Source organism: Luteimicrobium album, from assembly GCF_030161555.1.
Classification (GTDB): domain Bacteria; phylum Actinomycetota; class Actinomycetes; order Actinomycetales; family Cellulomonadaceae; genus Luteimicrobium; species Luteimicrobium album.
In genome coordinates this window covers 2,152,139-2,207,301 of sequence record NZ_BSUK01000001.1, presented here as the reverse complement: position 1 = coordinate 2,207,301, position 55,163 = coordinate 2,152,139, and the positions used below count along the sequence as shown (strand labels likewise).

Annotated in this window: 54 protein-coding genes, 1 tRNA gene and 8 pseudogenes (2 of these 63 running past the window's edge); 29 read left to right on the top strand and 34 right to left on the bottom strand. The window is 74.0% G+C overall.

The annotated features are described in order from the left end of the window. Window positions 1-961, bottom strand: the 5' portion of a protein-coding gene (locus QQK45_RS11465) for a sugar ABC transporter substrate-binding protein (protein ID WP_284293358.1). It extends 323 nt beyond the left edge of the window; the window shows 961 of its 1,284 coding nt (coding positions 1-961); it begins with the start codon at window positions 959-961; the stop codon falls past the left edge of the window. A 256-nt stretch (window positions 962-1,217) separates the two neighbouring features. Continuing rightward, a pseudogene (locus QQK45_RS11460) lies at window positions 1,218-3,783 on the bottom strand (ATP-dependent Clp protease ATP-binding subunit). Between the two features lie 199 nt (window positions 3,784-3,982). On the opposite strand from QQK45_RS11460, the gene QQK45_RS11455 reads away from it, so the two are divergent. The 4 genes from QQK45_RS11455 (at window position 3,983) to QQK45_RS11440 (ending at window position 7,997) form a co-directional block, all read left to right on the top strand. Beyond that, complete coding sequence (locus QQK45_RS11455; RefSeq protein ID WP_431310262.1) at window positions 3,983-4,756, top strand: universal stress protein; 774 nt, start codon at window positions 3,983-3,985, stop codon at window positions 4,754-4,756. Next, a complete protein-coding gene (locus QQK45_RS11450) occupies window positions 4,687-5,004 on the top strand; it encodes a universal stress protein (protein WP_348525356.1) in 318 nt (105 codons plus the stop codon). The genes QQK45_RS11455 and QQK45_RS11450 overlap by 70 nt, the downstream gene beginning before the upstream one ends. 49 nt (window positions 5,005-5,053) lie before the next feature. After that, window positions 5,054-6,922: a DUF4012 domain-containing protein gene (locus QQK45_RS11445; protein WP_284293356.1), complete on the top strand. Its 1,869-nt coding sequence runs from the start codon at window positions 5,054-5,056 to the stop codon at window positions 6,920-6,922. 238 nt (window positions 6,923-7,160) lie between these two features. After that, window positions 7,161-7,997, top strand: a complete 837-nt coding sequence (locus QQK45_RS11440; RefSeq protein WP_284293355.1) for an LAVTG motif-containing sortase-dependent surface protein — start codon at window positions 7,161-7,163, stop codon at window positions 7,995-7,997. A gap of 185 nt (window positions 7,998-8,182) precedes the next feature. Here QQK45_RS11440 and QQK45_RS11435 read toward each other — a convergent pair whose 3' ends face one another. The 13 genes and pseudogenes from QQK45_RS11435 to QQK45_RS11375 all read right to left on the bottom strand — a co-directional run bounded on the left by QQK45_RS11435 (window position 8,183) and on the right by QQK45_RS11375 (window position 20,508). Next, window positions 8,183-8,374 (bottom strand): hypothetical protein, encoded by a 192-nt coding sequence (locus QQK45_RS11435; RefSeq protein WP_284293354.1) that lies wholly within the window; start codon window positions 8,372-8,374, stop codon window positions 8,183-8,185. A gap of 419 nt (window positions 8,375-8,793) precedes the next feature. Further along, window positions 8,794-9,096 carry a carbohydrate-binding protein gene (locus QQK45_RS23220; RefSeq protein ID WP_431310335.1) on the bottom strand — a complete coding sequence of 101 codons (303 nt, stop codon included), beginning with the start codon at window positions 9,094-9,096 and terminating at the stop codon, window positions 8,794-8,796. Next, window positions 9,012-11,189: pseudogene (locus QQK45_RS11430) on the bottom strand (glycosyl hydrolase family 18 protein); the annotation flags it as partial. The pseudogene QQK45_RS11430 and the gene QQK45_RS23220, both read right to left, overlap by 85 nt. Window positions 11,190-11,539: 350 nt before the next feature. After that, window positions 11,540-12,853 (bottom strand): helix-turn-helix domain-containing protein, encoded by a 1,314-nt coding sequence (locus QQK45_RS11420; protein ID WP_284293351.1) that lies wholly within the window; start codon window positions 12,851-12,853, stop codon window positions 11,540-11,542. Further along, window positions 12,781-14,343, bottom strand: coding sequence for a MalT transcriptional regulator family protein (locus QQK45_RS11415; protein WP_284293350.1), 1,563 nt, complete (start codon window positions 14,341-14,343; stop codon window positions 12,781-12,783). The genes QQK45_RS11420 and QQK45_RS11415 overlap by 73 nt, the downstream gene beginning before the upstream one ends. Before the next feature lie 432 nt (window positions 14,344-14,775). Next, window positions 14,776-15,201 (bottom strand): D-aminoacyl-tRNA deacylase, encoded by a 426-nt coding sequence (dtd, locus tag QQK45_RS11410; protein WP_284293349.1) that lies wholly within the window; start codon window positions 15,199-15,201, stop codon window positions 14,776-14,778. Further along, window positions 15,198-16,123 (bottom strand): annotated as a pseudogene (locus QQK45_RS11405) (asparaginase). Before QQK45_RS11405 ends, dtd begins: the two are co-directional and overlap by 4 nt. Window positions 16,124-16,232: 109 nt before the next feature. Continuing rightward, complete coding sequence (locus tag QQK45_RS11400) at window positions 16,233-16,559, bottom strand: DUF2516 family protein (protein ID WP_284293348.1); 327 nt, start codon at window positions 16,557-16,559, stop codon at window positions 16,233-16,235. Window positions 16,560-16,608: 49 nt separating this feature from the next. After that, window positions 16,609-17,091, bottom strand: coding sequence for a type II toxin-antitoxin system VapC family toxin (locus tag QQK45_RS11395; RefSeq protein ID WP_284293347.1), 483 nt, complete (start codon window positions 17,089-17,091; stop codon window positions 16,609-16,611). An 18-nt stretch (window positions 17,092-17,109) separates the two neighbouring features. Continuing rightward, window positions 17,110-17,367 carry a type II toxin-antitoxin system Phd/YefM family antitoxin gene (locus tag QQK45_RS11390; RefSeq protein WP_284293346.1) on the bottom strand — a complete coding sequence of 86 codons (258 nt, stop codon included), beginning with the start codon at window positions 17,365-17,367 and terminating at the stop codon, window positions 17,110-17,112. 114 nt (window positions 17,368-17,481) lie between these two features. Further along, entirely contained in the window at window positions 17,482-18,663 is a 1,182-nt protein-coding gene (locus QQK45_RS11385) for an FUSC family protein (RefSeq protein ID WP_284293345.1), read from the bottom strand. Window positions 18,664-18,673: 10 nt separating this feature from the next. Next, window positions 18,674-19,888 carry a CAF17-like 4Fe-4S cluster assembly/insertion protein YgfZ gene (ygfZ, locus tag QQK45_RS11380; protein ID WP_284293344.1) on the bottom strand — a complete coding sequence of 405 codons (1,215 nt, stop codon included), beginning with the start codon at window positions 19,886-19,888 and terminating at the stop codon, window positions 18,674-18,676. Next, the gene (locus QQK45_RS11375) at window positions 19,885-20,508 is read right to left on the bottom strand and encodes a heme-binding beta-barrel domain-containing protein (RefSeq protein WP_284293343.1); all 624 of its coding nucleotides are present in this window, start codon (window positions 20,506-20,508) and stop codon (window positions 19,885-19,887) included. The genes ygfZ and QQK45_RS11375 overlap by 4 nt, the downstream gene beginning before the upstream one ends. A gap of 247 nt (window positions 20,509-20,755) precedes the next feature. Here QQK45_RS11375 and QQK45_RS11370 point away from each other — a divergent pair, with 247 nt between their 5' ends. Continuing rightward, window positions 20,756-21,100 (top strand): DsrE family protein, encoded by a 345-nt coding sequence (locus QQK45_RS11370; RefSeq protein WP_284293342.1) that lies wholly within the window; start codon window positions 20,756-20,758, stop codon window positions 21,098-21,100. A 10-nt stretch (window positions 21,101-21,110) separates the two neighbouring features. Here QQK45_RS11370 and QQK45_RS11365 read toward each other — a convergent pair whose 3' ends face one another. Continuing rightward, window positions 21,111-22,661, bottom strand: coding sequence for a zf-HC2 domain-containing protein (locus QQK45_RS11365; protein WP_284293341.1), 1,551 nt, complete (start codon window positions 22,659-22,661; stop codon window positions 21,111-21,113). A 140-nt stretch (window positions 22,662-22,801) separates the two neighbouring features. Between QQK45_RS11365 and QQK45_RS11360 the strand changes: the two genes are divergently transcribed. The 5 genes and pseudogenes from QQK45_RS11360 to gap all read left to right on the top strand — a co-directional run bounded on the left by QQK45_RS11360 (window position 22,802) and on the right by gap (window position 25,891). Further along, a complete protein-coding gene (locus QQK45_RS11360) occupies window positions 22,802-23,026 on the top strand; it encodes a hypothetical protein (RefSeq protein ID WP_284293340.1) in 225 nt (74 codons plus the stop codon). Next, window positions 23,023-23,154 (top strand): hypothetical protein, encoded by a 132-nt coding sequence (locus QQK45_RS11355; RefSeq protein WP_284293339.1) that lies wholly within the window; start codon window positions 23,023-23,025, stop codon window positions 23,152-23,154. Before QQK45_RS11360 ends, QQK45_RS11355 begins: the two co-directional genes overlap by 4 nt. A gap of 7 nt (window positions 23,155-23,161) precedes the next feature. Next, window positions 23,162-23,725 (top strand): hypothetical protein, encoded by a 564-nt coding sequence (locus QQK45_RS11350; protein ID WP_284293338.1) that lies wholly within the window; start codon window positions 23,162-23,164, stop codon window positions 23,723-23,725. A gap of 108 nt (window positions 23,726-23,833) precedes the next feature. Continuing rightward, a pseudogene (locus QQK45_RS11345) lies at window positions 23,834-24,759 on the top strand (GlxA family transcriptional regulator). 118 nt (window positions 24,760-24,877) lie between these two features. Beyond that, window positions 24,878-25,891, top strand: coding sequence for a type I glyceraldehyde-3-phosphate dehydrogenase (gene gap, locus QQK45_RS11340; RefSeq protein ID WP_284293337.1), 1,014 nt, complete (start codon window positions 24,878-24,880; stop codon window positions 25,889-25,891). 40 nt (window positions 25,892-25,931) lie between these two features. Here the strand turns inward: gap and QQK45_RS11335 are convergent, their stop codons facing one another. Next, entirely contained in the window at window positions 25,932-26,180 is a 249-nt protein-coding gene (locus tag QQK45_RS11335; protein ID WP_284293336.1) for a hypothetical protein, read from the bottom strand. 76 nt (window positions 26,181-26,256) lie between these two features. Between QQK45_RS11335 and QQK45_RS11330 the strand changes: the two genes are divergently transcribed. Next, window positions 26,257-26,784 carry a MarR family winged helix-turn-helix transcriptional regulator gene (locus tag QQK45_RS11330; RefSeq protein WP_284293334.1) on the top strand — a complete coding sequence of 176 codons (528 nt, stop codon included), beginning with the start codon at window positions 26,257-26,259 and terminating at the stop codon, window positions 26,782-26,784. 57 nt (window positions 26,785-26,841) lie between these two features. Here the strand turns inward: QQK45_RS11330 and QQK45_RS11325 are convergent, their stop codons facing one another. The 3 genes from QQK45_RS11325 to QQK45_RS11315 all read right to left on the bottom strand — a co-directional run bounded on the left by QQK45_RS11325 (window position 26,842) and on the right by QQK45_RS11315 (window position 28,601). Next, window positions 26,842-27,321 carry a DUF4395 domain-containing protein gene (locus QQK45_RS11325; protein ID WP_284293333.1) on the bottom strand — a complete coding sequence of 160 codons (480 nt, stop codon included), beginning with the start codon at window positions 27,319-27,321 and terminating at the stop codon, window positions 26,842-26,844. A 52-nt stretch (window positions 27,322-27,373) separates the two neighbouring features. Beyond that, window positions 27,374-27,670, bottom strand: coding sequence for a thioredoxin family protein (locus tag QQK45_RS11320; protein WP_284293332.1), 297 nt, complete (start codon window positions 27,668-27,670; stop codon window positions 27,374-27,376). A 199-nt stretch (window positions 27,671-27,869) separates the two neighbouring features. Beyond that, window positions 27,870-28,601 carry a hypothetical protein gene (locus QQK45_RS11315; RefSeq protein ID WP_284293331.1) on the bottom strand — a complete coding sequence of 244 codons (732 nt, stop codon included), beginning with the start codon at window positions 28,599-28,601 and terminating at the stop codon, window positions 27,870-27,872. A gap of 199 nt (window positions 28,602-28,800) precedes the next feature. Between QQK45_RS11315 and QQK45_RS11310 the strand changes: the two are divergent. From QQK45_RS11310 to QQK45_RS22255, 6 genes and pseudogenes are all read left to right on the top strand, one after another. Further along, window positions 28,801-29,582 (top strand): annotated as a pseudogene (locus QQK45_RS11310) (winged helix-turn-helix domain-containing protein). Continuing rightward, a complete protein-coding gene (locus QQK45_RS11305; protein WP_284293330.1) occupies window positions 29,579-30,511 on the top strand; it encodes an alpha/beta fold hydrolase in 933 nt (310 codons plus the stop codon). Before QQK45_RS11310 ends, QQK45_RS11305 begins: the two are co-directional and overlap by 4 nt. 54 nt (window positions 30,512-30,565) lie before the next feature. Further along, entirely contained in the window at window positions 30,566-31,501 is a 936-nt protein-coding gene (locus tag QQK45_RS11300; RefSeq protein ID WP_284293329.1) for a DUF2510 domain-containing protein, read from the top strand. Between the two features lie 561 nt (window positions 31,502-32,062). Beyond that, window positions 32,063-32,194: pseudogene (locus QQK45_RS22265) on the top strand (deoxyribonuclease); the annotation flags it as partial. A 3-nt stretch (window positions 32,195-32,197) separates the two neighbouring features. Beyond that, window positions 32,198-32,578 carry a sunset domain-containing protein gene (locus QQK45_RS22260; protein ID WP_348525215.1) on the top strand — a complete coding sequence of 127 codons (381 nt, stop codon included), beginning with the start codon at window positions 32,198-32,200 and terminating at the stop codon, window positions 32,576-32,578. 112 nt (window positions 32,579-32,690) lie between these two features. Continuing rightward, the gene (locus QQK45_RS22255) at window positions 32,691-34,163 is read left to right on the top strand and encodes an aldo/keto reductase (protein WP_348525214.1); all 1,473 of its coding nucleotides are present in this window, start codon (window positions 32,691-32,693) and stop codon (window positions 34,161-34,163) included. A 40-nt stretch (window positions 34,164-34,203) separates the two neighbouring features. Here the strand turns inward: QQK45_RS22255 and QQK45_RS23215 are convergent, their stop codons facing one another. The 4 genes and pseudogenes from QQK45_RS23215 to ald form a co-directional block, all read right to left on the bottom strand. Further along, the gene (locus QQK45_RS23215; protein WP_431310334.1) at window positions 34,204-34,338 is read right to left on the bottom strand and encodes a HepT-like ribonuclease domain-containing protein; all 135 of its coding nucleotides are present in this window, start codon (window positions 34,336-34,338) and stop codon (window positions 34,204-34,206) included. 6 nt (window positions 34,339-34,344) lie between these two features. Then, on the bottom strand, window positions 34,345-34,542 hold the full coding sequence (locus QQK45_RS11280; protein WP_284293328.1) for a hypothetical protein: 198 nt from the start codon (window positions 34,540-34,542) through the stop codon (window positions 34,345-34,347). After that, complete coding sequence (locus tag QQK45_RS11275; RefSeq protein ID WP_284293326.1) at window positions 34,539-35,075, bottom strand: nucleotidyltransferase family protein; 537 nt, start codon at window positions 35,073-35,075, stop codon at window positions 34,539-34,541. The genes QQK45_RS11280 and QQK45_RS11275 overlap by 4 nt, the downstream gene beginning before the upstream one ends. 49 nt (window positions 35,076-35,124) lie before the next feature. Then, window positions 35,125-36,224, bottom strand: a pseudogene (gene ald, locus QQK45_RS11270) (alanine dehydrogenase). 130 nt (window positions 36,225-36,354) lie between these two features. Here ald and QQK45_RS11265 point away from each other — a divergent pair. Further along, a complete protein-coding gene (locus QQK45_RS11265) occupies window positions 36,355-36,903 on the top strand; it encodes an Lrp/AsnC family transcriptional regulator (RefSeq protein WP_284293325.1) in 549 nt (182 codons plus the stop codon). A 14-nt stretch (window positions 36,904-36,917) separates the two neighbouring features. Here the strand turns inward: QQK45_RS11265 and QQK45_RS11260 are convergent, their stop codons facing one another. Then, a complete protein-coding gene (locus tag QQK45_RS11260) occupies window positions 36,918-37,319 on the bottom strand; it encodes a hypothetical protein (RefSeq protein ID WP_284293324.1) in 402 nt (133 codons plus the stop codon). Between the two features lie 126 nt (window positions 37,320-37,445). On the opposite strand from QQK45_RS11260, the gene QQK45_RS11255 reads away from it, so the two are divergent. Together QQK45_RS11255 and QQK45_RS11250 are read left to right on the top strand one after the other, a co-directional pair. Then, window positions 37,446-39,785 carry an RNA degradosome polyphosphate kinase gene (locus QQK45_RS11255; protein WP_284293323.1) on the top strand — a complete coding sequence of 780 codons (2,340 nt, stop codon included), beginning with the start codon at window positions 37,446-37,448 and terminating at the stop codon, window positions 39,783-39,785. Between the two features lie 29 nt (window positions 39,786-39,814). Beyond that, a complete protein-coding gene (locus tag QQK45_RS11250; protein WP_348525213.1) occupies window positions 39,815-40,978 on the top strand; it encodes an NUDIX hydrolase in 1,164 nt (387 codons plus the stop codon). Here QQK45_RS11250 and QQK45_RS11245 read toward each other — a convergent pair. Next, window positions 40,899-41,531 (bottom strand): FMN-dependent NADH-azoreductase, encoded by a 633-nt coding sequence (locus tag QQK45_RS11245; protein WP_284293321.1) that lies wholly within the window; start codon window positions 41,529-41,531, stop codon window positions 40,899-40,901. The genes QQK45_RS11250 and QQK45_RS11245 overlap by 80 nt on opposite strands. A gap of 106 nt (window positions 41,532-41,637) precedes the next feature. Here QQK45_RS11245 and QQK45_RS11240 point away from each other — a divergent pair, with 106 nt between their 5' ends. Beyond that, window positions 41,638-42,165, top strand: a complete 528-nt coding sequence (locus QQK45_RS11240) for a MarR family winged helix-turn-helix transcriptional regulator (RefSeq protein ID WP_284293320.1) — start codon at window positions 41,638-41,640, stop codon at window positions 42,163-42,165. A gap of 2 nt (window positions 42,166-42,167) precedes the next feature. Next, window positions 42,168-42,671, top strand: coding sequence for a GNAT family N-acetyltransferase (locus QQK45_RS11235; RefSeq protein ID WP_284293319.1), 504 nt, complete (start codon window positions 42,168-42,170; stop codon window positions 42,669-42,671). A gap of 6 nt (window positions 42,672-42,677) precedes the next feature. Here QQK45_RS11235 and QQK45_RS11230 read toward each other — a convergent pair. The 3 genes and pseudogenes from QQK45_RS11230 to QQK45_RS11220 form a co-directional block, all read right to left on the bottom strand. Continuing rightward, a pseudogene (locus QQK45_RS11230) lies at window positions 42,678-43,681 on the bottom strand (inorganic phosphate transporter). A 6-nt stretch (window positions 43,682-43,687) separates the two neighbouring features. Further along, window positions 43,688-44,311 (bottom strand): DUF47 domain-containing protein, encoded by a 624-nt coding sequence (locus tag QQK45_RS11225; protein ID WP_284293318.1) that lies wholly within the window; start codon window positions 44,309-44,311, stop codon window positions 43,688-43,690. Window positions 44,312-44,563: 252 nt separating this feature from the next. Next, on the bottom strand, window positions 44,564-45,163 hold the full coding sequence (locus QQK45_RS11220) for a hypothetical protein (RefSeq protein ID WP_284295026.1): 600 nt from the start codon (window positions 45,161-45,163) through the stop codon (window positions 44,564-44,566). Between the two features lie 110 nt (window positions 45,164-45,273). On the opposite strand from QQK45_RS11220, the gene QQK45_RS11215 reads away from it, so the two are divergent. From QQK45_RS11215 to QQK45_RS11205, 3 genes are all read left to right on the top strand, one after another. Beyond that, a complete protein-coding gene (locus tag QQK45_RS11215; RefSeq protein WP_284293317.1) occupies window positions 45,274-45,900 on the top strand; it encodes a MarR family winged helix-turn-helix transcriptional regulator in 627 nt (208 codons plus the stop codon). Continuing rightward, a complete protein-coding gene (locus tag QQK45_RS11210) occupies window positions 45,897-47,633 on the top strand; it encodes an MDR family MFS transporter (protein ID WP_284293316.1) in 1,737 nt (578 codons plus the stop codon). The genes QQK45_RS11215 and QQK45_RS11210 overlap by 4 nt, the downstream gene beginning before the upstream one ends. Before the next feature lie 79 nt (window positions 47,634-47,712). Next, window positions 47,713-48,219, top strand: a complete 507-nt coding sequence (locus QQK45_RS11205) for a MarR family winged helix-turn-helix transcriptional regulator (RefSeq protein WP_284293315.1) — start codon at window positions 47,713-47,715, stop codon at window positions 48,217-48,219. 4 nt (window positions 48,220-48,223) lie between these two features. Here QQK45_RS11205 and msrB read toward each other — a convergent pair whose 3' ends face one another. The 3 genes from msrB to QQK45_RS11190 all read right to left on the bottom strand — a co-directional run bounded on the left by msrB (window position 48,224) and on the right by QQK45_RS11190 (window position 51,519). After that, entirely contained in the window at window positions 48,224-48,664 is a 441-nt protein-coding gene (gene msrB / locus QQK45_RS11200; RefSeq protein WP_284293314.1) for a peptide-methionine (R)-S-oxide reductase MsrB, read from the bottom strand. An 81-nt stretch (window positions 48,665-48,745) separates the two neighbouring features. Next, complete coding sequence (locus QQK45_RS11195) at window positions 48,746-50,275, bottom strand: DEAD/DEAH box helicase (RefSeq protein WP_284293313.1); 1,530 nt, start codon at window positions 50,273-50,275, stop codon at window positions 48,746-48,748. 293 nt (window positions 50,276-50,568) lie between these two features. Next, window positions 50,569-51,519: an MsnO8 family LLM class oxidoreductase gene (locus QQK45_RS11190; RefSeq protein WP_348525212.1), complete on the bottom strand. Its 951-nt coding sequence runs from the start codon at window positions 51,517-51,519 to the stop codon at window positions 50,569-50,571. Between the two features lie 44 nt (window positions 51,520-51,563). Between QQK45_RS11190 and QQK45_RS11185 the strand changes: the two genes are divergently transcribed. Continuing rightward, a complete protein-coding gene (locus QQK45_RS11185; protein ID WP_284293312.1) occupies window positions 51,564-52,280 on the top strand; it encodes a M50 family metallopeptidase in 717 nt (238 codons plus the stop codon). An 85-nt stretch (window positions 52,281-52,365) separates the two neighbouring features. On the opposite strand, the gene QQK45_RS11180 is transcribed toward QQK45_RS11185, so the two are convergent. Continuing rightward, entirely contained in the window at window positions 52,366-52,647 is a 282-nt protein-coding gene (locus QQK45_RS11180; RefSeq protein WP_284293311.1) for a Fe-S cluster assembly protein HesB, read from the bottom strand. Window positions 52,648-52,896: 249 nt separating this feature from the next. Between QQK45_RS11180 and QQK45_RS11175 the strand changes: the two genes are divergently transcribed. Together QQK45_RS11175 and QQK45_RS11170 are read left to right on the top strand one after the other, a co-directional pair. Beyond that, a tRNA-Lys gene (locus QQK45_RS11175) sits at window positions 52,897-52,972 on the top strand. A gap of 114 nt (window positions 52,973-53,086) precedes the next feature. Continuing rightward, window positions 53,087-54,409 (top strand): ISL3 family transposase, encoded by a 1,323-nt coding sequence (locus tag QQK45_RS11170; protein ID WP_284292202.1) that lies wholly within the window; start codon window positions 53,087-53,089, stop codon window positions 54,407-54,409. A gap of 102 nt (window positions 54,410-54,511) precedes the next feature. Here QQK45_RS11170 and QQK45_RS11165 read toward each other — a convergent pair whose 3' ends face one another. Beyond that, the gene (locus QQK45_RS11165) at window positions 54,512-54,763 is read right to left on the bottom strand and encodes a hypothetical protein (protein ID WP_284293310.1); all 252 of its coding nucleotides are present in this window, start codon (window positions 54,761-54,763) and stop codon (window positions 54,512-54,514) included. A gap of 181 nt (window positions 54,764-54,944) precedes the next feature. On the opposite strand from QQK45_RS11165, the gene QQK45_RS11160 reads away from it, so the two are divergent. Further along, on the top strand, window positions 54,945-55,163 hold the 5' portion of the coding sequence (locus QQK45_RS11160) for a LapA family protein (protein WP_284293309.1). It continues 174 nt past the right edge of the window; 219 of the gene's 393 nt are visible here — the first part of the coding sequence; the start codon lies at window positions 54,945-54,947; its stop codon lies off the right edge, out of view.

Here is a 55,163-nt window from a genome sequence, read left to right as displayed (position 1 = left end):
CCTTGGCCGTGTTGAACATGCTCAGGTGCGAGCCGCCGAGCACGGACGGCGCGATGCCGCCGGTCTCGCCCGGGATCGGCACGGCCGCGAACTTCCCCTTCATCTCGGGGTTCTTCTCGGTGATGGCCGCCGGGGTCCACGAGCCCATGACCGCCATGCCGACGTCGCCGTTCGCGAACGCGTCGAGGACGTCGGTCTCCTTCCAGGTCGTCGCGCCCGCGGACGAGAGCTTGTCCTGCGTCGCGAGCCCCGTCCAGAACGAGATGCCCTTGCGCGCCTCGGCGCTGTCGAGGCCCGAGGTCCACTGGCCGCCGGACTGCGTGGCGACCTGGCCGCCCGCGCCCCAGACCCACGGGTAGACGGTGAACTCGGCGTCGCCGGGGACCGCGACGCCCAGCATCTTCGGGTCGGCCTTCTTGATGGCCTGCGCGTCGGCCTGGAGCTCCGCCCACGTGGTCGGCGCCTTGAGGCCCAGCTTGTCGAAAAGGTCGCTGCGGTAGACGAGCGATCGGACGCCGGCATACCAGGGCATGCCGTAGAGCTTGTCGTCGTACGTGCCCGCCTCGACGAGCCCCTTGACGAGGTCGTCGCCGAGGTTGTCCTTCTTGACGTAGTCGTCGATGGGGGCCAGCGCGCCGGCGTCGGCGAACTCCGGCGTCCAGGTGGTGCCGGTCTCGGCGACGTCGGGCGTCGTGCCGCCCGCGATCGCGGTGACGAACCGGTCGTGCGCGTCGGCCCACTCGACGTACTCGACCTTGAGGGTCGCGCCCGTCTCCTCCTTGAACGCCTTGGCGACGTCAGCGAAGAAGGGCTCCGAGTCGGGGTTGGTCCCCTTCATGATCCAGACGTCGAGCGTCTTGCCCTTGCCCGAGTCGTCGTCGCCGCTGCCCGAGCAGGCGGCCAGGGTGAGCGTCAGAACCGTCGCCGCGGCGGCGATCGGGTAGAACTTCGTTCTCCTCATGAGAGCTCCTCGTCCGTGTGGTGTTCAGCCTCGTTGCTGGGACGCCCCTCCGCGTCTGATAGCAACTCTCACGCATGAGCGTACATGTGAAAAGAGCTTTCACCTAGTGGTGACCTGATCGTGACATGCGGGACATCTGAGCCGCCGCCCGGCTCGGCGCGCGGCATGCCGAGGGGCCCCGGTCCCGCCTCCGAAGAGGCAGGGCCAGGGCCCCTCGTGTGCGGCGTCCGTCAGGCGCGTGCCCGACGACGGCGCGTCAGTCCGCGGTCGCGCTCAGCGTGCCCGTGGGCGGCAGGTCGCGCGGGTGGATGCCGGTCGGCGCGTCGAGCGCGGCGCTCGCGCCCACCGACACCGGACCCCGCTCGTGCTCCGCCTTCGGGACCCCGCGGAACGTGAACTCCCCGAGGATGCCCTCGCCGACTGCGTCGACCAGGACGACCTGGCCCGACGTGAGCTCGCCGAACAGGATCTTCTCGGACAGCGCGTCCTCGATGTCCCGCTGGATCGCACGACGCAGCGGACGCGCACCGAGCACCGGGTCGTAGCCCTTCTCGGCGAGCAGCGTCTTGGCCGCGGGCGAGAGCTCGATGGCCATGTCCTTGTCGTGCAGACGGCGGTCGAGCTTCGCGACCTCGAGGTCGACGATCGCGACGATCTCCGCCTGCGTGAGCTGCGGGAACACGATCGTGTCGTCGACACGGTTCAGGAACTCGGGACGGAAGTGCGTCTTGAGCTCCTCGTTGACCTTCGCCTTCATGCGCTCGTAGCTCGTCGTGGTGTCGTTGCCGGTGTTGAAGCCGGTCTGGACGCCCTTGGCGATGTCCCGCGTGCCGAGGTTCGTGGTCATGATGATCACGGTGTTCTTGAAGTCGACCACGCGGCCCTGCGAGTCGGTCAGGCGACCGTCCTCGAGGATCTGCAGGAGCGAGTTGAAGATGTCCGGGTGCGCCTTCTCGACCTCGTCGAACAGCACGACCGAGAACGGCTTGCGCCGCACCTTCTCGGTGAGCTGCCCGCCCTCGTCGTAGCCGACGTAGCCGGGGGCGAGCCGAACAGCCGCGAGACCGTGTGCTTCTCCGAGAACTCGGACATGTCGAGCTGGATGAGCGCGTCCTCGTCCCCGAACAGGAACTCGGCGAGCGCCTTGGCGAGCTCGGTCTTCCCGACGCCGGTGGGGCCGGCGAAGATGAACGACCCGCCCGGGCGCTTGGGGTCCTTGAGCCCGGCGCGCGTGCGGCGGATGGCCTGCGACAGCGCCTTGATGGCGATGTCCTGGCCGACGATCCGCTTGTGCAGCTCGTCCTCCATGTGGAGCAGGCGGCTGGACTCCTCCTCGGTGAGCCGGACGACGGGGATGCCCGTCGACATGGCCAGCACCTCGGCGATGAGCTCCTCGTCGACCTCGGCGATCACGTCGAGGTCACCCGACTTCCAGGCCTTCTCCTTGTCCTGGCGCTGCTGCGTGAGCTGCTTCTCAGTGTCGCGCAGGCGCGCGGCCTTCTCGAAGTCCTGCTCGTCGATCGCCGACTCCTTGTCGCGGCGCGCACCGGCGATCTCCTCGTCCAGCTCGCGCAGCTCCGGCGGGGCCGTCATGCGGCGGATGCGCAGGCGCGCGCCCGCCTCGTCAACGAGGTCGATGGCCTTGTCCGGGAGGTAGCGGTCGTTGATGTACCGGTCGGCGAGCGTGGCCGCGGCGACGAGCGCGCCGTCCGTGATGGACACGCGGTGGTGCGCCTCGTACTGGTCGCGCAGCCCGCGCAGGATCTCGATGGCGTGCGGCAGCGACGGCTCGTTGACCTGGATCGGCTGGAAGCGGCGCTCCAGGGCCGGGTCCTTCTCGACGTACTTGCGGTACTCGTCGAGCGTCGTCGCGCCGATGGTCTGCAGCTCGCCGCGCGCGAGCATCGGCTTGAGGATGCTCGCCGCGTCGATCGCGCCCTCCGCGGCGCCTGCACCGACGAGCGTGTGGATCTCGTCGATGAACAGGATGATGTCGCCGCGCGTGCGGATCTCCTTGAGGACCTTCTTCAGGCGCTCCTCGAAGTCACCGCGGTAGCGACTGCCCGCGACCAGGGCACCGAGGTCCAGCGTGTAGAGCTGCTTGTCCTTGAGGGTCTCCGGGACGTCGCCGCGCACGATGTCCTGGGCGAGGCCCTCGACGATCGCCGTCTTGCCGACGCCGGGCTCGCCGATGAGGACGGGGTTGTTCTTGGTGCGGCGGGACAGCACCTGCATGACCCGCTCGATCTCCTTCTCGCGCCCGATGACCGGGTCGAGCTTGGAGTCGCGCGCGGCCTGCGTGAGGTTGCGGCCGAACTGGTCGAGCACGGCCGAGCCGGACGGCTGGCCCTCGACGGGGCCGCCCGCGGTCGCGGGCTCCTTGCCCTGGTAGCCGGACAGGAGCTGGATGACCTGCTGGCGCACGCGGTTGAGGTCGGCGCCCATCTTGGTGAGCACCTGGGCGGCGACGCCCTCACCCTCGCGGATGAGGCCGAGCAGGATGTGCTCGGTGCCGATGTAGTTGTGGCCGAGCTGCAGCGCCTCGCGCAGCGACAGCTCGAGGACCTTCTTGGCACGCGGCGTGAACGGGATGTGACCCGTCGGGGCCTGCTGGCCCTCCCCGATGATCTCGATGACCTGGGCGCGCACGCCGTCGAGGGAGATGTCGAGCGACTCCAGCGCCTTGGCGGCGACGCCCTCTCCTCGTGGATGAGCCCGAGCAGGATGTGCTCGGTCCCGATGTAGTTGTGGTTCAGCATCCGCGCCTCTTCTTGGGCGAGGACGACCACCCGACGGGCTCGGTCGGTGAAACGTTCGAACATGTGCTGCTCCTCACGAGCGGCGTGCGCCTGCGCGCTACAGGCCTGACCGCTTCGACTCTAGTGGGGCCCAACGAGCTACACGCCGCGGATCTGCCCGTGTTCGCCACTGGCGGACTGGCCACGCGACCGGGGACCCGCGCGGCCGACGTGAGCGACCCCACCCTGCGCCGTCGTGCACGACGGCGGCCCCTGCGACAGCATGGAAGGGCCGAGCACAGGACGGGGTGAGCCGGATGGGCGGGCTGATCGTCGGGTCGACGGGTCGGCGCAGGCGGACGTCGCGGTGCAGTGGGCGCTGCGCGAGGCGGCCCGGCGCGACACCACGCTGGTGGCGGTCTACGCGTGGGTGCAGAGCTGGGACGACGGCACGCGCGGGGTCCATCCCGACGGCGCGGAGGAGGTCTTCGCCGCCAAGCAGACCTACGTCGAGTCGCTCCTCGACGCCGCGGTCCAGCGCAGCCGGGAGGCCGGTCACGTCGTGGGCGACCCGGACCGCGTGACCGCGCGCCAGGTGCCCGGCTGGCCGGCGGAGGTCCTCCTCGAGCTCGGCACGGAGCTCGACGCCCGGATGATCGTGGTCGGGCGCAGCGGGCTCGGCCGGTTCGGCCGGTTCCTGCTCGGCTCGGTGTCGAGCTCGGTGGTGCAGCACGCGCACGTGCCCGTGACGGTCGTCGCGCACGAGGGGGCGCACGTGCCCGTGACGGTCGTCGCGCACGAGGGGGCGCACGTGCCCCCGCCGGAGACCCACGGCGCCGGGCCCGAGGCCGCGGACCCCGGGACGGGTCCCGAGGACACGGCCCCGCGCGTCGTCGTCGGGGTCGACGGCTCGGACCTGTCGATCGGCGCGCTGCGTGAGGGTGCCGCCGCGGCCGAGCGGCTCGGCGGCGTGCTCGAGCCCGTGTACTGCTGGCAGCTCACGACGATCTCGCCGCTCCCCGAGGCGTGGGGCTGGATCCCGCCGGTCGAGGACTAGGACGCGTGGGCACGCACCAAGCTCCTCGACACCGTGCACGACGCGCACCTCGACCTGCCCGCGGACCGCGTGCGACCGGTCGTCGTGCACGCACCCCCAGCCCCGGGCTGCTCGGTGTCGCCGAGGGGGCGGAGCGGCTCGTCGTCGGGGCCCGCGGGCTCGGCGGGTTCGAGCGGCTCGTGCTCGGGTCGGTCAGCCGGCAGGTGCTCGAGGCCGCGCCCTGCCCGGTGACCGTCGTGCGCGGCTGACGCACGTCCCACCCGCGGCGTCCCAGCGGGACGCCCTACAGTGGCGGCCATGCCGAGCGACCCGCCCGACGTCCCCGACACCCCGGCCGCCGACCTGCACCCGGTGCCCGCGCACGGCCGCACGCGGCCGCGGCGCCGGCACGTGGGCCGCTGGGTGGCGCTCGGGATCGTGGTCGTCGTCGTGGCGGTCGGGGTCGCGGTGGTGCTGGCCGTCAAGGGCGGCCTCGAGGCCCGGGACGCCCTGACCTCCGCGCTCGACGACGTCCCCACGGTCGAGGAGGCCCTCACCGGCGGCGACACGGCAGCCGCGCAGCAGGCGCTCGACCGCGTGCAGGAGAAGACGACGAAGGCGCGACGCGGCACGAGCGGCCCGGTCTGGGCCGTCGCGGGCTCGCTGCCCGGGATCGGCGCGGACGCGAAGGCGTTCCGGACGGCGACCCGCTCGGTCGACGACCTCGCCCAGGACGTGCTCCCTCCGCTCGTCCAGGCGTCCGGGATCGTCGACCTTTCCGGCCTGCGCGCGAAGGACGGCGGCGTCGACCTCGGGCCGCTCGAGAAGGCGGCGCCGCTGGTCGCGAGCTCGGCAGACGCCCTGACCCCGGTCGAGCGCGACCTCGGCGCGATCGACACGTCGACCCTGCGACCCCAGCTCGGGGACCCGATCGCGAGCCTGCAGGACAAGGTCCGCACGCTCGGCTCGACGGTCACGACCGCGCACCGCGCGACCGCCCTGTTGCCCCCGATGCTGGGCGCGGACGGCACCCGCACCTACCTGCTGCTCTCGCTCAACAACGCCGAGCTGCGCTCGTCGGGCGGGATCCCCGGCTCGATCACGGTGCTGCGCGCGAAGGGCGGCAAGGTCACGGTCGTGGGGAACGCGTCGTCGTCGGACCTCGGCCCGTGGAAGCAGCCGGTCGTCGATCTTGGCAAGGACAACACCGCGGTCTTCGGGACGCAGCCGGCGCGCTTCCCGCAGGACACGACGATGCTCGCGGACTTCCCCGACACCGGCCGCACCATGGCCGCGATGTGGAAGAAGGCAGGGCACGGCGACGTCGACGGCGTGCTCGCGACCGACCCCGTGGCGCTCTCGCACCTCCTCGGTGTGACCGGGCCGGTCACCGTGCAGGCCCCCACCGCTACCGGGACCACAGGCGTCGAGCTGACGTCCGACAACGCGGTCGACATCCTGCTCTCGCAGGTCTACGCCGAGATCGACGACCCGGCCGAGCAGGACGCGTTCTTCTCCGCGGCCGCCGGCGCGGTCTTCGACAAGCTCCTGCACGGCGACGTCCCCGCCGCCGACCTGCAGCACGCCCTGACGCAGTCCGCGGACGAGCACCGCCTCCTCGTGTGGTCCGCCCACGACGACGAGCAGTCGCTGCTCGACCCGACCGAGCTGAGCGGCGCGCTCACGTCGACCGACCGTGGCAAGCACGCGGTCGCGGTGCTCCTCAACGACGGCACGTCCGGGAAGATGAGCTACTACCTGCGCACGAGCACCGAGCTCACGTCGTCGCAGTGCACGGGGACGACGCGCAGCGACGTCTACACGGTCACGCTGCGGTCCGAGGCGCCGAAGGACGCGCAGCAGAACCTCCCGAGCTACGTGACGGGCGAGGCTGCCGGCGTCGTGAAGCCCGGCGTGATCCGCACGAACGTCGTCGTCTACACGCCGCAGGGCGTGGGGGTGCCGGTCATCGAGCGGGGCAAGCAGACCGTCGGCGGCGACACGGACGAGGTCGCCGGGCGGACCGCGACCCAGCTCACCGTCGACCTCTCCCCCGGCCAGAAGGTCACGCTGCGGGTCACCCTCCTGACGCCGCAGGCGGGCGACGGGAAGCTCGAGCTGTGGACGACGCCGACGACGACGACGGGCGGCCTCGCGGCGGTCGCGCCCACGTCGTGCACGCGTTGAACGACCCCGTTCGGGAGCCCCGGGCGACGGACATGCCGCCGCCCTGATAACGAATCGGCAACGACTCGTGAGATCACCCCCGGTTCACCCTGCTGACCTGCAGTTGCGCCCGCGCGGCATGGGTAGTATCAGGGCCAAAAGCCGCGGGCTGCTCAGGGGCGTAGCCGACGGCCGTCATTTCCGTCCAGCTTCACGTCGCCGTGAACCATCCGCCGTGAACCAACGAGAAGAGTTCGTCATGGTGTCAGCCCGCACGTGGCGCCGCGGGGCAGTGACCGCCGCGCTGGCCCTCCCGCTCGCCCTCGCCGGTGCCTCGGCCGCGTCCGCCGACCCCGGCTCCTCACCCACGACGGGCGACGACGGCTACGGCGCGACCCCCGAGTCGAGCGTCGGCCTCTCCGTGAAGTCGCCCGAGTGCGACGGGAACGTGCCGTACCTGCGGTACGCCGTCGACGTCTCGAAGGACCCGTCGGCGAAGTCGGTCGACCTGACGTGGACGTCGCTCGACGGCACCCACTCCGAGACCCAGAAGAACCTGCCGGTCTCCGGCAAGGTGCTGTGGCTCGGCGCCAAGGAGGCGGGCGGCAAGCCCACCGCGTGGCCCGGCTGGGTCTTCAAGCACGGAACCTGGGAAGAGGGTGGCCCCTACACCTGGGTCCGGCCCGACGTGAAGGTCACCTTCACCGTGCACGACGACGACTACACGAACACCGCGACGACCGCGAAGGCGACCATCAGCGACGGCGTGTACCGCCCGCACGTCGCGGCGGCCGTCCCGGCGTCGCTCGTGCTCCCGGCCGTCAACGTGGTCTCGGGCGTCGTCAGCTACCCGCAGGCCACGAAGGCGTGCGCGAACCCCGCGCAGACGAAGGTCCTCCCGACCGGGGGTACGAGCTCGCCAGCCGGCGGCTCCGGCAGCACGCCCGCGGAAACCACTGTCGTCAAGTCGTCCGGCGGCCTCGCGCAGACGGGTGCGAACGTGCTCCCCTTCGCCGGCGCCGCGGCCGCTCTCCTGCTCATCGGTGGCGGGCTCGTCCTGACCGGCCGCCGTCGTCGCAACAAGGCAGCGCTCTGACGCGCTGAGCGCCGAACCGCGAGCGCACCGCCGGCCCACCCCCTGGGGCCGCCCGGGGCGCCGCGTTCCGCGGGTCCGCTCCGCCCCCTGGAAGCGCCCGCGAAGGCGCGACGTCCCACCACGTCGCGCAGAGGGCCCCGGTCAGTGTGACCGGGGCCCTTGCCGTGCCGGCAGGGACGGTGTTCTCACTCGCCCCAGGTAGCCTCCGCGAGGCGCGTGTCCAGCCCCTCGAACGCCCACCTGTCGACGACGAGCACCGGACCTCCAGGGGCGTCGGGCACCGTCCACTGGACCTGGGTCGCCCGGTACTGCTCCTTGCCCGCGTCATCCTGGCAGGACAGCGTGTAGGCGGTGCGCGTGGCGTCGGACCCCGCCACCTTCGCGGGCGCCGACGTGGGCTTCGCGCCCTCGACCAGGACCGCCGCGAGCTCCCCGTCGCCTGGGCACGTCGCGCCCTTCGGCAGGTAGGCGCCGTCGGGCGCCGCGGCCTTCCCGGCGACGACGTCGAAGCCGGGGCACCCGGAACCCGTCGGGCAGCCGCCCGCCGAGACGTGGGTGACCCCGCCCTGCGTCGCCCCCACGACCCAGTAGTCGGCCGCGGTGACCAGGAGCGGCCCCACGGGCCGCGCCGTGCCCGTGGGCGCAGCCGAGGCGACGGAGCCCGTGCTCGCGGCGCCGTCTTCGCCCGTGCTGCCCTGGGCGTCGCCGCCCGTGACGAACGAGCACCCGGAGAGAGAGCCCGCGGTCACCACGGCGACCGTGGCGAGCACCGCCGCGAACGCCGCCCGGCGCCGCATCAGCACGCGCCCTGGTCGGTCCACGGGCTCGCGTCCGCGGAGCTCGGTCGGTCGCCCTGCGTCCACCACTTCGCCGACCAGGTGTGCCCGCCGTCGCTGACGGTCTGGCCCCCGGTGTAGACGGTCGCGGCCTCCCACGCGGGTGCCGTGCACGTGCCGGTGCCCCCGTGCCGTCGGTCGAGCCGGACCCGGAGGCCGCGTCGACGACGGTCACGCCGCGCGGGTGGTCGTACGTGGTGGCGTAGGTCGTGCCGTTCACGGTGACGCGCAGGTTCGACAGCTGAGCGATCGGGAGCTGCCAGGACAGCTTGGTGGACACGGACCCGCCGGCAGGGATGCCCCCGGACGGGACCTTGATCGTGGCCGTGTAGAAGTCGAACGGCAGGCCGCCCACGTTGTTCGCCGGCTTCGTGTTCCCGGTCTGGGTGAGCCCCCACCCGTTCTGCTCGCTCATCGCGCCCGTGTCGCTCGAGGCGTAGTCGAACGTGATGGTCGAGCCGGCGGGGATCGCCGTCGACCCGTTGTTGGTGAACGTGACCTTCGGGTTGATCGGGTAGTTGTTGTCGCCGAGCGCGAAGTCCGAGTACGTGACGTCGAGGTCGAGCGCCTGCGTCGGCATCGTCACGTCGGCCTTCGAGGCGCCGTACGGCGTGGCCTGCGTGAACGCGTCGTGGATCTTGCTCACGAGCGTGTGGCCCATCTCGTACTGGCCCTTCGCGGAGTCGTACGCGTAGTCGCCCGCGAGCTCCCAGATCATGATGCCGCCGAGGCCGTTGTCGGCGACGTACTTCGCCTTGGCGTCGACCGCCTCGTCGGCGTCGCCCGACAGGAAGACCTTCGTCGTCGGGTTCCACCACCACTCGGTCTTGGACACGTCGTCGAAGTGGTGCTCGTAGGTGCCGGTGAGCGTCGTCGGGCTGCCGTAGGACGCCGTGTAGTCGCCGACGACGCCCTTCGCGAGGTTGAGGACGTGCCAGATCGGGTTGGAGCCGGCAGCCTCCTGGTTGCCCGCGGAGTTGGTGTCGTGCCACAGGTTGTCGATGCCGTCCGCGCCGTTGCCGCAGGGCGTAGTGCCGCCCGCGGACGGCCCGGTGCCGGCGGGGCACTTCGTCTGGTCGGGCAGCGCGGCCTTGCCGTGCAGGCCGTCGGTGCCGCCGCTCACGTCCTTCCAGCCGCGCGTGTAGAACGGCACGCCGAGGTTGATCCGGCCCGCCTGCATCGCGCCGCGGAAGTAGTGGTACGCCCAGTCGCCGTTGAGGTAGCCGATGCCCTTGTACGCCGTGTACACGCCGGCGTCCGCGAGCTCGGCGTCCTGGCCGTCGTCGAACAGGGGCGCGTTGCCGCCCACCTTGTCGTTCCACGCGCCGTGCAGGTCGTAGCTCATCATGTTGAGGAAGTCGAGGTACGGGACCATCTGCGAGACCTCCTCGCCGCGCAGCAGCCAGCCCGACGCCGGCACGGCCGCCGTGAGCTCGTAGTACGTCCCGTCGGCGGCGCTCGCCACATCGAGCTTCTGGCGCAGCGTCTTCATGAGCGCGAGATAGTTCTTCCACAGGACACCGCGCTGGGCGTTCGAGGTGGAGAAGTCGAGCGGGTTGCCCGCGTTGTTGTTGCTCGTCGGGTACTCGTCGTCGATGTCGACGCCGTCGAAGCCGTACTGGCGGATGAACGCCACGGCCGAGTCGGCGAACGCGTCGATCTTCGCCTGCGACTGCGTCATCGCGTAGAAGCCGCCCGACGCGACCCGGTCCCCGTCGGCGTCGAAGTAGCCGCCCGTCTCGGCCCAGCCGCCCACGGACACGAGCGTCCGGACGCCCGGGTGTGCCACCTTCGCGGTGTTGAGGAGATTGAGCTCGCCCGTGTACGGCAGCGAGGCGTTCATGGTCGTGCCCGCGAACGTGGCGTCGGTGGCCGGGTTGCCCGCGGCGTCCTGGTTGACGGACACCTTGCCGTTGCCCTCGATGTGCGCGAACGCGTAGTTGATGTGGCTGACGTCGTCCCACGGGATGTCGCCCGGCAGGTACGACGGCGTCCCGTCGGCGCCCGTGCGCCACGACGTGTAGTAGCCGATGACGCGGCGCGCGAGGTCGTTCGGGAGCTTCTCGCGGCCGGCGGTGTCGTAGGCGTCGCAGTAGGGCACGTCGACGCCGGGCGTCTCGTAGAGGCCGTCGGGCCGGCACTGCTCGTCGGGGTTGCCGGCCGGCGTGGTGGCCCCGTCGGTCGGGGTGGCGGTGGGCGTCGGCGTCGCAGTCTGGGTGGGCGTCGCGGTCTGGGTGGGCGTCGCCGTCGCGGTCGGGGTCGGCGTGCTCGTGCCGCACGCGCCGGCCGGGCTCCAGGCGCCGTACGACGACGCACCCGGCGTCTCGCCCTGGGTCCACCACTGCGCGGTGTAGTTGACGCCCTGGTAGGACGCGCTGCTACCACCGGTGTAGACCGTGGCGGCGCTCCACGCGGGTGCGCACGCGTCGGCGGTGGCCGTCGCGACCCGGGGGCTGCGGCTGCGGCCGCGGCCCCCAGCCGCCGAGGCCCGCGAGGGTCATCACGGCGGTCACGGCCGCGAGCGCGCGGCGGGAGGGCCGGAAGGAGGAAGTCTCATGATCTGCTGCTCCACGCTGAGTGAGGTCGGACCTCACGAACGTAATTTGGCAGGAAACCTTCCGATATCCGGAGTTCCCACATTCCCGACGTCGTCCGGGCCGCCGACCTACGTGTTTCCCCCAACGCCAGCGCCGCCTCCGCCGTGGCTCAGCCGCGGTGCGCGACCACCGTCAGCTCGACGCGCGAGCGGACGCCCAGCTTCCGGAACACCCGGCCCAGGTGCACCTCGACCGTCCGCACCGAGACGAACAGCCACTCCGCGACCTCCTTGTTGGAGGCCCCGTCGACGACCAGCAGTGCCACGTCGAGCTCGCGCTCCGTGAGGACGTCCCCCCAGCGCTCGTGCAGGCGGGCCCGCAGGGCGTGCACCGTGGCGGCGTCGTCGGCCCCATGCCCCGCCCCCGGTGTGCGGACCGTCCCGCCCGACGGCGTCCCCGCACCCCCGGCGCCCGGAACCATCCCGCCCGGTCCGGTCGGGACCGGCGCGCCGGCCGGCGCGGGCACCGCGGGCACCGGTCCCGTCGCGGGCGACACGGACTCGTGCGGGCCGGCGTCGTCGAGGGCCAGGAGATCGTCGGCCGCGACCCGCTCCCACGCGGTCGCCCCCGCCGTGCGGAACAGCTCGACGGCGGAGAACAGGTGGCTCGTCGCGTCGTAGACGTCGCCCGTGCGGGCGAGCGCCCGCCCGATCGCGAGCTCGGTGCGCGCCCGCTCGTACGGCGACGCGAGGCGCCGCGACACCCCGACGGCAGCCTCGACCGCAGCGGACAGCCCCTCCGGGGACGCGACGAGCACGTCGGCGCGCGCGATCGCGGCGTCGCGCAGGTCGGCCGGCAGACCTGCCGTCCGCTCGCGGAGCCGGTCGCGTGCGGCGAGCGCCTCCGTGCGGCGGCCGGCCCGCTCCCACGCGCACACCTCGTCGACGACCGGCAGCGGCAGCGGGCGCGCGTCGACCGCGCGCTCGCGCTGCTCGGCGAGCTCGACGAGCGTCGCCGCCTCGTCGTACCGGCGCTCGAGCACGGCTGCGAGGGCCCGGCCCGCGAGCGCCCCGTGCCGCACGGGCCGGCTCTGCGGGCCCGGCACGGTCGCCGTCAGGGCGACGCCCACGGGGCTCGTCGTGCCGGTCGCCGCGAGGTCGAGACGGCACGCGAGCACCGCCCCCAGCCCGGCGAACGGCAGCCCCACCGGCAGCCGGAACGCCGCGTGCTCGAGCTCGGCGCGGGCCGCGCGCAGGTCGCCCGCCCAGGTGTCGACGAGCGCCTTCGCGACCCACAGGTGCGCCTCCGCGAACGGCACGGACGCACCCGCCTCACCGTCGTCCCAGGGTTCCTCGCCGTCGAGCGGCGCGAGCTCGAGGAGCGCGTTGGCGAGCCCCGACGACGCGGCGGTCAGGTCGCCCCGCAGCCCGGCGTGGAGACCGCCGACGGCCCGGGCGACCGCGTCCGCGGCGCCGTCGGGCACGGAGGACGTTGCCGGGCCGCCCGGCGCGGAGGCTCGATCGTCGTGGACCCCGAAGACCTGCGCGGCCACGACGCCGACGGCGAGGGCTCCGCGCGCCCGCACGCTCGCGGCGGCCGCGACCTGGTCGAGCCGTGCGTGCTCGTCGAGGGCGGCGGCGACCGCGCGAGCGCGCTCGAGCACGCGGCGCGCGCAGGGTCCTTCACCGCGCTCCGCGAGCAGCCGCGCGGCCGTAACGGCGACGCGGACGGTTCGCAGCGCCGTCTTGGCCCACGTGACCACCGGGGTCCGCCCGCCGCGCGGGGGTCGGCGTCGAGCACGTGCGCGACGGCGCGGTCGACCACGTCAAGCGGCACCTGCCCCTCGGACAGGGTCACCGCGACGACGAAGGTCCCGAGGACGCGCGCCGTCTCGTCCGGGTCGGCGCCGCGCAGGGCGCCCCGGGCCCAGTGCGTCGCGTCGTGGACGCAGCCCCCGGCGAGCGCGGCCGCCGCGGCGAGCTCGAGCGCGCGTCGTCGTGCACCGTCCGCCGCATGCGACGCCGCCTCGCGCGCGACCTCGAAGGCCGCACCGGCGTCGCCGTGGTGCAGGTGGCGGCGCGCGAGCCGCACGAGTGCGACCGCCACGTCGGCGTCCCCCTCGAGCGTCGCGAGCGCCGCGTGCCAGGCGGCGACGTCGGGGTCGCCGGGCGCGAGCGCGGCGGCGAGGGCCTCGTGCGCGGCGGTCCGCTCCGCGACCGTCGCGTCGCCGTGCACGAGCGCGCGCACGCGCGGGTCCGCGAACCGGTACCGGGACGCGACGAGGTCGAGGTGCGCGGCACTCCCGCCCCGCAGGAGGTCGTCCGTGCTGCGGGTCGTCGCCGCGAGCAGGACGTCGGTCCGCGGGGTCGCGGCCACGGCCGCGACCAGGAGGACCTGCCGTTCCGCCTCGTCGAGCAGGTCGACGGCCTTGCCGACCGCGTCGCGCACGGCCGGGACGACGGGCAGGGGGTCGGGCAGCGCGGACCAGCCGGCGAGCTGGGCGGCGCTCAGGAGGCGGGCGGTCTGCACCAGGGCCGCGGGGTTGCCGACGAGCTCGCGCGCGAGCCGCGCGGCGACGTGCGGTGCGACGACCACGCCGTGCGACGCCAGGAGCCCGACCGCCTCGCCGGGGCCCAGCCCGGGCAGGTCGCGGACCTCGAGCCCGCGCGGGAGCCCAGGGGTCGCGTCGACCCGCGTCGCGGTCGCGAGCACGACGACGCCGGGCACGCGCCGCAGCACGACCTGCCCGAGCGTCTCCTGGCAGTCCGGGCCGAGCAGGTCGAGGTCGTCGGCGACGACGACGAGCCGCCGGCCGCCGAGCTCGGGCGCGACCGACGCGGCGAGGTGCGCGGCGGCGCTCTCGGGGCTGTCGTCGTCGGGCGTCGTCCCCGCCTGGGCCGTGCTCGTCCCGGCGAGGGCCGGCACCGCGCCGTCGGTGCAGGCCCGGGCGACGGCGTCGACGAGCGAGCGCACGAGCAGGCCCGGCCGCTGCCCCGCCCCTGGCCGACGCGGACGACGATCGGCGCGTCGGCGTCGCCGGAGGGCAGAGCGGCGAGGATCTCGTCGAGGAGCGCGGTCTTGCCGCCGCCGGGCTCGGCCCTCCAGACGATCCCCATGACCGTCGGCAACGACGGCCCGGGCGCGCTCGCGCTCCCGTGCGCGAGGCAGCGTCGGCGCACCATCCCCCGGACGCCTGGGCGCATCCGTGCGTGTGCTTCCCCTGGACGGTCCTGGACCCCTGTGGGCATGCGGAACCCTCCTGATTCTGAGCGGCATCGGTCAGACGTGCTTCGAATGTTAGCCGCGCTTCGAATTGCATTCGACCAGAGCGACGTCTCCGGCGAGTTTCCTGGGTGTCAAGCGCGCGTCTCAGACGCGGACGGCCCCTGCCGCGGGGGCTCGGCGTCAGACGTCGACGACGAGGGTGAACGGGCCGTCGTTCACGAGCTCGACCTGCATCATCGCGCCGAACCGGCCCGTCTCGACGTGCACGCCTGCGGCCCGAAGGTCCGCGACGACCGCGTCCACGAGCGGCTCCGCGACCGGTCCCGGCGCGGCCGCGACCCACGACGGGCGCCGTCCCTTGTGCGTGTCCCCGTAGAGCGTGAACTGGCTGACCACGAGCACGGGCGCGCCCGCGTCGGCGGCCGAGAGCTCGTCGCGGAGGATCCGCAGGCCCGCGACCTTGCGCGCCAGGGTCGCCGCCTGCTCGCGCGTGTCGTCATGGGTCACACCCACGAGGACGAGCAGCCCGGGTTCGTCGATCGCGCCGACGGTCTCCCCCTCGACGGTCACGCTCGCACGCGTGACCCGCTGGACGACCGCCCTCACGCGCCGACCCCGCCGACGACGGCGCGCACCTCGCCCACGCTGACCCCGCCACCCTCGACGGGGAACGGCGGGAGCAGGGGGCCGACGTCGGCGGCCACGACCCCCAGAGCCCGGAGCGCGGCGTCGACGACCGCGTGCACGGGCCGCTTCGCGCCGTCGGCCACCTTGAACGCGAGCGCGCGGCCGTCGGACGTGGCGAGCGCCAGGACGCCGTCCGCGCCGTCCTTCGCGATGAGGCCGTCGACGGCCTGCATGAGGACGGTCGCGTCGCGCCCCGTCCCCGAGACCATGTGCGGGTGCTGGCTCATGGCCCGCGCGACCCGCGCCTCGGCCGACAACGGGTCGTGCTGCCCGGAGACGCCGAGCCGCGCGAACGCCCGCGCGAGCCCCGCGACCGTCGTCGAGAACAGGGGGCGCCGCAGCCGTCGACGGTCACGTGCGCAGCCCCGGGCTCCTCCTCGGCGGCGCTCGCGCCGTCGACGGGTGCCGTGAGCTCCCGCACGGTCGCGGCCACGGCCCGCTGGAGAGGGTGCTCCGGGGCGAGGTACGAGGCCAGGTCCCACCCGTTGACGCGGCAGGTCACGAGCATCGCGGCGTGCTTGCCCGAGCAGTTCTGGGTCAGGCGCGTCGGGCCGTGCCCCGCGAGCTCCCACTCGAGCGCGACCGCCGGGTCGAGCGGGAGCGCCGGGGTGTTGTGCAGCGCCGTCTCGTCGAGGCCGGCGAGGCCGAGCAGCTCGTGCACCCCGTCGCGGTGCACGGCGTCGCCGGCGTGGCTCGCGCACGCGAGAGCGAGGAGTCGGTCGGGCACGTCGAGGCCCGCGCGCACCATCGCGAGCGCCTGCACGGGCTTGAGGGACGACCGCGGCCAGAAGGTCACCGCGGGATCGCCCGCCTCGAGCACCGCCCGGCCGGACGCGTCCAGCGCGACCAGGTGGCCGACGTGGACCGACTCGACGAGGTCCCCGCGGACGACCTCCGCGAGGGCGCCGCGGGCGAGGTGGACATGGTCCGGACCCCGGGCGTCATCGCGATCACCACCCGCCCGACGACGGCCGACGGGGTCCTGAGCCGCTGCCGCCGCCCTGGCGGCGCGAGTACGGCTGGATCTTCGGCCGGACGTCGGCGAGGTACACGAGCGCCGGGGTCACGAGGAGCAGGGAGTAGAAGCTCCCGCCCAGCGCGTAGGTGAGCAGCGCCGCGACGAGGAGGATGAGCAGCCAGATCGGCTTCTTGAGCTTGTTCTCCGCGAGGTACGCGTGCGCGGGCCGGATCCCGGCGTCGATCAGCGCGAAGACCTGCACGAGGAACGACGCGAGGACGAGGAGCAGGAGCACGACGCTCTGGCTGGTGCTGAACACCCTCCGAGCCTAGGGGACGCGGCCCCCGCGCGGGGCGCTTCGCCTCCCGTCAGGAGCCCGCAGACGCGCGGCGCGCCGACGGCCTCGGCGTGTGCCGCTCCCGGACCGTGTACGGGCCGGGGAGGACCGTCAGCCCCTCGGCCACCGCCGCGGCGGCGACGTGCTCGTCCCAGACGGCCACGACGACGTCGGGCGCGAGCAGGAGCGCAGACGCGAGGTGCACGGCGTCGCCGCCGCGCAGCGGGTGCGCGGCCACGAGCTCCGCGGCGCGGTCGGTGACGGCGGGCGTGGTCTCGACGACGTACAGCGCGGGCCACAGGTGGGACCACGTCTCGAGGGCGGCGGCGTGCTCGTCCTCGGCCAGGAGGCCGCGCCGGGCGCCGGCCGCGAGCACGGCCCTCAGCTCGACGTCGCTGGTGCGGCTGGTCGCGACGATCGGCGCCCGGTTCCACAGCGCCGCGGCGAGCTCGCTGCCGGGCTCACGACGCACGAGCCGCACGAGCGCGCTCGTGTCGAGGTAGGCGGTCGTCACGCTTCCTCACCGGCCCGGTCATCGGCGCAGCCGGCGCACGAGACCCGACACGGCGTTCTGGCCGCGGGCCACGGGCGCGGCGACGGTCGGACGCTCCTCGGCGGGCGCGGTGAGCAGCCCGTCGCGCAGGAGCCCGCCGACGAGGTCGGCACCGTCGATGCCCGACAGCCGGGCCACCGGGACCCCGCGGTCGGTGATGACGACCTCCTCGCCTGCCTTGGCGTGGTCCAGCCAGGTCTTGAGCTCGGCGCGCAGCGCGCTCACGGAGACCTCCATGGACCGGACCGTACACCTCGTCGTCGTCCGGGTGTACAGCGACGCTCCGACCACCCGGCTTGTCAGAACCAGGTTCCCGTATACGGGAGCCACGTTCTGACAACCGGGCCGTGCTCAGAGGGTCGGGAGCGCGTCGCGCGCCGCGCCCGGGTCCTCGCCGGCCGCCTCGAGCGCGTCCACGAGCGCCGAGCGCACGAGCAGCGCGAGCGACGCCACCTCCCAGTCGCCGCCCGCGAGCGCACGGGGGTCGACGAGGGCCGCCGCCTCCCGCAGCCCTTCGCGCGCCCGCGCCGGGTCACGTCCCTCCCCGACCGCGGCGGACAGGTCGCGCACCGCGACCGCGAACCGGGAGACGACGTCGGCGAGGCCGCTGGTGTCGTGCTCGCCGGTGAGCGCGGCGGCGCGACGCGCGAGGACCCGGACGGTCCGCATGACCCGGTCGGTGAGCACGGCCTGCTCGGTGGACCGGTCGATCACGTCCAGGTGGCGCCTGCCCTGGGAGTTGACGCGGGCCAGCTCGCGCGCGTCCGACGCCGACGTCTGCCAGAGCTCGAGCGCGGGCTCGGCCGCACGCCCGCGGGCGAGGGCCGCGCGCGCCTCGTCGGCGCGCCCGTGCGCTAGCCCGCCGGCGAGCATCGTGAGCGTCTCCGCGAGGGCGCCGAGCGCCTCCCGGCCGAGGAGTGCGAGGCGCCGTCGCGGGTCGCGTGGCCACAGGACGGCGACGAGCAGCGCGATGGCACCGCCCACGAGCGCGTCGACGAACCGGCTGCCCGGGCCGCCGGTCCCCGACGGCGGCAGCAGCACGATGACGACGGCCTGGACCCCGGCCTGCGTCGTGAGCAAGATGCCGGCGTCGATGAACCGGGCGACGAGCGCCGACACGACGAGGACGACGGCCACCTGCCAGGCGCCGGAGCCGATCACGTGGACGATCGCGTCGCCGATCCCGACGCCGAGCGCGACGCCGATCGCGAGCTCGAGCACGCGGCGGATCTGCCGGTCGGGCGCGAAGCCCAGGCACACCCAGGCGGCGACGGGTGCGAAGAACGGGAACGGGTGGTCGAAGAGGTCGTGCGCGACGAAGTACGCGAGGCCGGCGGCGAGCGCCGAGACCGCGATCGGGACGAGCGACGTGCGCACGCGCGCCACGCCCTGCCGGGCACGCGCACGGCCGGTCAGGATGCGCAGGCGCCGCCAGGTGTCGGCCGCGACGACGCGTGCCTGGGTCACGCCGTCGTGCAGCCCCTCGGGCGCGGGGCTCGTGGCGCCGGTGCGGGCGTCCTCCTCGTCGGGCATGGGGTCAGCGTCAGGCGCCGGAGCCGAGCGCGCCACCGAAGCCGGGCGACCCGACGCCCGCGGAGCCGCCGAGCCCGCGGGTCAGTGGTCCGCGGGCCTCGGGCCGGTCCACGCTCACGCCGTCGCCCGGGACGATCTCCTCCTGCCCCGCGGCGATAACGCCGCCCGCGGGGTCGCCGGACGCCAGCCCGTCGACGATCAGCTCGCCGGACGGCGCCGACCGCTTGAGCACGGCGAGGGCGACCGGGCCGAGCTCGTGGTGCCGGACGACGCTCGTCACACGGCCGACGGGACGCGCCTGCGGGTCGGCGTCAGGCCCGCCCGGACGGACGGCGGCGCCGGCCTCGGGGACCGTGTGCCCCGACCCGTCGAGGTGGGCGAACGTGAGCCGGCGCGGGGGCCGGCCGAGGTTGTGCACGCGCGCCACGGTCTCCTGGCCGCGGTAGCAGCCCTTGTGCAGGTGGACGGCGGTGCGGAGCCAGTCGAGCTCGTGCGGGATCGTCCGGTCGTCGACCTCGGTGTCCAGGCGCGGGCGCCACGCGGCGACGCGCGACGCCTCCGTCGCCCAGGTGCCGACGAGCCGCCAGCTCGCGGCCTCGCGCACCTCGACCTCGCGCACCAGGTCCGGGCGGGGAACGAGGACGAGGCGCCAGTCCCGCTCGCTGCCGGGGTGCTCGTCGTCGGGCGGTCCGTAGCGGGTGCCGCCGAGCGCGGTCGTGGGCCACGGGTCCCGCCAGGTGACCGGCTCACCCTCGGCGCCCTCGGCGTCGACGGGCTCGCCGAGCACCGCGTACTCGGAGGTCGCGTCGGTGATCTCGACGCGCAGCATGAACTTCATGCGGTCGAGCCACGTCACCAGGGCGGCGGCGTGCGAGCCCTCGGTGACCAGCCAGGTGGCCTCGCCGTCGTCGACGACGCCCGCGGCGTGCTCGACGTGCCCGTGCGGGTCGAGGACCAGCAGCTCGGTCGAGGTGCGGGGCGGCAGGCCCAGCAGGTCCTGCGACGTGATGGAGTGCAGCCAGCTCAGGCGGTCCGGGCCGGCGACCCGAACGACCCCCGTGTGCGAGAGGTCGGCCACCGCGCCGCCGCGCTCGAGCGCACGCTGCTCGGCCGTCGGGTCGCCGTAGTGCCAGGCGACGCCCGCGTCCGGGCCGGACGCCTCGACCGCGCCGTGCCGCGCGAGCAGCGGGCTGCGGTAGGTCGGCTCCTCGAGGGCGTCGGTCACGAGTCCTCCTGGCGCACGAGACGCGCGGACGCGTAGCTCTGCAGCGGGTTGCCGAACGCCGCGAGCTCCCAGACCCACATGAGGTCGCCCTCGACCAGCCCGTACAGCCGCTTCGCGGCCGTGACCTCCGCGGACGACGACGTCCGGGCGATGAGGTCGTGCACCAGGTCGATGCGACCGTTGCCCACGGCCCCGACGTAGAGGGTCAGCCAGCCCGCCGGGTCGGCGAGCATGACCTCGAGCGCCTGCTGCGACTCGGACAGCCCCTCGGGGCGGTCGGGCGACACCCGCCAGTAGCCCGTCTCGGTCTGCCACACGGGCAGCTCGCCCGCCGCGGGCTCCGGCGGGGTCGACGGCGCAGCAGGCCCGGCGGCGTCGGCCTGCTCGCCCTCGCCCGTCCACTCGTCCGGGACCGTGCCGGGGATCTCGGGCTCCACGAGCCGGATCGTGGACTCGTAGCGCAGGTACGGGCCGCCGTCGTGGTCGAACACGACGTCCTGGACGAACGCCGCCTCGTCGATCTCCGGGTAGGAGATCACGCCCTCACCGCGCCACCGCCCCACCAGCCAGGCCAGCGGGTACGCCTCGGGCGCGAGCCCCTCGGGGAACGCGAACGGCATGGGTCAGCGCTGGCCCTCGAACAGGCGGTACACCGCGTAGCAGGTGAACCAGACGATCGCGACGGTCGCCAGGCCCAGGAGCGTGACGAAGAAGATCTCGGTACCGGTCATGGCCCGATCCTACGTCGACCGGGCGCCCCTCCCGGGGTGAGCGGCAGGCCCGGGACGTGGCGTCGGTCTCATACGCTCGACCCGTGACGACCACACCCGAACCCGCCCCTCCTCGACGCCGAGCCGCACGCTCGTCGTGAAGACCACGAGCGGCGCCGACCGTCCCGAGGCCGCGAACCAGGCGTTCACCGTGGCCGCGGCCGCGGTCGCCGCCGGCGTGCCGGTGAGCCTGTGGCTCACGGGCGAGGCCGCCTGGTTCGGGGTGCCCGGGCGCGCGGCGGAGCTCGTCCTCGAGCACGCGGCACCGCTCCCCGACCTCCTGGACGCGGTGCTCGCCGCCGGCACGGTGACCGTCTGCACGCAGTGCGCGGCGCGGCGCGGGATCACGCCCGACGACGTCCTGCCGGGCGTCCGGATCGCCGGCGCTCCCGTGTTCGTGGAGGAAGCCCTGGCGCCGGGCGCCCAGGCGCTCGTCTACTGAGGCCGACGGCTCAGGCCGGGCGCAGCCACACGCTCGAGCCCGCCGGGCCCGTGAACGTCACGGTGACCACGTGCGGGCTGCCGCTGCGCCAGACCTGGACGTACCAGCGGTCGCGCACCCGGTAGACCCAGGTGTCCGCGTACGGCGCGCTCACGCCCGTGATCGTCACACCGTCGCTCGCCGCGACCCGGTAGAGGCCGAGCCGCAGGTCGTGGACCGGGAGCTCGACGGTGGAGGTCTGCGGCGTGAGTTCCGCCGACGGCGTCGGCGACGGTGTGGGCGAGGGTGTCGTGGGTGGCGGCGTCGGCGAGGGTGACGACGGCGGCGCCGGCGTGCCGCTCGGCCCGGCGGGGGCGGTGGGCGAGGACGACGGGGTGGTCGGTCCCGCGGTCGCGGGAGCCGTCGGACTGCTCGTCGGCGCGGTGGTGCCGGTCGGGTCCGACGACGACGTCGGCTCGCTCGCCGGGGTCGTGGCCCGCCGGGTGTCGTCGCCGCGGCTGGCGGCCGTCGGCGCAGGGACGGGCCCGTCCGCGGCCGGGGCGCTCGGGCGGTCCGACGGGACGGAGCTCGGGGCAGGGGCGGACGGCGTCGGGCTCGCCGGGAGCACGGAGCCGAGGTCAGAGCCCGAGTCGGCCGGGGCTCCTCCGCCCGAGCCCGTACGGTCCCCGCCCGCCGCAGCGACCGTGGTGCCGGTCGGCGCCGGCGACGCGGGGTCGTCGTCGGGCGCGAGCACCATCGCGCTCGCGAGGCCCGCGACGACGACGAGGACCCCGCCCGCGACGACCGCCGTCGTCGTGGCGCGGCCCCAGCGCGAGCCCCCGACCGCAGCCGCGCCGCCCGCCGTCCCCGCGAGCGCTGCCGCGCCCTTGAAGGCTCCCGCACCCAGCCACGGCGCGATCGCCTTGAGGCCCCACGAGACCTCCCGCACGTCGATGAACGCCCGCGTGCACGCGGCGCAGCCGTCGACGTGCTGCTCGAGCTCGCGGCGTCGTCGGGCGCTGAGGCGGCCCTTGAGGTACCCGTGCATCCCGGCCCGCGCCGTGCGGCAGCCGGCCTCGTCGGTGAGCGCGGCGTGCGCCGCGGCGAAGCCCGCCGCGAGCCGCTCCTCGGCCCGGCGCAGCCGCACCGTGACCGCGTGCGGCCGCACCTCGAGGTCCTCCGCGATGGCCGTCACCGACCGCTCGTCGACGTGACGGCTCCACAGCAGGTCGCGGTCCGCGCCGGTCAGCCCGTCGAGCGCGCGGCGCAGCATGTCGATGTCGGCCTGGCGCTCGGCCTCGAGGGCGGCGGCGTCCGGCGCGGCCGGGGCGAGGCCGGCGAGCACGTCGTCCTCGACCGGTCGCGCACGCTCGACCTCACGGACGAGCGAGTACGCCTCGTTGACGGCCGCGCGCCGCCAGTAGGCGAGAGGGGCGTCGAACGTGACACCGTCGTCGGCCAGGCGGAGCATCTTGACGAGCGCGCGGCTCGCGGACTCCTCCGGGTCGACGCCGCGGACCGCGGACGCTACGGCGGCAACCACGCGCGGGCGGTGCTGCGCCCAGGCGCTCGTGTCCTCCACGGTCGTCGTCCCTCCCTCGCCGTCGTCCCGGCCAGCCCACTATGTCAGCCGGCCCACTATGTCATCGGTGTCCGGCCGATTCCCAAAAAACTCATGCCGAGAACCGTGTGACTTCGGGCCGGTCCCCGCGTCCAGAGGGCATGACACGCCCCACCGACCGCCCGGCGCTCCTGCGCCTGGGCGCCGACTACCTCACCGCCTACGCGGCGAACGACGCCGTCACGCTGTTCCTTCTCGCCGACCGCTGGTCCGAGGCCGCGTTGCGGGACGCGACCTGCGAGGTCGCACTCGTCAGCCTGCGCGCCGCGCTCGGCCCGACCGGCGTCGAGACGGTGTGCCGCCACCTGCAGCGGGTGGGAGCGTGAGCGCGCTCTGGGGACGGGTCGGTGCCTTCCTGAGGCGTCGCCCGCGGACGTCGCCCGTCGTGCTCGCGCCCGTGTGCGTCGTCGTCGGGCTGGCGGCCGGCCTCGTCGCCGGCGCCCTGACCCGCTGAGGCCCCCGTGCTCCACGACCCTCCAGGCCCGCCGCACCTCTCCGTCGTCCGGAGCGGGCCGGACGCCCGCAGCCGCCCCCGCCTCGCACCCTGCGCGGCCGGGTGCGCCCACCCGGCCCACCACCGCCCCGGGTGCGCCGACCCGTGCTGCGACGGCTGCCTGCCCCGGCCGGCCGCGCACGGCGTGCTCTGCGCCGGGTGCCACGCCCGGCTCGCGCACGCCCTGCGAGACCTGCCCGCGGTCGTCCGGGACCGCGCTGGGCGCACCGACCCGTCGCGGGCGCTCGACGTCTACGACGCCGTCGCCGTCTGGGTGCGGGACGCGCTCGAGCTGTACCCCGCGCCCACGGCTCGCCCGGCGCGGCTCGACGCTCCGCTTCCTGCGCCCGCGCGCGGGCCGGTCACGTGGCGGCACCGCCCGCTGGGCGTCGACGACCTGGAGCTCGCCGGCGCCCTGTCCGACGCCGTCCGCGACCTGTGCGGCTGGCTCGACCGGCACCTGCCGTGGGTCGAGGCGCAGCCGTGGTCGGCGCGGTTGGCGGCCGAGCTCGCGGACCTCGTGGACCCCTGACGCGACGCGCGGCGGCACACGTGCCTACCGTGCGGCCGTGTCCTCCCCGCAGCCGCCGACCCCGGCTCCCACCCTGACGCCGCCCCCGACCGCCTCCGCCGTGTCGCCGTGCTCGTGCTCGAGGGCGCGAAGCCGCTCGACGTCGGGATCCCCGCGCAGGTCTTCACGACGCGCCCGAGCATGCCGTACGAGGTGCGCGTGTGCGGGGCGGCGCCCGGGCTCGTGACCGGCGGCGACGGCCTGGCGTACCACGTGGCGTCGGGGCTGGAGGCGCTCGAGTGGGCGGACGTCGTCTTCGTCCCGGGCTACCGGTTCCCGGACCGCGAGGACCCGCCACGCCGCGTCGTCGACGCCCTGGTCGGGGCCCACGGGCGCGGCGCCCGGCTCGCCGCGATCTCCACAGGAGCGTTCGCGCTCGCGGCGACCGGCCTCCTCGACGGGCGCCGCGCGACGACGCACTGGCACTACACGCGGGCGCTCGCCGCCAAGCACCCGCGCGTCCGGGTCGACGAGAACGTGCTGTTCGTCGACGAGGAAGCGTGCTCACGTCGGCGGGCGCGGCGTCGGGCATCGACCTGTGCCTGCACGTGCTGCGGGGCGACCTGGGCGTCGCGGCGTCCAACCATGCCGCGCGCCGGCTCGTCGCCGCACCGTACCGCAGCGGCGGGCAGGCGCAGTACGTGCCGCGCAGCGTGCCCGAGCCGCTCGGCGAGCGGTTCGCCGCGACGCGCGAGTGGGCGCTGCACCGGCTCGACCGGCCGCTCACCCTCGAGGTGCTCGCGCGGCACGCCGCCGTCTCGCCGCGGACCTTCTCCCGGCGCTTCGCCGCCGACACCGGCTGCACGCCCATGCAGTGGGTCCTGCGAGCGCGCGTCGACCTCGCCCGCGAGCTGCTCGAACGGTCCGAGCGCAGCGTCGAGCAGATCGCCGACGACGTCGGGCTGGGGACGGGCGCGAACCTACGTCTCCACTTCCAGCGGGTCCTCGGGACGACGCCCACCGAGTACCGGCGGACGTTCGCGCGCGGCGAGTAGCCGCAGTCGTCGGAGGCGACGGGGCTGGCGCGATCCTTGCGGACCCTGGCGCGGGCGCCCCTGTCTGTGACGCGTGCCACGCGCGAGCCTGGTGAGGAACCGAGAGGAGAACCTTCCCATGACCCGCACCCCCACCCGCGTCGCGATCAACGGCTTCGGCCGGATCGGGCGCAACGTGCTCCGCGCGCTCCTCGAGCGCGACGACACCGGCATCGAGGTCGTCGCCGTGAACGACCTCACCGAGCCCGCCGCGCTCGCGCGCCTGCTCGCGTTCGACACCACGGCCGGGCGCCTCGGGCGGCCCGTGTCCGTCGACGGGGACGACCTCGTCGTCGACGGCCGCCGCATCCGGGTGCTCGCCGAGCGCGAGCCCGCGAAGCTCCCGTGGGCCGAGCTCGGCGTCGACGTGGCGCTCGAGTCGACCGGGCGCTTCACCGCGGCCAGCGACGCCCGCGCGCACCTCGACGCCGGCGCGCGCCGCGTCCTCGTGAGCGCCCCGTCCGCCGGCGCGGACGTGACCCTGGCCCCGGGCGTGAACACCGACGCCTACGACCCGGCGAAGCACACGATCGTCTCGAACGCGTCGTGCACCACGAACGCCCTCGCGCCGCTCGCGCAGGTCCTCGACGAGCTCGCGGGCATCGAGCACGGGTTCATGACGACCGTCCACGCCTACACGCAGGAGCAGAACCTCCAGGACGGACCTCACCGCGACCCGCGCCGCGCCCGCGCGGCCGCCGAGAACATCGTCCCGACGACGACGGGCGCGGCCAAGGCGATCGGGCTCGTCCTGCCCCAGCTCGACGGCAAGCTGTCGGGCGACTCGATCCGGGTGCCCGTGCCGGTCGGGTCGATCGTCGAGCTCAACACCGTCGTCGCGCGGGACGTCACGCGCGACGACGTCCTCGCCGCCTACCGGGCCGCCGCCGACGGCCGGCTCGCGGGGATCCTCGAGTACTCGGACGACCCGCTGGTGTCGTCGGACATCACCGGGAACCCGGCGTCGTCGATCTTCGACTCGGCGCTGACCCGCGTCGACGGGCGGAACGTCAAGGTCGTCGCCTGGTACGACAACGAGTGGGGCTTCTCGAACCGCGTCATCGACACGCTCGAGCTGCTCGGCGCGTCCTGAGACGCGGACCGGCGGCGGACGACAGCTCGCCCGCCGCCGGTCAGTCCGTGACGTCCCGCTCGACGACGTACGCGTGCCCGTCCGGCCCGACGACGCGCTCGTAGACGGTCCGGATCCGCTTCTCGCGCTCGCGCGCGTGGTCCGACACCTCGCCGACGGCGTGGATGGGGCTGACCTGCGCCGGACCGAAGAACGGCAGGAACGCCGTGTCGAGGCGGTCGCTGAGGGCGCGCCCGCTGCGGCTCGGGCGGCGCTGTCGTCGTCGCACGGGGACTCCGATCGTCGGCATCTCTTGGACCACCAATACTTGGTGCACCACTCTTTGGCCCACCCTACATCTCCGGGTCCCGGCCTACGATGGCGGGGTGGCCACCACCGTCGAGCACACCAGCGAGCCCACCACGGCCGACCGCCTGCGCGACGACCCGCTCGCGCTCGAGTCGCAGGTCTGCTTCGCGCTGTCCGCAGGCGCACGCGGCCTCGTCGCGCTCTACCGGCCCCTGCTCGAGCCGCTCGGCATCACGCACCCGCAGTACCTGGTGCTCCTCGCGCTGTGGCAGGACGACACCGCCGGACGGCCCGGGACGGTGACGGACCTGGCCGACCGCCTGGCCCTCGACGCCGGCACGCTCTCGCCCCTGCTGCGCCGCCTCGAGGCCGCCGGGCTCCTGACGCGCGAGCGCTCCGCCGACGACGCGCGCGTCGTGCACGTGCGCCTCACCGACCGCGGACGGTCGCTACGGGCAGAGGCGGCGAAGGTCCCGCCCGCGATCGCCTCGGCGACGGGGCTCACGATCGACGAGCTCGCCGAGATCCACACCGCCGCGTCGAAGGTCGTGGCCGCGGCCCGCCGGGCGGGCGTCATCGGCGGCGGAGCGCCCCGCCCTGCCTGAAGCCGCCGCGAGGCAGAGCGGCCACCCGTTCTCAGTCGCGGAACGGGAGTGCGAGTCTCAGGCCGCCGACGGACGCAGGCGCCGCAGCAGCACGTAGAGCTCGCAACCGAGGCAGAAGTCGAAGACGGCGTTGAGCACGGCCGCGACGAGCGCGAGCGCGGCGGCGACCGGGACCGCGGCGCCCACGCCCGCGGCCCCGAGGACGAACCCGACCCCCGTGATGATCAGCCCGACGAGCTGCGCGAAGCGAGGCGGTCGCGGGTCCTCGAGGTCGTTCGGCGGGGCGAGACGAGGACGCACGAGGAGGCGGAACAGCGCGCCCTGCCACGTGCCCTGCGACCCGCGCGCCGCGCCGAGCGCGAAGGACAGCACGACGACCAGCAGGAGCCACACCGCGACGGACGTCCCGGCGAGCAGGAGGACGACGGCCAGCAGGACCGCGGTCACGCCGGCGCCGAACCGGGGGCCGCGCGGATCGATCCCCGCGGGTGCGGTCACGGCGCTCGTGGCGCCGGTCTGGGGCTCGTGCTCGGTCATCGGGGCTCCTGCGTGGGGTGGCGCGGACGAGCGATTCGCCTGCGACGCCGGGTCACGCCCCGACGACGGCGAGCGCCTGCTCGGCCTGCGCGCGGCCGACGGCCCCGGTCATCCGGGCGACCTCGCAGCCGTCCCGGTCGAGCACGAGCACCGTGGGTGCGCGCAGCACCGAGAAGCGTCGCACCAGGTCCAGGTTCCGGTCGATGTCCATCTCGCTGTGCGAGACATCGTCACGCCGTGCGACAAGCTCCCCGAGGACGCGCGACGTCGCGCGGCACGGGCCGCAGTGGTCCGTCGAGAACTGCACGAACGTCGCCGTGCCGGCGAGCTCGACCCTCGCTCGCGCCACGCCACGCCCGCGTCGAGCGAGCCACCCGCGCCGGACGGGCCGGCGCCGGAGGCTGCGCCGTCGGGCGCCGTGACCCGGACGACGCCCTGCCGCGAGCGCCACCACACGCCGAGGGCGAGCGCGACCACGACGACGGCCACCACGAGCAGCACGCGAACCAGCACGAGAACCTCCTCGCCGCCCGGACGGCGGCCACGCGTCAGCCGATGAGCCGACCGACCACGAAGATCAGGATGCCACCGACCGCAACGGGGACGGTGGCCGCGCTCGCGGACGCCCACCGGCCGCGCGCCGTCGGCACGTGGCCGAAGAGCGCCGTCACCGACGTCACCACGACGCCCGCGACGAGGCCCGCCCACAGTCCGGACGGCCAATCGATGCGCGGCAGGGCGCGCGCGACGCCGGCCCCCGCGGCCGCGGCGAGCACCACGGCCAGACCGATGCCCGCCCAGCCCCGGAGCGGCGTCGAGCACACCACGGCGGCCACCGCGATCGCGACGGCGCAGCTCACGACGAGCGCCGCGCCCTCCTCGGACAGCCCCGCGGCGAGCCAGCCGGAGCAGCCCACGGCGACGACGATCCCGGAGACCTCGCCCGACACGTTCGCGACGAGGTCCTCGCGCGGGCGACGCCGGGCCAGCTCGTTGACGAACGCCAGCAGCAGGCCCATCGCGACGACGACGGGCAGGTTCCGCAGCACGGGCTCGCCGTCGGTGACGTCCACGACGAGCGCCGCGCCGAGCCCGACGAGCGCCACGAGGAAGCCCGACGCGCCGCGCGCGTGCAGGTGCATGAGCCCGGGCCAGCCGATCGCCGTCAGCAGGACGAGCACGACGACGGCCCCCGCGAGGGGCACGGTGCCGAAGTACGCGGCGACCGCGACCATCGCCGCGAGGCAGGCCGTCAGGACGGAGCGGGTGGTCGCCCTCATGCGTCGCCAAGGGCCGGACACGTCCCGCACGCGCGGGCCGTCACGGGGAGACTGGGGGTGGGCACGCCTCCGAGTGTCCCAGATCTGCGCCCGGATCAGGCCATCCGCCCGGTGCGCGGGCTCACCCTGCGCGGGGCGACGCCCCGGAGGCGCTACCGTGGCGACACGCGCCGCACGACCACCGAGTGGAGGTGACGAGGTGGCCCAGCTCCTCGTGCTGACCCCGACGACGGGAGGATCCGTCGAGATCCTCCCGGCCCTCGGGCTGCTTTCGCACCGGGTACGGGTGCTGCCGATGGAGCCGTCCGCCCTGGTGGACGCCCCGGACGCCGACCTGGTGCTCCTCGACGCGCGCCGCGACCTCGTGGCCGCCCGCACCACGTGCCGCCTGCTGCGCGCGACCGGCATGACGGTGCCCCTCATGCTCGTGATGACCGAGGGCGGGCTGACCGTCGTCACGGCCGAGTGGGGGCGTCGGACGTGGTGCTGTCCGACGCCGGACCGGCCGAGGTCGAGGCCCGGATCCGTCTCGCGGTCGAACGGGGCGCGGGGAGCGCGCGCGACGACAACGAGGAGATCTCGGCGGGCGAGCTCACGATCGACGCGTCCGGGTACACGGCCCGCCTGCGGGGCCGGCCGGTCGACCTGACGTACAAGGAGTTCGAGCTCCTCAAGCACCTCGTCCAGCACCCGGGCCGGGTGTTCACGCGCGCCCAGCTCCTCCAGGAGGTCTGGGGCTACGACTACTACGGCGGCACGCGCACGGTCGACGTCCACGTCCGGCGGCTGCGCGCCAAGCTCGGGCCCGAGCACGAGCAGCTCATCGGCACGGTGCGGAACGTCGGCTACCGGTTCGACCCGCCCAAGGAGCGGCGGGAGCGGGCCGCGGCGTCCGACGGCGCCGGCTCGGCCACGCCCGACGGCGCGCCGGCCACGGACACGCCCCCGCTGGGCAGCGACCCGGTAGGTTCGCTCGGGTGATCGCCGACTACTCGACCGCCCTCGTCGGAGGCCCGTGGCGGCACGAGTTCGTCGCCGCCAACGCGGCCCGGTTCCACGTCGCGCTCGCCGAGCCGGACGACGGCTCCGGCAGCAGAGCGGGAGCCCGCGCTCCACTGCTCGTCCTGCTCCACACGTACCCGCAGTTCTGGTGGGCGTGGCGGCACCAGGTCGAGGCGCTCTCGGCCGCCGGGTACCGGGTCGCGGCCATGGACCTGCGGGGTGCAGGCGCGTCCGACAAGCCGCCGCTCGGCTACGACGTGCCCACCCGCACGCGCGACGTCGCGGGCGTGATCCGGTCGCTCGGGGCGGACTCGGCGGTCGTCGTCGGGCACGGGGAGGGTGGGACCATCGCGTGGGCGATGGCCGCGATGCAGCCCGCCGTGACCCGCGCGGTCGCGGCCCTGGCCGCACCGCACCCCGCGCACCTGCACGTGTCGCACCGCGCCCCGTACACGGCCGCGATGCGGCGGCACATCGCGTTCGCGCAGGTGCCGTTCCTGCCCGAGCGGGCGCTCGGCGACGGGCGGTTCGTCGACGAGGTGCTGCGCGGCGGGGCCGTGCGACCGTTCGACGAGGACGCGCTCGAGCTGTACCGGACCGCGGCCCGCATCCCGTTCGCGGCGCACTGCTCGACGGAGGCGCTGCGCTGGTCCGTGCGCTCGATCCCGCGCATGGACGGGCGCCGGTTCACGACGGCGGTCCGGCGGCGCGTCGACCAGCCGGGTCTCCTCCTGCTCGGGGCCGAGGACCCGTACGTCCGCACGGACGCCGCGGCGATCGACGCGACCGCGCTCGTGCGCCGGCTGCGCGTGCAGGTGCTCGACGGCGTCGGGCACTACCTGCAGGAGGAGGATCCCGAGGCGGTCTCGGGCGCGCTGCTCGACTGGCTCGCCGACCTGGACGGCTGACCCACTCCTCGGGCGGGGGTCGGGAACACGCTCCGCATACCGCACAATATGCGGGTGTCGAACGCGCAGCCCGGGTGGTACCCGGACCCCCACGCGCGCGGACGCATGCGGTGGTGGGACGGCGTGCGCTGGCACCACGCGACCCGCGCCGAGACGGAGCTCGCGCCCGCCCCGGCCGAGCCCGACGCCGCCCGCCCCGGGCCGGCGGCTCCCGACGCCACGACCCAGGCGATCCCCCTCGCACCCGTGATGCCCTCGATCATGGCGGGCGCCTCGGCACGTCCCGCGAGGCCCCCGGTGACGCCGGCCCCGGAGCCGGGCGTCGGGCCCGCGGCGAGCCCGTCCGACGACGGCGCCCCCACCTCTCGTCGACGGCGCGCCTGGTGGGCCGTGGCGGGCGGCGGCGCGGCAGCCGTCCTCCTCACGGGCATCGCCGTGGCCGCGGGCGGGGACGACGGTGCACCCGTCGCGGCGGCGAGCCCGACGACGTCCTTCCTGACCCCGGAGGCCGTCGAGCCGGCGCCCGCGCCGGTCGACACACCCACCGCCACGCCGAGCACCGCCACGGCGACCCCCACGCCGACGAGCACGCCCTCCGCGAGACCGACCCCGTCGCCCTCGCCGCGGCCGACGACCACGCTCTCGACACCGACCGCGACCCCGACGCGGCCCACCCCGAGCCGGACGGCACCGCCCACCACCACGCAGGCTCCCACGTCGCCCACGGCCCCGACCTCGACGCCGTCGACGCCGCCCCCGTCGGGCCCGAGCCCGACCCCGACGGCCACGCCGGCGCCGGCGCCGGAGCCCGTCACCGGGCCCGTCCAGCCGCGCCCCGACGGCGACTGCCCGGCGTCCGCGCCGATCAAGATCGCCTACCACACGGCCTTCGCGCCAAACACCCATTCCTACGACGACCTGGTGGCCGACCTGTGCTACGCGACCCTCGACGCCGCGCAGGCGGACGGCTACTGGCGGAGCTGGTGGTGAGCGCGCGCCGCCGGGCGCGCACGCTCGCCGTCCTCGCCACGCTCGGGATCCTCGCGACCACCACCGCGTGCACGAGCGTCGGCGCGACCGGGCAGCCCGAGGCCGCGGTGTCCTCGTCCGCCGTCGCTACGACGCCGGCTCCCGCCCCGAAGCCCACGCCCACCACCACGACGACGCGCCACCTGGGTTCGGAGGCGGCGTCGGGCACGAAGCCCGCGGCGGGGACGGCGCTCGCCGTGCTCGCGACGCTGCCCGTCAAGGGCCGGTCCGCGATGACCGGGTACACGCGCGACCAGTTCGGCCCGGCCTGGAAGGACGTCGACCACAACGGGTGCGACACGCGCAACGACGTCCTGGCGCGCGATCTCGACGACGTGACCTACAAGGCCGGGACGCACGACTGCATCGTCCTCACGGGCACCCTCCCGGACCCGTACTCGGGGCGGAGCATCGCGTTCACGCGCGGGCAGACCACGTCGACCGCGGTCCAGATCGACCACCTCGTGCCCCTCGCCGACGCCTGGCGGACCGGGGCCCAGCCCTCTCCCCGCGACCCGCGAGCTGCTCGCGAACGACCCGCTCAACCTGCTCGCCGTCGACGGCCCGCTCAACGGGCAGAAGTCCGACGGAGACGCCGCGACCTGGCTGCCGCCGTCGAAGGCGTACCGGTGCCGCTACGTCGCGCGGCAGGTCGCGGTGAAGCAGCGGTACCGCCTGTGGGTCACGTCCGCGGAGAAGGCGGCGATCACGCGGATCCTCGACACGTGCCCGGGCGAGCGGGTCCCGACCGGCGGCCTGACGGACGTCAAGGTCGCGACCCAGAAGGGACCGTCGGGGGCCGCGGCGACGTCCGCGCCGTCGTCGGGCGGTTCGAAGTCCACGACCACGAAGCACCCCGCCGTGGCGGCACCGGTCTCGAAGGACGACTGCCCGGACTGGGCTCCCATCAAGGGCAACGAGTCGAGCCACATCTACCACCTGCCGACGGGCGCGTCGTACGACGTCACGGACCCCGAGGTGTGCTTCGCAACCGAGGCCGCCGCGCAGGCCGACGGCTACCGGGCCGCGAAGGGGTAAGCGCGCTCTGCGTTCGTCCTGGGCGTACCGGAACCGGGATTGAGCGGCCCCGGCTCAAGGTTGTGGCGGTCAGACGGGAGCCAACCGGCCCCCAGCACGAATGAAGACCACCATGACCGCAACAGCAACCGGCTTCGCCGACGTCGACCGCCTGGTCCGCGACCTGTGGACCGCCCGCACGGCTCGTCCGGCCGCCCGGCCCGAGTCCGGCTTCTCCCCCGCCGCGGACGTCTACCGCGCGGGTGACGACCTCGTCGCCCGCTTCGACCTGCCAGGCGTCGACCCGGCGACCGACGTGTCGGTCGAGGTCCAGGGCCGCCGCCTGGTCGTGTCGGGCGAGCGCAAGGACACCCGGGCTGCCGGGTCCGACGACGCGCGCCGGATCCGCGAGACCCGGTACGGGTCGTTCCGCCGCGTCGTGACGCTGCCTCGCGCCGCGTGCGGCGAGGACGTGACCGCCCGGTACGACGCCGGCGTCCTCACCGTCACGGTCGGCGGCGTGCTCGCCGGTCCGGCGCACGCCGGGCCGACCCCTCGTGTGACCCACCCCACATCGAGTCGTGGGCCGTGCCGGGAAAGGTTGCCCCCGTCTCGCCGTTGCTCTGACAGCAGGGGCTCCCGCCGCAGCATCGGAGCAACCATGACCCGCCCGACGTCCCTCACCCGGCTCGACTTCGGCCCTGTCGTCCTCGGCGGCAACGTCTTCGGCTGGACCGCGGACCGAGACGAGGGCTTCCGCGTCCTCGACGCGTTCGTCGACGGCGGCGGGCGGTCGATCGACACCGCCGACGTCTACCCGGCCTGGGTGCCGGGGAACTCCGGCGGCGAGTCCGAGGCGATCATCGGCGAGTGGCTCGCCTCGCGCGGGAACCGCGACCGCGTCGAGATCGCGACCGAGGTGTTCTCGCTCGCCACCCGGCCGGGCCTGTCGCCGGCCAACATCAGGGCCGCGGTCGAGGACTCGCTGCGCCGCCTGCGGACCGACCACCTCGACCTCTACTACGCCCACCGCGACGACGCCGACGTCCCGCAGGAGGAGTACCTGTCGGCGTTCGACGCGCTCGTGCGCGAGGGCAAGGTGCGCGAGCTCGGGGCCTCGAACTTCACCGCCGACCGACTCGCGTCCGCCGCGAAGATCGCCGAGGCGGAGGGCCTGACCCCGTTCACGGTCGCGCAGGACCGCTGGTCGCTCGTCGAGCGCGGCATCGAGGACGAGCTGGTCCCCGCACTCCGCGACCTCGGCGTTGTCGAGGCGCCCTACGCGTCCCTCGCGTCGGGATTCCTCAGCGGCAAGTACCGGATCGGTGCGACCGTCGAGTCGGCGCGCGCCCGCGCCGCCGGGAAGTACCTCGACGACCCCCGTGCCCTCGCCCTCCTGCCCGTGCTCGACGACGTCGCCTCGGCCCACGGCACGAGCGTCGCAGCGGTCGCGCTCGCGTGGCTGCGGCAGCAGGACGTCGTCGCCGCGCCGATCGCGAGCGGGCGCACGGTCGAGCAGGTCGAGGCGCTGCTCGCCTCCGCGCACGTGGAGCTGTCCGCCGACGAGCTCGCCCGCCTGGCCGAGGTCACCGCGCCCGGCGCCTGAGCGGGACGGCGCCCAACACGCGGCTGCTCCTCGTGGGAGGTCAGCTCCCCAGGCGGCGGGTCAGCCTCGCCAACGACTCCTCGAACGCGGGAAGGTCGACCTCGACGGTGGCGCGAATGATGGCTCGGTCCACCTCGAGGTAGTCGTGCGCGATCCGGTTCCGGGTCGCCCAGATCGCGGGCTACGAGGTACCGAACGCGTCGTCTCGCGCCCCGTCGGACAACCGTGACGCAGCCTCGATCGACGACGCGAGCCGCAGGCACACGGCATCGATTGACACCTCGTCGTCGAGGCCGTGTCGTTCGACGTGGCGCCGGAGCACGGCAAGGTGCTCGAGCGCACGCCGCGCATGCTCGATGTCCCGACCGGCCGGGTTCACAGGGGGATCGACTCGACGGTGCGAGCGACGTCCTCACGGAGCGAGTCCGCCGGCACGACGTCGACGTCCCGTCCGATCAGCTCCCGCAGCTCGACCTCGAGCGCCCCGAGCTGGAAGAGCCCGACACCGGGCGCGACGTCGACGAGCAGGTCCACGTCGGAGTCCGCGGTGTCCTCTCCGCGTGCGACGGACCCGGACAGGCGGAGGTTGTGCACCCCGCGCCGGGCCGCGGTGGCAACGATGGCGTCGCGGCGCTCGGTGAGCACGAGCTCGATCACGGCCTGCCGAGCGGACTCGCGCGACACGCCGTGCATCGCTGTCTCGGCGACCTCGACCGATGGAGCGGCGCGCAGCAGCCGATGGACCTCCGGCTGGCTCCGTCCCACGCTCACCCCGATCCGCCGTTGGCTCCACCCGTTGGCGCTCGCGCGCGCGACGGCACGTTCCAACACGCTCGAGGCCTCCCGGCGCAGCCTCTCCGCCCGCTCGGCAGCATGAGAAAGATGCTGCTCGAGCACCTCGTCCTGTGTCATGACCTACCCCCGGTCATCGGCGATAGGTCATGCTATCAGTCCGACCGAATCAGGCCGGGACCGCCGTCCCCCGGCGCCCGACGGCGGCCGCCACGGCCGGGTGCACGACCTCCCCGTCGACGGTGCTGAGCCCGTGCGCGAGGGCGGGGTCGTCGGCGACGGCGGCGTGCCAGCCGCGGTCGGCGAGCTCGCGCACGTACGGCAGGGTCGCGTTCGTGAGGGCCGGGGTCGCGGTCGACGCCGCGGCGCCCGGCATGTTGGCGACGCAGTAGAACAGCGACCCCTCGACGCGGAAGGTCGGGTCCGCGTGCGTCGTCGGGTGCGAGTCCTCGAAGCAGCCGCCCTGGTCGATCGCGACGTCGACGAGCACGCTCCCAGGCTTCATCCGGGCGACGAGCTCCCGGCTGACGAGCCGCGGGGCCCGCGCCCCGGGCACGAGGACGGCCCCGACGACGAGGTCCGCGTCGAGCAGGGTCCGCTCGACCTCGTACGCGCTCGACGCCACGGTCGCGACCCGGCCCTGGAACATCGCGTCGATCTCCCGCAGGCGCGGGAGAGACAGGTCGAGCACGGTCGTGCAGGCGCCGAGCGCCACGGCCTGACGCGCCGCCTCGAGCCCGGCGGTCCCGCCGCCGAGGATCGCGACGTGCGCGGGCCGCACCCCGGGACCCCGCCGAGCAGCGTCCCCGAGCCGCCCTGCGCGCCGAGCAGGTGGTACGCGCCGACGACGACCGACATCCGCCCCGCGACCTCGCTCATGGGCGCGAGGAGCGGCAGGCTCCCGTCGGGGAGCTGGACGGTCTCGTACGCGAGCGCCGTCGTGCGGGCGCCCAGGAGCGCGTCGACGAGAGGCAGGTCCGCGGCGAGGTGCAGGTAGGTGAACAGCACGAGGTCCGGGCGCAGGTACCGGTACTCCGACGCGACGGGCTCCTTGACCTTGAGGACGAGGTCCGCTCCCCACGCCTCGTCCACGGACCCGAGCCGCGCGCCGACGGCCGTGTAGGCGTCGTCGGGCAGGCCGGAGCCCAGCCCCGCGCCCCGCTGCACGACGACGTCGTGCCCGGTCCGCACCAGGTCCAGCGCGCCTGCGGGCGTGAGGGCGACGCGACCCTCGTGGTCCTTGACCTCGGTGGGCACTCCGATGCGCATGACCGCTCCTTCTCCGGGTCCGGCCGCACTGCCGGACAGTCACCGTGATAGGCGCCACACTAGGAAGAACGTCCCGTCCCACGAGGCTGAGACGAAGATTCTTCGGTCGAGAGCACCAGGAGCGCAGAAGATGCCGAGAAGACGCACGGGGGCGGCCGCCCAGCGTTCAGGCGTTCGACCGCCGCCGAGCCTCGACGACCTCGACGAGCAGATCCTCTGGGAGCTCGCCCGCGACGCCGACGTGACCAACGCGGCGCTCGCCGAGCGCCTGCACGTCGCGCCGTCGACGACGCACGCGAGGGTTCGTGCTCTGCGCGAGGCCGGGGTGCTCGGCCCCGCGCACGCCGACGTCGACTACCGGGCCGTGGGGCTGCCCCTGCAGGCGATCATCTCGGTACGGCTGCGCGCCCAGGCGCGCACCGTCATCAAGACGTTCGCCGCGAAGATGGCCCGGCACCCCAACGTGCTCGACGTGTTCTTCGTGGGCGGCCAGGACGACTTCCTCGTGCGGGTCGTGACGACGTCGCCCGAGCAGCTCCGCGACTTCGTGGCCGGGCCGCTGTCGAGCGACCCCGTGGTCGCGTCGACGCACACGCAGATCGTCTTCGATCACCTGCGCGGCCTCGATCACTGGTCCGACGCGCACGGCTTCGGCGAGCTGCGCGGCCCGCTGGGGTGACGGCGGCGCCCGCGTCAGCGCCGGACGCGCGCGAGCAGCCGCTCGTCGAGCACCACGTCGTGCGGGAGCCGCGCGAGCCCGGCGCCCGTCGCGGCGATGCCGGCCCGGGCGAGGACGTCCGCGAGCGCCGACCAGTGCAGCTCGGCCTCCTCCTTGCGAGTGCGCCCGGGCATGGGCTCGTCGGGCCCGACGACGACGCGCGCGGTCGCCTCGAGCTCGGCGACGGTCAGCCGGTCCGACGTACCGGGCGGGCCGGACGTGCTCCACCCGCGGTCGTCGAGCAGGACGACGTGCCGCCCGTCGTCGAGGACGGCGTCGAGCCGGGCGGAGACGGAGTACGAGCGCCCGTCGACCGCGGCACGCTCGAGCCGCAGCTGCGTCTCGAGGCGGGCTACGGAGCGAGCGGGTCGGGCCATGCGTCCATCGTGCCAGGGGTCGCGTCGTGCCCACCCTCCCCTGCGCCGACGCGGCGGGCACCCGCGGTGCCTCCGGCACGTGCGTCACGTCACCCGGTGTTCACGATTCGGTGCCACCATGAGGTCATGACTGAGGGCACCGCCGGCACCACGCAAGCCACTCTCGAGCCCGAGCTGGCCGCGCACATCGCGGAGCACATCTCCGACGACGTGAGCGGCCACGCGCTGGCCGGCCTGCCCGCGGCCGGCGACGGGCAGGAACGGGAGGCGCTCCCCGACCTCCCGGACGACCGCTTCCTCGACCGCGAGGTGAGCTGGCTCGCGTTCAACCGCCGGGTCCTGGAGCTCGCCGAGGACGACACCCTGCCGCTGCTCGAGCGGGTCCGCTTCCTGGCGATCGTGGCGTCGAACCTCGACGAGTTCTTCATGGTCCGAGTCGCCGGCCTGAAGCGCCGCATCGCGACGGGTATCGCGATGACGGCGGCGTCGGGCCTGTCCCCGCACCAGGTGCTGGAGGCCATCAGCGAGCACGCGCACGCGCACATGGCGCAGCACGCGCGCGTGTTCCGCGAGCAGGTGCAGCCGGCGCTGGTCGGCGAGGGCATCACGCTCGTCCACTGGGACGAGCTGTCGGACCACGAGCAGGACCGGCTGCGCAAGTACTTCCGCAAGCAGATCTTCCCGGTCCTGACGCCGCTGGCGGTCGACCCCGCCCACCCGTTCCCGTACATCTCGGGGCTCTCGCTGAACCTGGCGGTCGTCGTGGTGAACCCCGCGACGGGCAAGGAGCACTTCGCCCGGGTCAAGGTGCCGCCGCTGCTGCCGCGCTTCATCGCCGTCGACGCGCGGGGCCGCCCGTCGGCGCCGAGCTCCCAGACCGCGGACCCGGAGAAGGGTCCGACGTCGTTCGTCCCGATCGAGGAGGTCATCGGCCAGCACCTCGACCACCTCTTCCCCGGCATGGAGGTGCTCGAGCACCACACGTTCCGAGTCACCCGCAACGAGGACGTGGAGGTCGAGGAGGACGATGCCGAGAACCTCCTCAAGGCCATGGAGAAGGAGCTCCTCCGGCGCCGGTTCGGGCCGCCGGTGCGGCTCGAGCTGGCCGAGGGCATCAGCCCCCGCATCCGCGAGCTGCTGATCCGGGAGCTCGGGATGGACGCCTCGGAGGTCTACACGCTCCCGGCGCCCCTCGACCTCACGGGCCTCAACGTGATCGCGGACCTCGAGCGCCCCGAGCTGCACTACCCGCGCTTCGTCCCGACGACGCACCGGCTCCTCGCCGAGGTCGAGTCGGCCCTCCCGACGGACATCTTCGCGGCGATCCGCGAGCAGGACATCCTGCTCCACCACCCGTACGACTCGTTCTCGACGTCGGTGCAGACGTTCGTCCAGCAGGCCGCGGCGGACCCGCACGTGCTCGCGATCAAGCAGACGCTCTACCGGACCTCCGGCGACTCGCCCATCGTCGACGCCCTCATCGACGCGGCCGAGGCGGGCAAGCAGGTGCTCGCGCTCGTCGAGATCAAGGCACGGTTCGACGAGCAGGCGAACATCTCGTGGGCGCGCAAGCTCGAGCAGGCCGGCGTGCACGTCGTCTACGGGATCGTGGGCCTGAAGACGCACTGCAAGCTCGCGCTCGTCGTGCGGCAGGAGCCCGACGGCTCGCTGCGCCGCTACTGCCACGTCGGCACCGGCAACTACAACCCGAAGACCGCGCGCCTGTACACGGACCTCGGGCTGCTGACGTGCGACCCCGACGTCGGACAGGACCTCACGAGGCTGTTCAACCAGCTGTCGGGGTACGCGCCGCGCTCGACGTTCCACCGTCTCCTCGTGGCGCCCCGGGCCGTGCGGATGGGCCTGATCGAGCGGATCGAGCGCGAGCGCCGGGCCTCGCTCGAGGGCCGCGAGGCGTGGATCAGGATCAAGGTCAACTCGATCGTCGACGAGGCCACCATCGACGCGCTGTACCGCGCATCCCAGGCGGGTGTCCCGGTCGATCTGGTGGTGCGCGGCATCTGCGCGCTCCGGGCCGGCGTCCCCGGGCTGTCGGAGACGATCCGCGTCCGCTCGATCCTCGGCCGGTACCTCGAGCACTCGCGCATCTACGCGTTCGCGAACTCGTCGGGCCAGCCGTCGGACGAGCCCGCTGTCACCGGGACGTCCGACGGCGCAGGCCCCGGCCCGGAGATCTTCATCGGGTCCGCGGACCTCATGCACCGCAACCTCGACCGCCGCGTCGAGGCGCTCGTGCGCCTCACCGACCCGGGCCAGCTCGACGAGCTGCTCGAGCTCTTCGACCTGTCGATGGCGGACACGACGAGCAGCTGGCACCTGCAACCCGACGGGACGTGGGTGCGGCACGACCGGCAGGTGGACGGCGAGCCGCTCGCCGACCTGCAGGACGTGCTCATCGCGCGTCAACGAGCCCAGCTGTCGTCGGCGCGGGCGGTCGCCTCGTGACGCAGGGCTCGAGGAGGGCGGTCGGCGGCGTGAGCCCCGTGCTGACGACGCCCTACGAGTCACCGAAGCCGAGCAAGGCCACGTCCCGGCGGCCGACGGTGCTGAACCCGGTCGAGATGACGCAGCACCGCACGCTGCCGCGCGCCCGGTCGCGGCTCATCGAGGCCGCCGGCGCGCTCGTGTGGCGCGAGCGCCACCACCAGCTCCAGGTGCTCCTGATCCACCGGCCCCGGTACGACGACTGGTCGTGGCCCAAGGGCAAGGTCGACCCGGGCGAGTCGCGCGCGGCCACGGCCGTGCGCGAGGTCCAGGAGGAGACGGGGCTCGCCGTCGTGCTCGGGCAGCCTCTGCCCGGACTGCAGTACCTGGTGCCCGACGGGCGCGTGAAGCGCGTGTACTACTGGGCCGCACGGACCGCCTCGGACGCCGACGCCCCAGCGATCCGCGCCCGCCACCCCGTCGCACCCGTGGACGAGCGCGAGATCGACCACAAGGAGTGGCTCGGCGTCGAGGAGGCCGCGCGGCGGCTGACCCGCACGGCGGACCGCCAGCCGCTCGTCGCGCTGCTCGACGCGCACGCGCACGGCCGCCTGACCACGCACGCCGTGGTGGTCGCCCGGCACGGCAGCGCGGTCCAGCGCGCGCAGTGGGCCGGCAAGGAGCACGCCCGGCCCGTCACGCCGACGGGCTGGGCGCAGGCCGCGGCCCTCGTGCCCGTCCTGGCCGCCTACGGCGTGCGCGACCTCGTGACGAGCCGGTGGACGCGGTGCGCCCAGACCGTCGCCCCGTATGCGAGCGCGTCGGGGCTCGAGACGCGGCGGCACGGCCCGCTCACCGAGGCCCAGCACGAGAAGTCGCCCGCCCGCGTGGCCGCGACCGTCCGGGAGCTCCTCGAGGCCGAGGAGTCGTCGGTGCTGTGCACGCACCGGCCCGTGCTTCCCACGGTCCTCGACGTTCTGTCCGAGCACACGGGCCGCAACGTCGCGGACGCGCTCCCCGCAAGGACCCGTACCTGGAGCCCGGGGAGGCGCTCGTCGCGCACGTCGCGCTCACCGCGAAGGGTCCGCGCGTCGTGGCGGCCGAGACGATCACGCCGGCCCTCTGACAGCTGGTTCAGCGCGCTGCGAGCGCACGCCCCGCGGCGACGGCGGACGCGTCCGCCTCCTTCTTCAGGAGCGCTGCGGCCTCGGTGAACTCGTCGAGCGCGGGGTTGACGCCAACGAGCGTGAACTCGCGCTCGATCACCGTGAGGTCGGCCTTCCAGACGTCCGCGAGGATGCGGCGCAGGTAGTCGATGCTGTGGTCCCAGCCCTCCTTGGGAGTGCCGGGCGCGTAGGAGCCACCGCGGGTCGTGAGGAGCACGGTGGGCGTGCCCTCGAGCAGAGGCGTCCCCGCGCCGCCGCCGGCGATCGCGAGGTCGATCCACGTCTTGACGTGCTGCGAGACGCCCCAGTTGTAGAGCGGGAGGGCGAGGACGGCCGCGTCGGCGGAGCGCAGCTCCTCGGCCACGGACCCGGCGAGGGCGAGCGCGTCGTGCTGCTCGGGGGTGCGGTCGGCCTCGGGCGTGAAGCCCGCCCCGACCGCGGTGGCCCACGCGTCGGCGGGCAGCGGCTCGGCGCCGAGGTGACGCCGGACGACGGTGACGTCGGGCCGGGCATCGACGAGCTCGGTAGTCACGAGGTCGGCGAGCGCGCTGCTGGCCGACGCCGGGCCCTGGATGCTCGCGTCCACGCGGAGGACGTTCATGAGGGGCTCCTGATCCTCGGGCCACGGCGACCCGGGTCGCATTGAATGTTCAAGGCGAACGGTACGCCCCCTTACTTGAATGTTCAAGTCAGCTAGACTCGAGCGCATGAGCACCGAGGCGACCCAGACAGCGCCCGCGCTGTCCGGCGCCCAGTCCGAGGCCTGGACGGCGCTGGCCGCGCTCCTCGCGACGCTCCCGACGGCGCTCGACAACCAGCTCAAGCGCGACGCCGGCATGAACCTGTACGAGTACCACGTGCTCGCCGCGCTGTCGGCCGCCCCCGGGCAGGTCCTGCCCATGACCGACCTCGCGCTCAGCGCCCAGGGCTCGGCGTCGCGCCTCTCCCACGCCGTGACGCGCCTCGAGCGAGCGGGCTGGGTCGAGCGCGTCAGCTGCACCGAGGCCGGCCGGCGGACGAGCGCCGTCCTGACGCCCGCCGGCGCGGCCCGCCTGCGCACGGTCGCGGACGGTCACCTGCGCGAGGTCCGCAGGCTCGTCGTCGACACGCTGACACCCGAGCAGCTCGCCCAGCTCGGGGACGCCGCCCGGGCGATCGTCGGCGCGACCGACCCCGAGGTCGACGCGTCGCTCGGCACGACGCCCTGCACCGCCCCGACCGGCCCCCTCTGCTGACCGTGCCCGGCCCGGCCGACGCCCACCCCACGGACCCGGTCACCGTCCGCGAGGCCACGCCCGACGACGTCCCCGCAGTGAGCGCCGTCCAGGCGGCCGTCGGTCGCACCTCCTCGGCAGCGGCGGCGCACGCCCTGCGGGAGGCCGTCCTGGACCCCGACCGGCTCGGCGTCGTCGCGCTCGCGGGTGGGGACGTCGTCGGCTGGGCCAAGACGCACCACTACCCCGACGCCGACGGCCCGGCGCCCGCGGGCCACTACCTCGGCGGGATCGCCGTCGCCCCGGACGTCCGGGGGCTCGGCGCGGGGACCCTGCTCACGCAGGCCCGCCTGGACTGGATCCGTGCGCGCTCGGACACCGCCCTCTACTTCGCGAACGCGCGGAACGCCGCCTCGCTGGCGCTCCACGCCCGCTGGGGGTTCGTGGAGGTCGCCCGCGGGGCCGCGTTCCGTGGGGTCTCGTTCGACGGCGGCACGGGCATCCTGCTGAGCGCCCGGCTCGGCTGAGCCCCGCTACGTCAGGAACGGGTGCAGGACGGCGTAGAACAGCGCGGCCACCGCGGCCGCGGCGGGCAGGGTCAGCACCCAGGCGAGCACGATGTTCTTCGCGACGCCCCAACGCACCGCACTGAGCCGCTTGGTCGCGCCGACGCCCATGATCGCGGACGACACGGTGTGCGTCGTCGAGACCGGGGCGTGCAGGGCGAACGCGCTCACGTAGAGGATCGACGCGGACACCGACTCGGCGACGAAACCGCGAGCGGGGTCGACCTCGATGATCTTGCGGCCGAGCGTGCGCATGATGCGCCAACCGCCCGAGTACGTCCCGAGCGAGATCGCTCCCGCGGCGCAGATCTTGACCCAGAGCGGGATGCCCGCGTCCGGGTCGGCCCAGCCGACGGTGAGGAGCGCGAGGTAGATGACGCCCATCGTCTTCTGCGCGTCCTGGAGGCCGTGGCCCAGCGCCATCGCGGACGCCGAGACGGTCTGCGCGAGGCGGAATCGGCGGAACGTCTTGGCGGGTGCCGCGTTCCGGAACAGCCAGAGGACCCCGATCATGACCGCGAACGCGAGGCAGAAGCCGAGCACCGGCGAGAAGACCATCGGGATGACGACCTTGTCCCACACGTGGGACCAGTAGATGCCGAGACCCCCACCACGCCCGCGCCGACGAGCCCGCCGATGAGCGCGTGCGTCGACGACGACGGCAGCCCGAACCACCAGGTGATGAGGTTCCAGCAGGTCGCGCCGATCAGGGCGCACAGGATGACGGTCAGCGACTGGTTGTTGGACGCGTCCCCGAGGTCGACGATCGACTTCGCGATCGTCTCCGCCACGGCCGTGCCGAGGAGCGCGCCGACGAAGTTCATGACGGCGGCCATGGTCAGGGCGATCCGCGGGGTGAGCGCCCGGGTGGAGACCGAGGTCGCGATCGCGTTCGCCGCGTCGTGGAAGCCGTTGGTGTAGTCGAACCCGAGGGCGAGCGCGACGATGACGACGACGAGTGCCGCTTCCACCGGGGCTCAGGACTCCTTGAGCGCGATGGTCTCGACGGTGTTGGCCACCTTCTCGAAACCGTCGGCCGCAGCCTCGAGGATCTCCACGACCTCCTTGAGCTTCATGAGCTCGATGGGGTCGGACACGTTGTCGAACAGCTCGGCGAGGAGCTTGCGGTGCGCCTTGTCGGCCTGGTTCTCCAGGCGGTTGACCTCGACCCAGTACTCGGCGAGGTCGGTGAGGTTGGAGCGGAGCCGCGGCATGGCCTCGGCGGTGAGCTCCGCGGCCCGCTGGAGGACCTGGACCTGGTCGGACACGCGCGCGGGGAGCTCGCCGATCCGGTACAGGACGATGAGGTCCGCGGCCTCCTCCATGTAGTCCATGCAGTCGTCGAGCGCGGACGTCAGCCCGTAGATGTCGTCGCGGTCGAACGGGGTGACGAACGTCTGGTTGAGGCGGCGCATGATCGAGTGGGTCGACTCGTCGGCGTCGTGCTCGGCCTCGCTGAGCTGCTTGGCGAGCTCCTTGCGCTCGGGCCGGTCTGCCCCGAGCATCTCGGCGAGCAGGTTGGACCCCGTCACGAGGTGCTGGGCGAGCTCCGTCAGGAGGTCGAAGAACGTGGTGTCGCGCGGCGTCAGGCGCAGGGGCACGGTGGGCTCCGGAGGGGGTGCGAGGGGTCACGAGCAGGTCGTGGCCCCGCAGGACGGTTCCAATGTAACGGAGCGCTCTGTGCGCCTCGTAACCGGGGCGTGTCGCGTCCTGGTGAGCGCGACACCGGGCCGGGAGCGCCTGTCGGCGCGAAGGCCGCTCGTAGCGGCTGAGTGTGGAGCCCGGGGCTACCGCGACCCGGTGTCGCGGTCCCTATCCTACGGGCCGCGGGCTCGTGCCCGACGCCGCGGCGGTCAGTCGAGCTTGCCCTGGCGCCACAGCGAGGCGGCGTGCTCGAGCTCCTCGGCCGTGCCCTGCAGCGAGGCGGCGCCGCGGGTGAGACGCTGCGCCCAGGCCGCGTCGATGTCGTCGCGGGAGTCGGCGTCGTGCGTGGCGCCGATCGCGAGGATGCGGCAGAAGGCGGCGGCCCGTTCGAGCGCGACCGCGAGGTCGCCCGCGTACACGCCGGAGAGGACGTCGTCGGCGACGCGGCGCACCTCGTCGGGCCCGGGCGGGCTGGCGACGCCGGCGACCACCTCGGCGACGGGGGCGGCGTGCACACCGAGCCGGTAGCGCATGGCGACCACCTCCCCGTCGCGGCGGACCCACTCGCGCAACGCGTAGAGCCGCCACAGGGCGCCGGGGAGGGTGGCGGGTGCGGCGTCGGACCAGAGCCCGGCCACGACGTCGAGCCCTTCACGCTCCACGAGCCGCACGAGCCGGTCGACGACGGCGGGATCCTCGGTCTCCCGTGCGCCCCGGACGAGCGAGGCGGCGGTGGTGTGGGCGACCTGGTCGCGCAGGGCGGGGTCGAGCCCGCCGGGGATCTCGTCGGCGTCGCGCGGGTCGAGCATCGCGGGTCGGCGGGGTCGCCGGGCCCGCTCGTCGGAGGGCGGTGTCATGCGTCCAGCGTCGCACGCGGCGGCTCCGCGGGAGGGCACGGCGGAGCCACAGCAGGCTCTAGTTGCTTGATGCAAGCAAGCGTTCTATCATTGCTAAGAGCAAATGTTGTGGACGGCACCCGACCGTCCCGGAAGCAGGCAGACATGAGCACCCTCACCCCCCAGCCCCCGCCCCGGCGGCACGGCACGGCATCCCCGGCCTCGGCGCGGACGCCGCGACCGTCGACGGCCTCGTCGGCGCGCTCGAAGAGCTCGGCCGCGCACAGCGCGAGTCGGCGAGCACGACCGCACGCGACCTCGGTTGCGCCCGGTCGAGCCTCGCCGTGCTGCGGATCCTCGAGAAGAACGAGGTCCCGCTGCAGATCGGCGACCTCGCCCACGCCATGCGCATCGACGTCTCCGTCGCGAGCCGTCAGGTCGGCGCGCTCGTGCGCGACGGGTACGTCGAACGGGCGGTCGACGCCGACGACCGCCGCGCCCGCACCCTCGCGCTCACCGACAGCGGACGCGAGCTCGCGGCCGAGGCGTTCGCCGTCTGGCGCGAACGCGCCCGCCACGTCTTCGGGGACTGGTCCCCGGACGAGCTGCAGGACGCCGTCCTGCAGCTCCGCAAGATCGCGGACAGCGTCGTCCGACACCACGACACCCCTGACCACCGTGCCATGACCGGAAAGGGCACCACCGTATGACCACCACCACCGAAGCCACCGTCGCGGAGGGATCACCCTCCGGGACCGGGCCCACCGCCGGAAAGCCCGCCATGACCCGGCGCGAGACGCTCGAGGCGATGTCGGGCATCCTGCTCGGGATGTTCGTCGCCCTCCTCGCGACGTCCGTCGTCTCGTCCTCGCTGCCGAAGATCGTCTCCGAGCTCCACGGCTCGGGGAGCTCCTACACGTGGGTCGTCACCGCGACCCTCCTCACCACGACGATTACCACCCCCATCTGGGGCAAGCTCGCCGACATGACCAACCGCAAGCTGCTGGTCCAGGTGGCTCTGGTCGTCGCGGTGCTGTCGTCGGCCGCGGCCGGTCTGTCCCAGAACGTGGGCGAGCTCATCCTCTTCCGCGCCTTCCAGGGCATCGGCGCCGGTGGTCTCACCGCCCTCGGCACCGTCCTCATCGCCGACATCGTCTCCCCGCGCGAGCGCGGCAAGTACATGGGCCTCATGGGCGGCGTCATGGCCATCTCGATGGTCGGCGGCCCGATCCTCGGCGGCACCCTGACCGACTCGATCGGCTGGCGGTGGGACTTCTTCGTCGGCCTGCCGTTCGCGATCGTCGCGATCGCCGTCCTCCAGAAGACGCTGCACCTGCCCAAGCGGACCAAGGGCGACTCCAAGATCGACTACTGGGGTGCGGGCCTGATCGCGGCCGGCGTCGCGCTGCTGCTCCTGTGGGTCACGTTCGCGGGCAGCAACTTCGACTGGCTCTCCTGGCAGACCTTCGCCATGGTCGGCGGGTCGCTCGTGCTCCTCGCCGCGGCCGCGCTCGTCGAGAAGCGCCTCGGCACCCAGGCGATCATCCCGATGCACCTGTTCAAGAACCGGACGTTCGTGCTCGCCGTCATCGCAAGCATCGCCGTCGGCGTGGCCATGTTCGGCTCGACCGTGTTCCTGAGCCAGTACATCCAGATCGCGAAGGGCCGCACGCCCACCGAGTCCGGGCTGCTGACCATCCCGATGGTCGCGGGCATGCTCGTGTCGTCGGTCGTCGTCGGCCAGCTCATCGCGCGCACCGGCCGGTACAAGTACTTCATGGTCGCGGGCGGCGCACTGCTCACGACCGGTCTGCTGCTCATGTCGACCATCGACTACCAGACGAGCTTCGTGACCGTGGGCATCTTCCTCGCGATCCTCGGCATCGGCGTCGGCATGCTCATGCAGAACCTCGTCCTCGCCGTGCAGAACGAGCTCGACGTCCACGAGGTCGGCGCGGGCACCGCGACGGTCGCCTTCTTCCGCACGCTCGGCGGCACGATCGGCGTGTCCGTGCTCGGCGCCGTCCTCACCACCAAGGTGACGTCGTCGCTCACGGAGGGCCTCGCCAAGCTGGGCGTGACCACCGGCCTCTCGAGCGGCAGCTCGCTCCCCGAGGTGAACACGCTCCCCGGCCCGGTCCGGACCGTCGTCGAGCGGGCGTACGGCGACGGCGTCGCCGAGATCTTCCTCGTCGCCGCCCCGCTGGCGCTCGTCACCGTGATCGCCTGCCTGCTGCTCAAGGAGATCCCGCTCGGCACGAAGTCCGGCGTCGAGCTGATGCTCGACGAGCAGGACGGCGCCGCGGGCGGCGGGCTGACGGCCGCGCAGGCCGAGCACCGCGCGGAGCTCGACGCCGCGATGTCCGTCGTCGCGCCCACCAGCTCCGAGGAGCCGGAGCCGCGCCACGCGGCCCGGCAGGACGCCGGAGTCGGCCAGGGCTGACGCTCTTCTCCCACGCGCACCAGAACGGGGCGGCTACCACTGTGGTGGTAGCCGCCCCGTTGCCGTCACAATAGGCCGCATGACTACTGGCAGCACCGCCGGTCCCAGCCCGGCCGCGACCGCGGGCACCGCCGCCCGCCCGCCCCTCAACCGAGTCGAGCAGGAGCTCCGCATCGTGCTGCGCCGCGCCGCCGCGGCCCAGTCGGAGCTCGCGCGACGCATCCACCCCGACCTCGACGCGAGCGCCTACCCGCTGCTCGCGATCATCGTCGCCGAGCCGGGCGTCCACGCCACGGAGCTCGCGCGGCGGTTCGGCATCGGCCGGGCCACGATCTCGCGTCAGCTCAGCCGCCTCGACGAGCTCGGGCTGATCCACCGCGCAGTCGACCCCGAGGACAACCGGGGCCAGCTCCTCACCGCGACCGAGTCCGGCCACGCCCACGTCGAGGCGGCGCGCGCCGCGCGCCTCCAGTACCTCTCGGAGGTCTTCGCCGACTGGCCGGACGACGACGTCTCCACGCTCGCGAACCTCCTCGCGCGCTACAGCGCGAGCGTCGACGAGGTGCGTGGGCGGGAGGCCGAGTAGGCGCTCAGGCGCCCGGCTCGAAGCTCAGCGACACCGAGTTCATGCAGTAGCGGTCGCCGGTCGGGGTCTGGTGCGCGTCGTCGAAGACGTGCCCCAGGTGCGAGCCGCAGCGCGCGCAGCGCACCTCGGTGCGCACCATGCCGTGGGTGCGGTCCTCGATCAGCTCGACGGCGTCCGAGTCCTGCGGCTTGAAGAAGCTCGGCCACCCGCAGTGGGAGTCGAACTTGGTGTCGGAGCGGAAGAGCTCCTGGCCGCACGCCCGACAGCGGTACACGCCGGTGCGCTTCTCGTCGAGCAGCTCACCGGTCCACGGGCGCTCGGTCGCCGCGTGGCGCAGCACCGCGTACTCCTGGGGGTCGAGCTCGGCCTTCCACTCGGCGTCGGTCTTGGTGACCTCGTAGCCGTTCGCAGGGCTCGGCTGGGAGAACAGGTTGTTCAGGGACATCAGGCACCTCCGGCTCTTCCAACCGTAGGGCGCACCCGCGTGTTCCGACCCCGGCGCCGACAGTGACGCCGGGGTCGAGCGTCAGCGGGGCGTGGACGTCGAGTAGACGGCGGGGCTGCCGGCACCGCGCTGAGCACGGCCGCGACCACCCCGACGACGGCCGCCACCGGACGACGACCCGCCCGCGGCCGCACCGGCTGCACCGCGCGACGCGGGCTGCGACGTCGAGCGCGCCTGGGCGGGCTGCGCCCCCTGGCGCTGGCCCTGGGTCCGGGCGCCCTGCGCGCCGCGCGCGGCCTGCTGCTGGCCGCCGCCCGCGGCACCCGAGCCGCCGCGGCCCCGGCGGCGACGCCCGGCCGAGCTCCCGCCCGACGACGACGCGGCACCGGCGGGCTTCGAGCCGCCGCGCTGCTGGGGCGCAGGCGGGGCGGCGGGCGCCACGTAGGCGGCGCGCTCGCCGATCAGCGCCTCGACCTGCGGGTCGCCGACGCCGGTGCGACGCGGGGCCGCCGTGATGCGCGCCTTGCGCAGGAGGTCCTTGACGTCGCCGGTCTGCTCGGGCAGGACGAGCGTCACGACGTCGCCGCCCGACCCGGCACGCGCGGTGCGGCCGGAGCGGTGCAGGTACGCCTTGTGCTCGGCGGGCGGGTCGACGTGCACGACGAGCTCGACCTCGTCGACGTGGATGCCGCGCGCCGCGATGTCCGTGGCGACGAGGACCTTGACGGCCCCCGACGTGAAGGCCTCGAGGTTGCGCTCGCGCGCGCCCTGGCCGAGGTTCCCGTGGAGCTCGACGGCGGGGACGCCGTCGGCGGTGAGCTGCTTGGCGAGCTTCTTGGCCTGGTGCTTGGTGCGCATGAACAGGACGCGACGGCCCGTCCCGGACGCGAGGTCGTGGACGAGCTGCTTCTTGACTCCGGCGTCGGCGAGGAGCAGGACGTGGTGCGTCATCTCGGCGACGGGCGCGGCGGCCGGGTCGACGGCGTGCGTGACGGGGTCGTGCAGGTAGCGCTGGACGATCTTGTCCACGCCGTTGTCGAGCGTCGCGGAGAACAGGAGCCGCTGGCCCTGCTTGGGGGTGCGGTCCATGATCCGCTTCACACCGGGCAGGAACCCGAGGTCGGCCATGTGGTCGGCCTCGTCGAGGACGGTGATCTCGATGCCGTCGAGCGTGAGGAGCTTCTGGTTGAGGAGGTCCTCGAGGCGGCCGGGGCACGCGACGAGGACGTCGATGCCGGCGTCGAGCGCGGCGACCTGCTTGCCCTGCCCGACGCCGCCGAACACGGTCGTGGTCCGCAGCCCGAGCGCGTTCGCGAGGGGCGCGAGGGTCGCGTCGATCTGGTTGGCGAGCTCGCGGGTCGGCGCCAGGACGAGGGCGCGGGGCCGGCGGGCCTGGCGACGGGTGCCCGACGCCGCGAGGCGCGTCACGACCGGGAGCGAGAACGCGAGCGTCTTGCCCGAGCCGGTGCGGCCGCGGCCGAGCACGTCGCGCCCGGCGAGCGTGTCGGGGAGGGTCGCCGTCTGGATGGGGAACGGGGACTCGATGCCCTGGTCGGCCAGCGTACGCACGACGGCGGCGGGCAGGGCGAAGTCGGTGAAACGGGATGTCATGAGAAGCCTCTCGCGTCCGGCGCGCGGGGCGCTCGACGGGCGGCACGCACGCGTGCTCGACGATCGGCGCTCCGGTCGGACGGGTTGGGTAGGTCGTGGTCGCCGCGCGAGGGTCTCGGGGGAATCTCCACGACGTCAGGCGCGCGGGAGTCGCGCTGCCTGGTGCCTAGTCTCCCACACGGACCTGGGAGGACCTCAGAGCAGGGCTGCGGCGAGCAGGCGGAGGGTCTCCTCGCGCGCCGGCGACGACGCCGCTCCCGTACCCGTGTGAGCCCCGGCGATCGGGGCGACCATCACCTCGTCGGTGCGCAACTCGTCGGCGACGGCGCGGACCCGGGCCGCCGCCTCGTCGGGCGATTCGACGATCCACGACTGCGCGAGCCGCTCCGCGGCGGCCTGGTCGGCGGCAGGCAGCGGAGCCGCCTCGGCGTCCTCGACGAGCTCCTGGGGGCGAGCGGGCCACCCGATCGCAGGCGCCACATGCTGCGGGCCTGCGGGAGCGCGAGCCGCCGGGCCTCTTCCGTCGTCTCGGCGACGACCGCGTTCACGACGCCGATCGTCCGCGGCTCGGCGAGGCGCTCCGACGGGCGGAACTGCGACCGGTAGGCCGCGAGCGCCTCGAGCGTGCCACCGCCGCCGAAGTGGTTGGCGAACACGTACGGGAGCCCGTTCGCCGCGGCGAGCTGCGCGGAGTACATCGAGGAGCCGAGCAGCCAGATCGTCGGCTCGGTCGTGGCGCGCGGGGTCGCGGCGAGGTCGTAGCGCTGCGACCCGAGCGCGAGCGACACACCACCGGGCGCGAGGAGACCCGCGACCGTGGCGACGTCGTCGGGGAAGGCGTCCACGCCGTCGTCGGGCCGGACGCCGCGGCGCAGCAGGTGGCTCGTCACGGGGTCGCTGCCGGGCGCGCGCCCGATGCCGAGGTCCACGCGGCCGGGGAACGCGGCCTCGAGCAGCGCGAGCTGCTCCGCGACTGCCAGGGGCGCGTGGTTGGGGAGCATGACGCCGCCCGAGCCGATCCGGATGCGCGACGTCGCCGCCCCGACGAGGGCCATGAGGACGGGCGGGTTGGTGGCCGCGACCGCACGCATGTTGTGATGCTCGGCCAACCAGTAGCGGGTGAAGCCGAGGTCGTTGGCGGTCCGGGCCAGCGCAAGGGTCGCCGCCAGGGCGTCCGCGGTGGACTGGTCGGAGCGGACGGGGACGAGGTCGAGCACGGACAGCCGGAGCGCGCGGTCGGTCATGCTCGGGCAACCTCCCGGGTGGGCGGAGCATTCCGCATGGTTCGATGGGCGCCGTGACCGACGTCCTCTCCGACATCTGGCATCGCGCCACCACCGTCGCGCCTGCCCCCGACGCGCGAGTCGCGCTCACGGCCGCCGCGGTGGCCGCGCTCGTCGTGCTCGTGACCCCCGTGTGGCGGGTCGCGCGGAACGTCATCACGATCGCGCACGAGGGCGCGCACGGCGTTGTCGCAGTCCTGTGCGGGCGCAGGCTCGCGGGGATCCGGCTCCACTCCGACACCTCGGGCCTGACTGTCTCGAAGGGCCGGACGCGCGGGTTCGGGATGGTCGCGACGGGGTTCGCGGGCTACGTCGGGCCGGGCGTGCTGGGGCTCGGCGCCGCATGGCTCACCAGCCGCGGGTACGGGGTCGGGGTGCTGTGGCTCGTCCTCGTCGCGCTCACCCTGCTGCTCCTGCAGATCCGGAACTGGTACGGGCTGTGGTCGGTCCTCATGACCGGCGCGCTGCTGTTCGTCGTGACCTGGTGGCTCGACGCCCGGTGGCAGGTCGGCATCGCGTGGACGCTGAGCTGGTTCCTGCTGCTGGGCGCCGTCCGGCCGGTCGTGGAGCTGCAGGCGGACCGGCGGCGGGGTCGGGCCCGGTCGTCGGACGCGGACCTCCTGGCCCGGCTCACAGGTGTCCCCGGGTTGTTCTGGGTGGTCGTGTTCGGGCTCGTCACCGTCGGCTGCGCCGTGCTCGGCGGGCGCCTGCTCTGGCCATGACGCGGACGTGCGAAGGCCCGACGGCGCACCACCGTCGGGCCTTCGCAGCACCCGGGCACGGCCCGGGCGCGATGTTCGTCGTCGCTCAGGGCTGCGGCGCGAGCACGAACGCCGTCCCGGACGCCGCCGGGTCGGTGTCGAGCGTGAGGTGGTCGAGCGCCGGGGCGGTCGCGGCCTCCACGAAGACACGGGCCTCGTCCTCGACGACCACCTGGTCGTCGGCCTGCGGCGCCGGCACGACAGCGAGCTCGAGGCTGCCGGCGACCGTCGGCGACTCCGCGATGCGCAGGCCCCCGTCGGGTCCGACACCGGCCTGGGAGGCGAGTCCGACGACGGCGGTCCGGGCGTTCTCGGTCAGGGTGAGCATGATGCTCCTCTCGTTTCCGGTGAGGGCCGTGCCCCCGGGGGCGGGCCTCGCTGACGTCTCCACCCGAGCATCCGGCGGCCCGCACCAGCAAGCGCTTCGGGGCGTTTTGGCACGATCTTCCCGCTGAGCGGGACGAGGTGTGCACAGTCGACGGGGTGTCGCGTAAGGTCCGCGCGCCTCGCCCCCGACCACCCGCACCGGCGGCCGAGCGCCGCGTAGACTCGCGGCGGGTCGCGGTCCACCGCGCCCGGGCCTCTAGCTCAATTGGCAGAGCTGCGGACTTTTAATCCGTAGGTTGTGGGTTCGAGCCCCACGGGGCCCACCAAAAAGGCTCTTCCCAGATGAGGGTGTAGGTCGGGCTGGCGCGTCGGTCCGCGGGTAGGTGTCGAGGTCTCCCGAAGATGGAAGTTCTGACGCTCACCATCTGGAAGACCTCGACGTGCTTGACGCTACCCCGCCGGCTGGATTCGGCCACCCCGACCTGACGACCTTCGCCCGACTCGACGGCCTCGGCCTGGTTGTGGTCGGCCAGCGCCTTGAGCTCGACCGTGCCGTCCTCGCGTGCCGCGTTGTCGAGCCCGACCGCTGGTGCCGCCGCTGCGGCGGGGAAGGTCTTGCACGTGACAGCGTGGTTCGGCGACTCGCGCACGAGCCGCTGGGCTGGCGCCCGACCGTCCTCGAAGTCCTCGTGCGCCGCTACCGGTGCCGCGAGTGCGGACACGTGTGGCGACAAGACACCACCGCGGCGGCCGAACCGCGCGCGAAGTTGTCGCGAGCCGGGCTGCGGTGGGCGCTGGAAGGGATCGTCGTGCAGCACCTGACCGTGGCCCGTGTCGCCGAAGGTCTCGGAGTCGCGTGGGACACCGCGAACGACGCCGTTCTGGGCGAAGGGCAGCGTGTCCTGATCGATGACCCGGCCCGGTTCGAGGGTGTGGCCGTGATCGGCGTCGATGAGCACGTGTGGAGGCACACCAGGCGGGGTGACAAGTACGTGACCGTGGTCATCGACCTCACCCCGGTCCGCGACGGCACCGGGCCCGCGCGGTTGCTGGACATGGTCGCCGGCCGTTCCAAGTCCGCGTTCAAGACCTGGCTCGCGGCCAGGGCGAAGGCGTGGCGTGACGGCGTGGAGGTCGTTGCGATGGACGGGTTCACCGGGTTCAAGACAGCCGCCGCTGAGGAGGTCCCGGACGCGGTCGCAGTGATGGATCCCTTCCACGTCGTGCGGCTGGCCGGCGACGCCCTCGACCGGTGTCGGCGACGCGTCCAGCTGCGGATCCTTGGCCACCGCGGGTTCAAGGACGACCCGCTCTACAAGACCAGGCGGACCCTGCACACCGGCGCCGGCCTGCTCACCGACCGTCAGGTCGAGCGGATCACTGCCCTGTTCACCGACGACCAACACGTCGAGGTCGAAGCGACCTGGGGCATCTACCAACGCATGATCACCGCCTACCGCCACGAAGATCGTCGCCGTGGCCGCGAGCTGATGGACAAGCTCATCACCGACCTGAGCGCCGGCGTCCCGAAGACGCTGACCGAGTTGATCACGCTGGGCCGGACGCTGACCAAGCGCGCCGCCGACGTGCTGGCCTACTTCGACCGGCCCGGCACATCCAACGGCCCGACCGAGGCCCTGAACGGCCGGCTCGAACACCTCCGCGGGTCCGCCCTCGGATTCCGCAACCTGACCAACTACATCGCCAGATCCCTCCTGGAGACCGGCGGCTTCAGACCCCGACTACACCCTCGATTGGGATGAGCCACCAAAAGCCCGCTCCTTCCATCTTCATGGAAGGAGCGGGCTCTTTCAGGCGAGAACTCGACCGACCGGCCGATCCGACACCTCTACCTGAAGACGTGTCTACTTGAACACGTGCCGCGTCGCGTCCGCGACGGTCTTCCCGACGTCTTGGACGGCGTCGCGCACCGTGTCCTTGGCCCCGGTTGCCGCCTCGGCCACCCGCCGGCCGGACTTGCTGAAGCCTGCCTTCGTCCGGCTGGCCGCCCCGGCGGGAACGCTCTCGTCGATCGTGTCATCGCGCATGTCGTCGCGCCGGACCTCGGTCTCGGCGGGTTCTGCCGGCTGTGCCCGGCGCATCTTGTCGCTGCCCATGGCGGGCTCCTCACATCGACCGCCCGAACGCGTCGCGTCCGCGGCGGCTTGATTTCTTCATTCTACTCCGAAATTCCCGAGCGACGGGTCGCGGAAAGAAAAAATGGGAGCTCGTCGACCCGCGCTTTTCGGCTCCGCCGGCAGTAGAATAGAAATATCCGGCGCGGAGTTTCTTCAGAAAGTGGGAAGCCGACCGTCGAACCTCGGCAAGGAGGGCATCATGCCCGTCTCCCCGCAGTCCTCCACGTCGGCGCCTGGCCCGGTCACGGTCCCGCAGACGACACCACCGACCAGCGGCCCGGCCCTCGTGCCCGCCACGAAGGAGACCTCCCGGCCCGCCGCGCGCTTCTGGGTGGGCCTGGTCCTCGTCGCCGTCGTCGTCGTGGCGCTGCTGATCTTC

Excerpts from the sequence above, each read along its gene's own strand:
- QQK45_RS11455 (WP_431310262.1), top strand. The coding sequence starts at position 3,983 with ATGGAAGGGCCGAGCACAGGACGGGGTGAGCCGGATGGGCGGGCTGAT.
- QQK45_RS11445 (WP_284293356.1), top strand. The coding sequence starts at position 5,054 with ATGCCGAGCGACCCGCCCGACGTCCCCGACACCCCGGCCGCCGACCTG.
- QQK45_RS11440 (WP_284293355.1), top strand. The coding sequence starts at position 7,161 with ATGGTGTCAGCCCGCACGTGGCGCCGCGGGGCAGTGACCGCCGCGCTG.
- QQK45_RS11390 (WP_284293346.1), bottom strand. The coding sequence starts at position 17,367 with ATGGAGGTCTCCGTGAGCGCGCTGCGCGCCGAGCTCAAGACCTGGCTG.
- QQK45_RS11385 (WP_284293345.1), bottom strand. The coding sequence starts at position 18,663 with ATGCCCGACGAGGAGGACGCCCGCACCGGCGCCACGAGCCCCGCGCCC.
- QQK45_RS11375 (WP_284293343.1), bottom strand. The coding sequence starts at position 20,508 with ATGCCGTTCGCGTTCCCCGAGGGGCTCGCGCCCGAGGCGTACCCGCTG.
- QQK45_RS11360 (WP_284293340.1), top strand. The coding sequence starts at position 22,802 with ATGACACGCCCCACCGACCGCCCGGCGCTCCTGCGCCTGGGCGCCGAC.
- gap (WP_284293337.1), top strand. The coding sequence starts at position 24,878 with ATGACCCGCACCCCCACCCGCGTCGCGATCAACGGCTTCGGCCGGATC.
- QQK45_RS11335 (WP_284293336.1), bottom strand. The coding sequence starts at position 26,180 with ATGCCGACGATCGGAGTCCCCGTGCGACGACGACAGCGCCGCCCGAGC.
- QQK45_RS11325 (WP_284293333.1), bottom strand. The coding sequence starts at position 27,321 with ATGACCGAGCACGAGCCCCAGACCGGCGCCACGAGCGCCGTGACCGCA.
- QQK45_RS11315 (WP_284293331.1), bottom strand. The coding sequence starts at position 28,601 with ATGAGGGCGACCACCCGCTCCGTCCTGACGGCCTGCCTCGCGGCGATG.
- QQK45_RS22255 (WP_348525214.1), top strand. The coding sequence starts at position 32,691 with ATGACCGCAACAGCAACCGGCTTCGCCGACGTCGACCGCCTGGTCCGC.
- QQK45_RS11275 (WP_284293326.1), bottom strand. The coding sequence starts at position 35,075 with ATGACACAGGACGAGGTGCTCGAGCAGCATCTTTCTCATGCTGCCGAG.
- QQK45_RS11265 (WP_284293325.1), top strand. The coding sequence starts at position 36,355 with ATGCCGAGAAGACGCACGGGGGCGGCCGCCCAGCGTTCAGGCGTTCGA.
- QQK45_RS11260 (WP_284293324.1), bottom strand. The coding sequence starts at position 37,319 with ATGGCCCGACCCGCTCGCTCCGTAGCCCGCCTCGAGACGCAGCTGCGG.
- QQK45_RS11255 (WP_284293323.1), top strand. The coding sequence starts at position 37,446 with ATGACTGAGGGCACCGCCGGCACCACGCAAGCCACTCTCGAGCCCGAG.
- QQK45_RS11245 (WP_284293321.1), bottom strand. The coding sequence starts at position 41,531 with ATGAACGTCCTCCGCGTGGACGCGAGCATCCAGGGCCCGGCGTCGGCC.
- QQK45_RS11240 (WP_284293320.1), top strand. The coding sequence starts at position 41,638 with ATGAGCACCGAGGCGACCCAGACAGCGCCCGCGCTGTCCGGCGCCCAG.
- QQK45_RS11220 (WP_284295026.1), bottom strand. The coding sequence starts at position 45,163 with ATGCTCGACCCGCGCGACGCCGACGAGATCCCCGGCGGGCTCGACCCC.
- QQK45_RS11210 (WP_284293316.1), top strand. The coding sequence starts at position 45,897 with ATGACCACCACCACCGAAGCCACCGTCGCGGAGGGATCACCCTCCGGG.
- QQK45_RS11205 (WP_284293315.1), top strand. The coding sequence starts at position 47,713 with ATGACTACTGGCAGCACCGCCGGTCCCAGCCCGGCCGCGACCGCGGGC.
- msrB (WP_284293314.1), bottom strand. The coding sequence starts at position 48,664 with ATGTCCCTGAACAACCTGTTCTCCCAGCCGAGCCCTGCGAACGGCTAC.
- QQK45_RS11195 (WP_284293313.1), bottom strand. The coding sequence starts at position 50,275 with ATGACATCCCGTTTCACCGACTTCGCCCTGCCCGCCGCCGTCGTGCGT.
- QQK45_RS11190 (WP_348525212.1), bottom strand. The coding sequence starts at position 51,519 with ATGACCGACCGCGCGCTCCGGCTGTCCGTGCTCGACCTCGTCCCCGTC.
- QQK45_RS11185 (WP_284293312.1), top strand. The coding sequence starts at position 51,564 with ATGGGCGCCGTGACCGACGTCCTCTCCGACATCTGGCATCGCGCCACC.
- QQK45_RS11180 (WP_284293311.1), bottom strand. The coding sequence starts at position 52,647 with ATGCTCACCCTGACCGAGAACGCCCGGACCGCCGTCGTCGGACTCGCC.
- QQK45_RS11165 (WP_284293310.1), bottom strand. The coding sequence starts at position 54,763 with ATGGGCAGCGACAAGATGCGCCGGGCACAGCCGGCAGAACCCGCCGAG.